Source organism: Tardiphaga sp., from assembly GCF_028290495.1.
GTDB lineage: Bacteria > Pseudomonadota > Alphaproteobacteria > Rhizobiales > Xanthobacteraceae > Tardiphaga.
In genome coordinates this window covers 1-53,330 of the sequence record NZ_JAQGJT010000159.1, presented here as the reverse complement: position 1 = coordinate 53,330, position 53,330 = coordinate 1, and the positions used below count along the sequence as shown (strand labels likewise).

At 60.1% G+C, this 53,330-nt stretch carries 66 protein-coding genes and 1 pseudogene (1 of these 67 running past the window's edge); 44 read left to right on the top strand and 23 right to left on the bottom strand.

From position 1 onward, the window contains the following. The 4 genes from JWQ24_RS24270 to JWQ24_RS24255 all read right to left on the bottom strand — a co-directional run. On the bottom strand, positions 1-1,151 hold the 5' portion of the coding sequence (locus JWQ24_RS24270) for an ABC transporter ATP-binding protein (RefSeq protein ID WP_299813664.1). 550 nt of this gene lie to the left of the window's left edge; only the first 1,151 of its 1,701 coding nucleotides appear in the window; the start codon lies at positions 1,149-1,151; its stop codon lies off the left edge, out of view. Between the two features lie 8 nt (positions 1,152-1,159). After that, on the bottom strand, positions 1,160-2,044 hold the full coding sequence (locus tag JWQ24_RS24265) for an ABC transporter permease (protein ID WP_299813661.1): 885 nt from the start codon (positions 2,042-2,044) through the stop codon (positions 1,160-1,162). 10 nt (positions 2,045-2,054) lie between these two features. Continuing rightward, positions 2,055-2,996, bottom strand: a complete 942-nt coding sequence (locus tag JWQ24_RS24260; protein ID WP_299813658.1) for an ABC transporter permease — start codon at positions 2,994-2,996, stop codon at positions 2,055-2,057. A 185-nt stretch (positions 2,997-3,181) separates the two neighbouring features. After that, positions 3,182-4,315: a M20/M25/M40 family metallo-hydrolase gene (locus JWQ24_RS24255; RefSeq protein WP_299813655.1), complete on the bottom strand. Its 1,134-nt coding sequence runs from the start codon at positions 4,313-4,315 to the stop codon at positions 3,182-3,184. Between the two features lie 295 nt (positions 4,316-4,610). On the opposite strand from JWQ24_RS24255, the gene JWQ24_RS24250 reads away from it, so the two are divergent. Next, positions 4,611-6,230 (top strand): ABC transporter substrate-binding protein, encoded by a 1,620-nt coding sequence (locus tag JWQ24_RS24250; protein ID WP_299813693.1) that lies wholly within the window; start codon positions 4,611-4,613, stop codon positions 6,228-6,230. Between the two features lie 420 nt (positions 6,231-6,650). Here JWQ24_RS24250 and JWQ24_RS24245 read toward each other — a convergent pair whose 3' ends face one another. From JWQ24_RS24245 to JWQ24_RS24200, 10 genes are all read right to left on the bottom strand, one after another. Then, the gene (locus JWQ24_RS24245; RefSeq protein ID WP_299813652.1) at positions 6,651-7,730 is read right to left on the bottom strand and encodes a tyrosine-type recombinase/integrase; all 1,080 of its coding nucleotides are present in this window, start codon (positions 7,728-7,730) and stop codon (positions 6,651-6,653) included. Between the two features lie 222 nt (positions 7,731-7,952). Continuing rightward, entirely contained in the window at positions 7,953-8,435 is a 483-nt protein-coding gene (locus JWQ24_RS24240; protein WP_299813649.1) for a hypothetical protein, read from the bottom strand. Continuing rightward, the gene (locus tag JWQ24_RS24235; protein ID WP_299813646.1) at positions 8,435-9,202 is read right to left on the bottom strand and encodes a recombination protein NinB; all 768 of its coding nucleotides are present in this window, start codon (positions 9,200-9,202) and stop codon (positions 8,435-8,437) included. Before JWQ24_RS24235 ends, JWQ24_RS24240 begins: the two co-directional genes overlap by 1 nt. A gap of 8 nt (positions 9,203-9,210) precedes the next feature. Beyond that, the gene (locus JWQ24_RS24230; RefSeq protein ID WP_299813643.1) at positions 9,211-9,831 is read right to left on the bottom strand and encodes a lambda exonuclease family protein; all 621 of its coding nucleotides are present in this window, start codon (positions 9,829-9,831) and stop codon (positions 9,211-9,213) included. Then, on the bottom strand, positions 9,828-10,556 hold the full coding sequence (locus tag JWQ24_RS24225) for an ERF family protein (protein WP_299813640.1): 729 nt from the start codon (positions 10,554-10,556) through the stop codon (positions 9,828-9,830). Before JWQ24_RS24225 ends, JWQ24_RS24230 begins: the two co-directional genes overlap by 4 nt. Positions 10,557-10,587: 31 nt before the next feature. Further along, positions 10,588-10,995, bottom strand: coding sequence for a hypothetical protein (locus JWQ24_RS24220; protein ID WP_299813636.1), 408 nt, complete (start codon positions 10,993-10,995; stop codon positions 10,588-10,590). 103 nt (positions 10,996-11,098) lie between these two features. Next, complete coding sequence (locus JWQ24_RS24215; protein WP_299813633.1) at positions 11,099-11,401, bottom strand: hypothetical protein; 303 nt, start codon at positions 11,399-11,401, stop codon at positions 11,099-11,101. Further along, complete coding sequence (locus JWQ24_RS24210) at positions 11,401-11,733, bottom strand: hypothetical protein (protein ID WP_299813630.1); 333 nt, start codon at positions 11,731-11,733, stop codon at positions 11,401-11,403. Before JWQ24_RS24210 ends, JWQ24_RS24215 begins: the two co-directional genes overlap by 1 nt. 94 nt (positions 11,734-11,827) lie before the next feature. Continuing rightward, positions 11,828-12,244 (bottom strand): hypothetical protein, encoded by a 417-nt coding sequence (locus JWQ24_RS24205; RefSeq protein ID WP_299813628.1) that lies wholly within the window; start codon positions 12,242-12,244, stop codon positions 11,828-11,830. Between the two features lie 5 nt (positions 12,245-12,249). Beyond that, the gene (locus tag JWQ24_RS24200; RefSeq protein ID WP_299813625.1) at positions 12,250-12,639 is read right to left on the bottom strand and encodes a hypothetical protein; all 390 of its coding nucleotides are present in this window, start codon (positions 12,637-12,639) and stop codon (positions 12,250-12,252) included. A gap of 411 nt (positions 12,640-13,050) precedes the next feature. Between JWQ24_RS24200 and JWQ24_RS24195 the strand changes: the two genes are divergently transcribed. Beyond that, a complete protein-coding gene (locus JWQ24_RS24195; RefSeq protein ID WP_299813622.1) occupies positions 13,051-13,341 on the top strand; it encodes a hypothetical protein in 291 nt (96 codons plus the stop codon). 290 nt (positions 13,342-13,631) lie between these two features. Next, on the top strand, positions 13,632-14,408 hold the full coding sequence (locus tag JWQ24_RS24190; protein WP_299813619.1) for a KilA-N domain-containing protein: 777 nt from the start codon (positions 13,632-13,634) through the stop codon (positions 14,406-14,408). A gap of 120 nt (positions 14,409-14,528) precedes the next feature. Here the strand turns inward: JWQ24_RS24190 and JWQ24_RS24185 are convergent, their stop codons facing one another. The 3 genes from JWQ24_RS24185 to JWQ24_RS24175 form a co-directional block, all read right to left on the bottom strand. Then, positions 14,529-15,254: a type VI secretion system-associated protein TagO gene (locus tag JWQ24_RS24185; RefSeq protein ID WP_299813617.1), complete on the bottom strand. Its 726-nt coding sequence runs from the start codon at positions 15,252-15,254 to the stop codon at positions 14,529-14,531. Positions 15,255-15,493: 239 nt separating this feature from the next. After that, positions 15,494-16,324 (bottom strand): S24 family peptidase, encoded by an 831-nt coding sequence (locus JWQ24_RS24180; RefSeq protein WP_299813614.1) that lies wholly within the window; start codon positions 16,322-16,324, stop codon positions 15,494-15,496. A 421-nt stretch (positions 16,325-16,745) separates the two neighbouring features. Next, the gene (locus tag JWQ24_RS24175) at positions 16,746-17,015 is read right to left on the bottom strand and encodes a hypothetical protein (protein ID WP_299813611.1); all 270 of its coding nucleotides are present in this window, start codon (positions 17,013-17,015) and stop codon (positions 16,746-16,748) included. 86 nt (positions 17,016-17,101) lie between these two features. Between JWQ24_RS24175 and JWQ24_RS24170 the strand changes: the two genes are divergently transcribed. The 13 genes and pseudogenes from JWQ24_RS24170 to JWQ24_RS24110 all read left to right on the top strand — a co-directional run bounded on the left by JWQ24_RS24170 (position 17,102) and on the right by JWQ24_RS24110 (position 24,367). Further along, positions 17,102-17,569 carry a hypothetical protein gene (locus JWQ24_RS24170; RefSeq protein WP_299813608.1) on the top strand — a complete coding sequence of 156 codons (468 nt, stop codon included), beginning with the start codon at positions 17,102-17,104 and terminating at the stop codon, positions 17,567-17,569. After that, positions 17,569-17,811 carry a hypothetical protein gene (locus tag JWQ24_RS24165; protein ID WP_299813605.1) on the top strand — a complete coding sequence of 81 codons (243 nt, stop codon included), beginning with the start codon at positions 17,569-17,571 and terminating at the stop codon, positions 17,809-17,811. Before JWQ24_RS24170 ends, JWQ24_RS24165 begins: the two co-directional genes overlap by 1 nt. Beyond that, positions 17,808-18,065 carry a hypothetical protein gene (locus JWQ24_RS24160; RefSeq protein WP_299813602.1) on the top strand — a complete coding sequence of 86 codons (258 nt, stop codon included), beginning with the start codon at positions 17,808-17,810 and terminating at the stop codon, positions 18,063-18,065. Before JWQ24_RS24165 ends, JWQ24_RS24160 begins: the two co-directional genes overlap by 4 nt. Before the next feature lie 223 nt (positions 18,066-18,288). After that, entirely contained in the window at positions 18,289-18,690 is a 402-nt protein-coding gene (locus JWQ24_RS24155; protein WP_299813599.1) for a hypothetical protein, read from the top strand. Beyond that, positions 18,687-19,508 carry a DUF6551 family protein gene (locus tag JWQ24_RS24150; protein ID WP_299813597.1) on the top strand — a complete coding sequence of 274 codons (822 nt, stop codon included), beginning with the start codon at positions 18,687-18,689 and terminating at the stop codon, positions 19,506-19,508. The genes JWQ24_RS24155 and JWQ24_RS24150 overlap by 4 nt, the downstream gene beginning before the upstream one ends. After that, positions 19,501-19,893 carry a helix-turn-helix domain-containing protein gene (locus JWQ24_RS24145; RefSeq protein WP_299813594.1) on the top strand — a complete coding sequence of 131 codons (393 nt, stop codon included), beginning with the start codon at positions 19,501-19,503 and terminating at the stop codon, positions 19,891-19,893. Before JWQ24_RS24150 ends, JWQ24_RS24145 begins: the two co-directional genes overlap by 8 nt. Beyond that, positions 19,890-20,105 (top strand): annotated as a pseudogene (locus tag JWQ24_RS24140) (repressor LexA); the annotation flags it as partial. The gene JWQ24_RS24145 and the pseudogene JWQ24_RS24140, both read left to right, overlap by 4 nt. Positions 20,106-20,311: 206 nt before the next feature. Next, the gene (locus tag JWQ24_RS24135) at positions 20,312-20,947 is read left to right on the top strand and encodes a class I SAM-dependent methyltransferase (RefSeq protein WP_299813591.1); all 636 of its coding nucleotides are present in this window, start codon (positions 20,312-20,314) and stop codon (positions 20,945-20,947) included. Between the two features lie 20 nt (positions 20,948-20,967). Then, positions 20,968-21,315 (top strand): hypothetical protein, encoded by a 348-nt coding sequence (locus JWQ24_RS24130; RefSeq protein ID WP_299813588.1) that lies wholly within the window; start codon positions 20,968-20,970, stop codon positions 21,313-21,315. Continuing rightward, a complete protein-coding gene (locus tag JWQ24_RS24125; RefSeq protein WP_299813585.1) occupies positions 21,312-22,166 on the top strand; it encodes a hypothetical protein in 855 nt (284 codons plus the stop codon). Before JWQ24_RS24130 ends, JWQ24_RS24125 begins: the two co-directional genes overlap by 4 nt. Next, positions 22,159-22,509, top strand: coding sequence for a hypothetical protein (locus tag JWQ24_RS24120; protein ID WP_299813582.1), 351 nt, complete (start codon positions 22,159-22,161; stop codon positions 22,507-22,509). The genes JWQ24_RS24125 and JWQ24_RS24120 overlap by 8 nt, the downstream gene beginning before the upstream one ends. Further along, on the top strand, positions 22,506-24,095 hold the full coding sequence (locus tag JWQ24_RS24115) for a DEAD/DEAH box helicase (RefSeq protein WP_299813579.1): 1,590 nt from the start codon (positions 22,506-22,508) through the stop codon (positions 24,093-24,095). The genes JWQ24_RS24120 and JWQ24_RS24115 overlap by 4 nt, the downstream gene beginning before the upstream one ends. After that, on the top strand, positions 24,092-24,367 hold the full coding sequence (locus tag JWQ24_RS24110; protein WP_299813575.1) for a hypothetical protein: 276 nt from the start codon (positions 24,092-24,094) through the stop codon (positions 24,365-24,367). The genes JWQ24_RS24115 and JWQ24_RS24110 overlap by 4 nt, the downstream gene beginning before the upstream one ends. 164 nt (positions 24,368-24,531) lie before the next feature. Here the strand turns inward: JWQ24_RS24110 and JWQ24_RS24105 are convergent, their stop codons facing one another. Further along, entirely contained in the window at positions 24,532-24,798 is a 267-nt protein-coding gene (locus tag JWQ24_RS24105) for a hypothetical protein (RefSeq protein WP_299813572.1), read from the bottom strand. Between the two features lie 313 nt (positions 24,799-25,111). Between JWQ24_RS24105 and JWQ24_RS24100 the strand changes: the two genes are divergently transcribed. The 12 genes from JWQ24_RS24100 to JWQ24_RS24045 all read left to right on the top strand — a co-directional run bounded on the left by JWQ24_RS24100 (position 25,112) and on the right by JWQ24_RS24045 (position 34,606). After that, complete coding sequence (locus JWQ24_RS24100) at positions 25,112-25,537, top strand: hypothetical protein (RefSeq protein ID WP_299813569.1); 426 nt, start codon at positions 25,112-25,114, stop codon at positions 25,535-25,537. Then, complete coding sequence (locus tag JWQ24_RS24095; protein WP_299813567.1) at positions 25,537-26,232, top strand: hypothetical protein; 696 nt, start codon at positions 25,537-25,539, stop codon at positions 26,230-26,232. Before JWQ24_RS24100 ends, JWQ24_RS24095 begins: the two co-directional genes overlap by 1 nt. A 361-nt stretch (positions 26,233-26,593) precedes the next feature. After that, entirely contained in the window at positions 26,594-27,109 is a 516-nt protein-coding gene (locus JWQ24_RS24090; RefSeq protein WP_299813564.1) for a terminase small subunit, read from the top strand. 3 nt (positions 27,110-27,112) lie between these two features. Continuing rightward, positions 27,113-28,459 carry a phage terminase large subunit gene (locus tag JWQ24_RS24085; RefSeq protein ID WP_299813560.1) on the top strand — a complete coding sequence of 449 codons (1,347 nt, stop codon included), beginning with the start codon at positions 27,113-27,115 and terminating at the stop codon, positions 28,457-28,459. Positions 28,460-28,462: 3 nt separating this feature from the next. After that, positions 28,463-30,022 carry a DUF4055 domain-containing protein gene (locus JWQ24_RS24080; RefSeq protein WP_299813556.1) on the top strand — a complete coding sequence of 520 codons (1,560 nt, stop codon included), beginning with the start codon at positions 28,463-28,465 and terminating at the stop codon, positions 30,020-30,022. Positions 30,023-30,297: 275 nt separating this feature from the next. Next, positions 30,298-31,098, top strand: a complete 801-nt coding sequence (locus tag JWQ24_RS24075; protein ID WP_299813553.1) for a DUF6651 domain-containing protein — start codon at positions 30,298-30,300, stop codon at positions 31,096-31,098. Between the two features lie 147 nt (positions 31,099-31,245). Next, on the top strand, positions 31,246-32,418 hold the full coding sequence (locus JWQ24_RS24070) for a P22 phage major capsid protein family protein (protein ID WP_299813550.1): 1,173 nt from the start codon (positions 31,246-31,248) through the stop codon (positions 32,416-32,418). 62 nt (positions 32,419-32,480) lie between these two features. Next, positions 32,481-32,930, top strand: a complete 450-nt coding sequence (locus JWQ24_RS24065) for a hypothetical protein (RefSeq protein ID WP_299813547.1) — start codon at positions 32,481-32,483, stop codon at positions 32,928-32,930. Positions 32,931-32,992: 62 nt separating this feature from the next. Further along, positions 32,993-33,430, top strand: coding sequence for a hypothetical protein (locus tag JWQ24_RS24060; RefSeq protein ID WP_299813545.1), 438 nt, complete (start codon positions 32,993-32,995; stop codon positions 33,428-33,430). Further along, positions 33,427-34,017, top strand: coding sequence for a DnaT-like ssDNA-binding protein (locus JWQ24_RS24055; protein WP_299813542.1), 591 nt, complete (start codon positions 33,427-33,429; stop codon positions 34,015-34,017). Before JWQ24_RS24060 ends, JWQ24_RS24055 begins: the two co-directional genes overlap by 4 nt. Continuing rightward, the gene (locus JWQ24_RS24050) at positions 34,014-34,370 is read left to right on the top strand and encodes a hypothetical protein (RefSeq protein ID WP_299813539.1); all 357 of its coding nucleotides are present in this window, start codon (positions 34,014-34,016) and stop codon (positions 34,368-34,370) included. Before JWQ24_RS24055 ends, JWQ24_RS24050 begins: the two co-directional genes overlap by 4 nt. Then, complete coding sequence (locus tag JWQ24_RS24045) at positions 34,370-34,606, top strand: hypothetical protein (protein ID WP_299813536.1); 237 nt, start codon at positions 34,370-34,372, stop codon at positions 34,604-34,606. Before JWQ24_RS24050 ends, JWQ24_RS24045 begins: the two co-directional genes overlap by 1 nt. Here JWQ24_RS24045 and JWQ24_RS24040 read toward each other — a convergent pair. After that, positions 34,603-34,797 carry a hypothetical protein gene (locus JWQ24_RS24040; protein ID WP_299813533.1) on the bottom strand — a complete coding sequence of 65 codons (195 nt, stop codon included), beginning with the start codon at positions 34,795-34,797 and terminating at the stop codon, positions 34,603-34,605. The two genes, JWQ24_RS24045 and JWQ24_RS24040, sit on opposite strands and share 4 nt — an antisense overlap. Before the next feature lie 67 nt (positions 34,798-34,864). On the opposite strand from JWQ24_RS24040, the gene JWQ24_RS24035 reads away from it, so the two are divergent. Genes JWQ24_RS24035 through JWQ24_RS24025 form a run of 3 tightly spaced genes read left to right on the top strand, consistent with a single transcriptional unit; the run spans position 34,865 to position 36,531 of the window. Next, positions 34,865-35,065, top strand: a complete 201-nt coding sequence (locus JWQ24_RS24035; RefSeq protein WP_299813530.1) for a hypothetical protein — start codon at positions 34,865-34,867, stop codon at positions 35,063-35,065. Continuing rightward, entirely contained in the window at positions 35,065-36,078 is a 1,014-nt protein-coding gene (locus tag JWQ24_RS24030; protein WP_299813527.1) for a phage minor head protein, read from the top strand. The genes JWQ24_RS24035 and JWQ24_RS24030 overlap by 1 nt, the downstream gene beginning before the upstream one ends. Before the next feature lie 3 nt (positions 36,079-36,081). After that, complete coding sequence (locus JWQ24_RS24025; RefSeq protein ID WP_299813525.1) at positions 36,082-36,531, top strand: hypothetical protein; 450 nt, start codon at positions 36,082-36,084, stop codon at positions 36,529-36,531. Here the strand turns inward: JWQ24_RS24025 and JWQ24_RS24020 are convergent. After that, entirely contained in the window at positions 36,491-36,718 is a 228-nt protein-coding gene (locus JWQ24_RS24020; RefSeq protein WP_299813523.1) for a hypothetical protein, read from the bottom strand. The genes JWQ24_RS24025 and JWQ24_RS24020 overlap by 41 nt on opposite strands. On the opposite strand from JWQ24_RS24020, the gene JWQ24_RS24015 reads away from it, so the two are divergent. The 5 genes from JWQ24_RS24015 (at position 36,718) to JWQ24_RS23995 (ending at position 38,638) form a co-directional block, all read left to right on the top strand. After that, positions 36,718-37,167: a phage tail terminator-like protein gene (locus tag JWQ24_RS24015; protein ID WP_299813521.1), complete on the top strand. Its 450-nt coding sequence runs from the start codon at positions 36,718-36,720 to the stop codon at positions 37,165-37,167. The two genes, JWQ24_RS24020 and JWQ24_RS24015, sit on opposite strands and share 1 nt — an antisense overlap. A 19-nt stretch (positions 37,168-37,186) precedes the next feature. Continuing rightward, on the top strand, positions 37,187-37,663 hold the full coding sequence (locus tag JWQ24_RS24010) for a hypothetical protein (protein WP_299813519.1): 477 nt from the start codon (positions 37,187-37,189) through the stop codon (positions 37,661-37,663). Between the two features lie 14 nt (positions 37,664-37,677). Next, positions 37,678-38,082 carry a hypothetical protein gene (locus JWQ24_RS24005; protein WP_299813516.1) on the top strand — a complete coding sequence of 135 codons (405 nt, stop codon included), beginning with the start codon at positions 37,678-37,680 and terminating at the stop codon, positions 38,080-38,082. After that, positions 38,082-38,399 carry a hypothetical protein gene (locus JWQ24_RS24000; RefSeq protein WP_299813513.1) on the top strand — a complete coding sequence of 106 codons (318 nt, stop codon included), beginning with the start codon at positions 38,082-38,084 and terminating at the stop codon, positions 38,397-38,399. Before JWQ24_RS24005 ends, JWQ24_RS24000 begins: the two co-directional genes overlap by 1 nt. Before the next feature lie 83 nt (positions 38,400-38,482). Beyond that, a complete protein-coding gene (locus JWQ24_RS23995; protein ID WP_299813510.1) occupies positions 38,483-38,638 on the top strand; it encodes a hypothetical protein in 156 nt (51 codons plus the stop codon). A 2-nt stretch (positions 38,639-38,640) separates the two neighbouring features. On the opposite strand, the gene JWQ24_RS23990 is transcribed toward JWQ24_RS23995, so the two are convergent. After that, on the bottom strand, positions 38,641-39,090 hold the full coding sequence (locus tag JWQ24_RS23990) for a hypothetical protein (RefSeq protein ID WP_299813508.1): 450 nt from the start codon (positions 39,088-39,090) through the stop codon (positions 38,641-38,643). Positions 39,091-39,467: 377 nt separating this feature from the next. Here JWQ24_RS23990 and JWQ24_RS23985 point away from each other — a divergent pair, with 377 nt between their 5' ends. The 8 genes from JWQ24_RS23985 to JWQ24_RS23950 all read left to right on the top strand — a co-directional run bounded on the left by JWQ24_RS23985 (position 39,468) and on the right by JWQ24_RS23950 (position 49,938). Next, positions 39,468-41,747: a phage tail tape measure C-terminal domain-containing protein gene (locus tag JWQ24_RS23985; RefSeq protein WP_299813505.1), complete on the top strand. Its 2,280-nt coding sequence runs from the start codon at positions 39,468-39,470 to the stop codon at positions 41,745-41,747. Then, positions 41,744-42,169 carry a hypothetical protein gene (locus JWQ24_RS23980; protein ID WP_299813502.1) on the top strand — a complete coding sequence of 142 codons (426 nt, stop codon included), beginning with the start codon at positions 41,744-41,746 and terminating at the stop codon, positions 42,167-42,169. Before JWQ24_RS23985 ends, JWQ24_RS23980 begins: the two co-directional genes overlap by 4 nt. After that, complete coding sequence (locus JWQ24_RS23975; RefSeq protein WP_299813499.1) at positions 42,169-42,663, top strand: hypothetical protein; 495 nt, start codon at positions 42,169-42,171, stop codon at positions 42,661-42,663. Before JWQ24_RS23980 ends, JWQ24_RS23975 begins: the two co-directional genes overlap by 1 nt. Continuing rightward, a complete protein-coding gene (locus tag JWQ24_RS23970; protein WP_299813496.1) occupies positions 42,663-43,088 on the top strand; it encodes an NlpC/P60 family protein in 426 nt (141 codons plus the stop codon). The genes JWQ24_RS23975 and JWQ24_RS23970 overlap by 1 nt, the downstream gene beginning before the upstream one ends. Continuing rightward, positions 43,078-45,768 (top strand): host specificity factor TipJ family phage tail protein, encoded by a 2,691-nt coding sequence (locus JWQ24_RS23965; RefSeq protein WP_299813493.1) that lies wholly within the window; start codon positions 43,078-43,080, stop codon positions 45,766-45,768. Before JWQ24_RS23970 ends, JWQ24_RS23965 begins: the two co-directional genes overlap by 11 nt. 68 nt (positions 45,769-45,836) lie before the next feature. Then, entirely contained in the window at positions 45,837-47,522 is a 1,686-nt protein-coding gene (locus JWQ24_RS23960; protein WP_299813490.1) for a tail fiber domain-containing protein, read from the top strand. A gap of 29 nt (positions 47,523-47,551) precedes the next feature. Then, a complete protein-coding gene (locus tag JWQ24_RS23955) occupies positions 47,552-48,073 on the top strand; it encodes a hypothetical protein (protein WP_299813488.1) in 522 nt (173 codons plus the stop codon). A gap of 11 nt (positions 48,074-48,084) precedes the next feature. Beyond that, the gene (locus JWQ24_RS23950) at positions 48,085-49,938 is read left to right on the top strand and encodes a hypothetical protein (RefSeq protein WP_299813485.1); all 1,854 of its coding nucleotides are present in this window, start codon (positions 48,085-48,087) and stop codon (positions 49,936-49,938) included. Between the two features lie 143 nt (positions 49,939-50,081). On the opposite strand, the gene JWQ24_RS23945 is transcribed toward JWQ24_RS23950, so the two are convergent. Beyond that, the gene (locus tag JWQ24_RS23945; protein WP_299813482.1) at positions 50,082-51,539 is read right to left on the bottom strand and encodes a hypothetical protein; all 1,458 of its coding nucleotides are present in this window, start codon (positions 51,537-51,539) and stop codon (positions 50,082-50,084) included. After that, positions 51,536-52,912, bottom strand: a complete 1,377-nt coding sequence (locus JWQ24_RS23940) for a hypothetical protein (RefSeq protein WP_299813479.1) — start codon at positions 52,910-52,912, stop codon at positions 51,536-51,538. Before JWQ24_RS23940 ends, JWQ24_RS23945 begins: the two co-directional genes overlap by 4 nt. Positions 52,913-53,330: the final 418 nt, after the last annotated feature.

The following is a 53,330-nucleotide window of genomic DNA, read 5'->3' as shown; positions in this document are numbered from 1 at the left end:
AAGATGATCTGGATCTTCTTGCGATGCGGCTGCAGCGTTTGGCGCGACAGGTCGGAGATCTCGCGGCCGGAAAGGCGGATGCCGCCGGACGTCGGATCGATCAGGCGCACCAGGCAGCGTGCCACGGTGGACTTGCCGGAGCCGCTTTCGCCGACGATGCCGAGCGTGCGGCCCTTGCGCAGCGTCAGCGTCACGTCCTTGGCGGCCGCCACTTCGCGGGCTTTGCCGAAGAACGAGCGCTCGCGATAGACCTTGCCCAGCTCGTTGGCTTCCAGAACCACCGGCTGGATCTCTGCCTGGATGCGCGGCGCGCGCGGCACCAGACTCGGTACCGCCTGCAGCAGGTTGCGGGTGTACTCTTCCGTTGGTGCGCGCAGGATGCCGTCGAGCGTGCCGGTTTCGACCAGCCTGCCATGACGCATCACCGCGACGCGGTCGGCGATCTCGGCGACCACGCCCATATCATGGGTGATGAACAGCACGGCGGTGCCGTGGTCCTTCTGAAGGTCGCGCATCAAAGCAAGGATCTGCTTCTGCGTGGTGACGTCGAGCGCGGTGGTCGGCTCGTCGGCGATCAGCAGTTTTGGCTCCAGCACCAGGGCCATCGCGATCATGATGCGCTGGCGCTGGCCGCCGGACAGGCGATGCGGATAGGAGCCGAAGATGCGCTTTACGTCGGGCAGGCGGACCTGATCCATCATGTCGAGGATGCGCTTGCGGCGTGCCGAGGCATTCAGGTCGGTGTGGGTGCGCAGCACCTCATCGATCTGGTTGCCGACCGGGACGACGGGATTGAGCGCCGTCATCGGCTCCTGGAAGATCATCGCCATCGTGGTGGCGCGCAACTGCCGCAGCCGGCGGTCGCTGGCCTGCAGAACGTCCTCGCCGACCAGCTTGATGCTGCCGCCGATCGCCTTCAGTGAATCGCGGGGCAGCAGGCCCATCGTCGACAAAGAGGTCACCGATTTGCCGGAGCCGCTTTCGCCGACCACGCACAGTGTTTCGCCCTGGCGGACCTGCAGGGAGATGCCGTCGATGATCTTCTTGCCGCCGCCGTCCTTGCCGACGCCGACGACGAGATTGTTGACTTCGAGGACCAGCGGGTTGGTGTTGACGGGCTTGCCGAGCTGTTGGTTCAGTTGATCGTTCATGTGTTCGTTCATTTGCCGCTCTCCCGCTGCTTCATGCGGGGATCGAGCGCATCGCGCGCCGCGTCGCCGATCAGGTTGACGGAAAGGATCGCGATCGACAGCAACAGGCCTGGCCAGAAGATCAGCGACGGCTTGATCTGGAAGAAGGCACGGCCTTCGGCCATGATATTGCCCCAGGTCGGCGTCTCCGGGCTGATGCCGGCGCCGAGGAAGGACAGAATCGCTTCGGTCAGGATCGCGGAAGCGGCGATGTAGGTGCCCTGCACGATGAGCGGCGCTACGGTGTTAGGCATCAGATGCCGCCACATGATCTTGGGCAGGCTGGTGCCGAGCGAAATCGCGGCTTCCACATAGGGCTCCTCGCGCGCCGACAGCACGACGGAGCGTACCAGCCGTGCGACGCGGGGAATTTCCGGAATGGTGATCGCGATCATCACGGTGGTCAGGCTGGCGCCCGACAGCGACACCACGGCGATTGCCAGCAGCACGCTCGGCATTGCCATCAGGCCATCCATTACGCGCATCAGGATGGCGTCGACCCATTTGAAGAAGCCGGCCACCAGGCCGATCAGCAGGCCGATGGCGATGCTGATCGCGGCGGCGCCGAGACCGATCAACAGCGAGATGCGACCGCCATAGAGAATGCGCGCCAGCACGTCGCGGCCATAGGCATCGGTGCCGAGCAGGTATTGCATACTGGATGGCTTCAGCCGCTCCGCCGGCAACAGCAGCTGCGGATCGTGCGAGGTCAGCCAGGGCGCGAAGATAGCCGACAGGATGACCAGCGCCAGGCAAACCGTCGCCACCGCGATGATCGGCGTGGCGGTGAGGAAGCCTAGGGACGGTCCGCCGCGTGAGGGAAGGGCCGTATTGGGGAGGGAGTCGATCGCCATCTACGGATTCCTAGTAACGAATTCTGGGATCGAGCAGCGAATAGGCTAGATCGATCAGCAAATTGACCAGGACGTAAATGCCGGAGGTCAGCAAAATCATGGCCTGGATTACGGGGAAGTCCCGCGCCAGCACCGCGTCGACCGTCAGTCGCCCGACACCCGGCAGGTTGAACACGCTCTCGGTGACAACGACGCCGGAGATCAGCAGCGCGAAGCCGGTGCCGATCACGGTGATGACCGGCACGGCAGCGTTACGCAGCGCATGACGCAGCAGCACACCGCTTTCGTTGATGCCCTTGGCGCGCGCGGTACGGACATAGTCTTCGCCGAGCACGTCGAGCATTGCGGCGCGTGTCATGCGGGCGATCAGCGCGACATAGATGAAGGACAGCGCGATGGTCGGCAGGATGATGCGCTCAAAGAACGGACCGAAGCCGCGGAAGATGCTGCGGAAGCCCTGCACCGGCAGCCAGCGCAGCTCGATTGCGAAAATCTGGATCAGCACATAGCCGATCACGAACACCGGTACCGAAAAGCCGATCACCGACAGCGCCATCACGAAGCGGTCGATCCAGGTGCCATGCTTCCAAGCGGCAATAACGCCGAGCGGGACGGCCACGACAATCGACACCAGCATGACGCTGAGCGCGACTGACAGCGAGGGCTCGACGCGCTGGCCGATCATCTGCAGCACCGGCACGTTGGAAATCAGCGACGTGCCGAGATCGCCGTGCAGCAGCCGGCCGATCCACGAAATGAACTGTGTATAAAGCGGTTCGTTGAGGCCGAGTTGTGTGCGGATGCGGTCGAGCTGCTCCGGCGTGGCGTTATCGCCTGCGAGAATCGCGGCGGGATCGCCGGGCGTCAGACGCAGCAAGAGGAATACGAACAGCGCCACGACGCCCATCACGGGGATGGCGGCGAGAATTCGACGAATGAGGTAACCGAGCATGGCGCGTTCCTATCGGACGGCGCGGCCCGATGTCGGGCCTCGCGGAATCACGAAGGAAACGGGCTCGTTGAAGATGTTTGTCATGGGCCTCACTGTCGATAACTACTGTATTCGGATGAGCAAAACCTGTGCCACCGCCACTGTCTGCGCGCCTTAATGGCGCGCAGACACCGGTCCCTTGTGCATCAATCCAGCGTCGCCAGCAAACCTGCCATCAGACGGCCGCGTTCGACGAGGCTGTCGACTTCGATGTACTCGTTGAGCGTGTGCATGTCGGCGCCGCGGACGCCGAGGCCATCCAGTGTCGGGATACCCATCGCGCCGGTGAAATTGCCGTCGGAGCCGCCGCCGGAGCTTTCGTGACCGAGATCGACACCGAGATCCTTGGCAATCAGGCGGGCCTTCTCATACAGCGCCATGGTGCCGGCATCCGGTTCCCACACCGGGCGGGTAACGCCGCGCGTCACCTTGAAGGTGACGTCGTTGGACGTGCCTGACAGCGCCAGCATGCGCTCGACGCCGGCGTCGAGATCGGCCTGGCGCTTCGCCATGCTGAGCGCTTCGGCGGTGCAGGACGAAGCCACGCAGTTGACCCATTGTCCGCCATGCACGACGCCGACGCTGAAGGTGCAGTCCGGCCCGGTCATCTCGTCGATCGCGATGATCTGGCGCGCCATCTCGCGAATCGCGGAACGGCCGTTCGACAGCGTGGCGCCGGAATGGCTGGGCGTGCCGATGGTTTCGAGGTTGAAGCGTGCAATCGCGTAGCGCCCGGTGACGACGCCCTTGCCGCCGCGGCCGGCGGGCTCCGGCACCAGCACGTATTTGTTGCGTGCGGCTTCCGCCTCGATGATGTCGCGCGTTGACGGCGTGCCGACTTCCTCGTCGGGCGTGAACAGCACGGTGATCGGCAGCGGCGTGGTGAAGGATGCGCGCGCCAGCTGGCGGATCGCTTCCAGCGAGAGATAGTTGCCGCCCTTCATGTCGCAGATCGCGGGGCCGTAGCACCTGGCTCCTTCGCGGCGCCACTTCAGCTTCTCGATGGTGCCGACCGGATGCACTGTGTCCATGTGGCCCGCGATCAGAATGCCCGGCTCGCCGAATTTAGGATGTGGAAAACGTGCGCGGATGCAGCCGCCGAATCCCTGGCGTCCGGCGATGCGCTCGATGGTCGCACCCATGATCGCCATGTCGCGCGCCGCGAGATCGAGCATGCTGTTGACGGCGTTGGCGTCCCAGGTCGGGCTCTCGCACTCGACCCACACGCGCAGGCCTTGCAGCATGGCCTCGGTGTCGAACGGCAGGTTGGCGGGATTCATCGGCAACTTCCTTGTGGATGAGAATTTCGTTTGTTGTTCGGCGTCGATGCGCGCGTGGCATGCGGAGGGATCGGGCCGTCAAGCGAGCCTTAGCAGCAGTGGATTTGCATTGGCAACTCCACGCGCCGCGGGTGAACTGCCCGGTATAAAACCGCATTGACGCGACGCGCGCTTGATGCAAGTCTTTGATGTCTAAAAGATAAAGGCAGTACGCCGCGACCGCCTAATATTCCGTCGCGTTGCACACTGAATCATCGATCGATGATCAGTATCCAATCAGGAGTGAACGATGTCCATGATCTCACGTTGGCGGAATTCCGCGACGTTCTCGAAATCCGCGCTGACCGGCGCGGTCGTCGCAGCCGCACTGGCGCTGCCGACCTTCGCCTTCCCGGCCTTCGCCGCCGGCAAGACCATCACCGCGGTGATGCACTCCGATCTGCGCGTCATCGATCCCGGCATCACCACGGCCTACATCACGCGCGATCATGGCTACATGGTTTACGACACCTTGCTGGCGATGGATTCGGACTTCAAGATTCAGCCGCAGATGGCGAGCTTCAAGGTTTCCGACGACAAGCTGGTCTACACCTTCACGCTGCGCGATGGTTTGAAGTGGCATGACGGCCCGGCCGTCACCGCCGAGGATTGCGTCGCTTCGTTGAAGCGCTGGGGCCGCAGCGACGGCATGGGCCAGAAGCTCATGGACTTCACCAAGAGCATCGAGGCGCCCGACGCCAAAACCATCGTGCTGACGCTGAAGGAGCCCTACGGCCTGGTGCTGGACTCGATCGCCAAGCCGTCGTCGCTGGTGCCGTTCATGATGCCGAAGCGTCTGGCGGAAACGCCCGCCGGCAAGTCGATCGCCGAGCAGATTGGCTCCGGCCCGTTCAAGTTCGTGCAGGCTGAATTCCAGCCCGGCGTGAAGGCCGTCTACGAGAAGAACAAGGACTACGTGCCGCGCTCCGAGCCCGCGAGCTGGGCTGCCGGCGGCAAGGTCGTCAAGGTCGACCGCGTCGAGTGGATCACGATGCCCGATGCGCAGACCGCGGTGAACGCGCTGCAGTCCGGCGATATCGATTTCATGGAGAACGGTCCCTACGATCTGCTCCCGGTTCTGTCCAAGGACAAGGACCTCAAGCTTGAGGTCCTCAATACGCTGGGCTTCCAGACGCTCGGACGGATGAACTTCCTGCTCCCGCCGTTCGATAACGTCAAGGTTCGCCGCGCGGCCTTCCTCGCGATGAATCAAAAACCGGTGCTCGATGCGCTGGTCGGCAATCCCGAATACTACAAGGTCTGCGGCGCGCTGTTCGGCTGCGGTACGCCGAATGCGACTGAAGCGGGCGCCGAGACCTTGATCAAGGGCAGCGGCTTGGCGGAGGCCAAGAAGGCGCTCGCCGAATCCGGTTATGATGGCACCCCCGTCGTGATCATGGCGCCGACCGACGTCACCACGTTGAAACCGCAGCCGATCGTGGCGGCGCAGCTGCTGCGCGATGCCGGCTTCAAGGTCGAAGTGCAGGCGACGGACTGGCAGACGGTTGTTACCCGCCGTGCCTCCCAGAAGCCCGTCAAGGAGGGCGGCTGGAACATGTTCTTCACCAACTGGGTGGTTGCGGACATTCTCAATCCGGTCTCCAACGTCTCGACCTCGGGCCGCGGCAAGGCCACCGGCTGGTTCGGCTGGTTCGATGACCCGAAGATGGAAGAACTGCGCGACAAGTACGCCCGTGCATCGACACCCGAAGAGCAGAAGGCTGCCGCTGCCGAAGTTCAGGCCCGCGCCTATGAGCAGGTCGCGTATCTGCCGCTCGGCGAATACCGCGTGCCGAGCGTATGGCGGAAGTCGCTGACCGGCGTGTTGCCGGGCGCCGCGACCCCGGTGTTCTGGAACATCGACAAGAAGGACTGATCCGCGCCACTTCGCGCAGGATTGATCCAGTTGCCGCGCCGGCCCGAGCCATCGGGCCGGCGCGGTGCGTTTGGGGTAGGGAGCTTTGCGCTATTCAAGGAGAGTGCGCGCGGATGTGGGGCCGATGGCTGCTTTGGGACCGCAGCCCGCGACGGGAATAGTGCCTGTTCGGGTATGTTCAGCAGGTGTCAGGTCCGCTCTGGCCATGACGTCCCAAAAGGCATTGCAGCCCGATGACGCGAAAGGCGTTGACCGCAGGGAGGAAAACCTTGAAGGAACAGCGGTCGCGGACGTGGCGGAACTGGTAGACGCAAGGGACTTAAAATCCCAAGGCCTTATTGATTTAATTGAACAATTCATGTGGCCGTGCCTCTTAAACCGTATCGAAAACCATAGAACAAAGCGAGATTTGCAAAACATCTAGGGCTTCTTTCGATGCCCGAATGCACGGATGACTTTGCTCTCCGCTTCGACGTGTCGCGTATAGTGTTTGCCCATTCGCTCCGACCGATCGCCGAGCGCCGCGGCCACGTCGCCGTTGCTGGCGCCGTCGCGTCCGAGTTCGGCAGCGAAGCTGACCCGGAGCCCGTGCAGCGTTGCGCCGGGCTCGACCGCGCTGGTGGTTTCGATGCCGCGCAGGAAGTGGCTCACCGCCGTCTGCATCTCTTTTTCGCTCTTCCAGACCGTGCCATCGCTGCGGACGGCGATGTTCAGTGAGGTTCGGTCTAGACCGTCCAGATAGACCTGCAGCTCGGGCGGCGCCGGCACCCACGAATTTTCCTTGTTCTTCTTGGCGACGTGCCGAAAGCACTTCCCGAAACGCGCATCCGGCTGGTAGTTTTTCCACTGAATTTTTGCGATGGTCTGACCGCGGAGCCCGACATGGCGCGCCAGCATGAGCGGCGTCATAATCTCGTTGTTGCCGGCGGCGCGCGCGATCGCGTCCCGCCATTCTTCCGGCGCCCACTCCCGGTTGGCGTTCGGGTCCGCTGTATGGATCTTGTCGATGCCCATGGCCGGATTGGCGGTCATCTTCCCGCGCTTCACGGCCTGGGTGAACATAGACGACAACGCGGCCATCATTTTGTCTGCGAATCGCGGCCACTTCACCTTGGCGCACTTGTCGAGCGTTTCGTACAGCGCCGGCTGCGTGATCGTGTCGAGGGGGGCGTCCCATTCCGACTGCAGGTAGAGGAACGCGGCCCGGTAGTCTTTCTTGGTCGCCTCGGCCAGCTTGCTGAATTTGCTGCATTCGTTTTCGAACCACTGGATCAGCCCGCCCAGTGTGTCGGCCGGGTAGGACTGCTTCAGGTCACGCCGTTGCAGGCGCAGGTAGGCGGCCCGCATGTCGGGTTCGCCAAGCCGCTTCTCCAAGTCCGACCGGTTGCCGACAAAGCCCCTCAGCAAGGCTTCGCCGCTCGCCCTATGATAGACATAGAGCTTCGTCCCATCCCGGTTCTTGGTGACGTTAAGCCCGTCCATTCGCACCTTGACCACCATTGATCTTCTCCCCGAACCGTCTGGTTGGGGCTGAGCTTGCAACATTCGGGTCCAGCGAGGAAAGCCAAAGATCGAGACTGGCCGTTCGATACCGGTGCCCGCGTGTGGAATCCGTGAACTGCACGGGTTTCACAGGACATTTCTTCTTGAAAAGCTGGACCGACAAGCCCGAGTACGCGGCAGCCTGGTCGAGCCTCAACATTGCCGGCCACGCGCTCGGGTTCATGCGTCGCTCCCGACAACGCGACGGTCCACGCAGGGCTTGTTCGGCGGCCTGGCGCTGTTCTGCGGTCGGCGCTGGCCGATCTTCCGGCCCTTCGGCCATACGTACTTGCAGGGCTTCGGATCGGCCTCGACGGGCTCTCCGTTGGCCTTGGAGGCCAGTACCGCTGCCAGCGCATTCGTTGCCTTGGCCAACCTCTTCGCCTTTGCGATGCGCGGGACGTCAACCTTGGCTGTGATGCCACGGTGTTCCACGATCGGGCGTGGCTCTAGGTTCCACGCTTCGTCCGGCCCATCGTGCGCATGCGGCACTGGGTAATGGTCGAAGTGGAAGAGCGAGATGATCTGGTCGTCGCTCATCTGCTTAGCCATGTCGTGCGGGATGACCCGCTCAAGCTCGCCGTTGTCATTCGGGCGGACGATGGTGAGCAGGGCTGACGCCAGCTTTGTGCGCAGTGAGATCGACTTGCGGGGTGCTGACATTATGCCAGTTCCTTTTCAGCCAGCGCGTCGTTGATCGCAGCGGCGTCTCCGAAGTGCTGTTTGAAGACCGATCGAATGGCCTTGGCGGTTTCGATCTCGTTCCTGGTCGTCGGCAGAGCACCGAGCTTGTCGAAACAACGCTGTGCCGCATTGATCAACCCTCCGGGGCTTCTGGCTTCTGACAGTGCATTCCGCAACCGATATTCCCATCCCTGCGGGAGAGTGGGCTGCGGAGCGACGGAGCCGCCAGACTCGTCGCCCCGCGCCGCTACATTGTCGGGCCCGGGAGGAGCAGCCGACAATTCGGATGAAGGTGAGCCCGCGCCGGCGACCGGGGGAGGGTTTGACGCGGGCTCTACCGTCTCAGCCTGGGGAAGCTGAGACGGATTGGAATTGGTGTCGTCTTTGAACTTGACGTCGTGCTGGGCGCCGAAAGCGTGGATGAGTTCAATTAGATCTGACATCTCGGCCTTGGACAGATCCGACGATGATCGACCGAGATTGACGAACCCGTTCCCGTCGATATTCGGCACGGTGCGCAGCTCGCGCTTGAGCGCATCGATGAATACGAACTTCCAGTCGTCAGCCGTCAGCTTCACGCCGTGCCAAGGACACTGCGCAGCTACCTCGGACAGCATCGCCCACAGCTTGGCGTTCTGTTCGTCAGATCGTTTGGCCTGCTTGAACTCCACCCGCATGCCGGCTGGCGCTGCCATTACCCATCGGCTGGCTCGCTCGCGGTCAGCCTGCGACTGGATGGTGATCAAGGCCCGAGTCATGCCGCCAGCCCTATCGTCTTGTTGCCGTAGCGGCGCACGAACTCGACAAGCTCCGCAAGCTCATCATTGAATCGATCAACCGCGCCTGCGAGGTTGGCGATGTAGCCATCATCGCGATGAACGCGGACCACCAGGAGCGGAAGTTTCGGCGAGTAGGACACAAAATCCCACCACTCGCGCTCGCAAAGCCAGATGCAGCCCTGAACCTGGGCCTTGTATTCGGACGGAAGCGCAGCGCGCTCTAGCCGGTCAATCTGGATGTGAGGCAACGCGGCTTTGATCTCGAGCCCGCCGTCCGCGTCGATAAGCGAATCTGGTGAGCAGCCCTTGTTGCCGTTCTTCACAAAGCCGACGATCTGTGGTTCGCGGTCTGTCAAAAATGAATACAGCGCGCGCGCCTCCGGCTCTTGTTCATGTCCGCGCTCAGTATGGCGGTTGCTATAATTTTCGGACGGCTCGCCGGTTACAATCTCGCCGGCCAACTGGCGCATGTATTTCGCGCGGGTTTTCCCTTCACCTTTGGCAAGAATTGAAGAAAATGCCGAAGCAGTCGGCAATCCCATCCTCGCGCGGATCCACTCGTCGCTATTTTGATCGCAGTTAATAGTCTCGATCACAGCGGACTCCTTTTCGCATCAAGAGCCTGCATCGCGGCGTCGAACCGTTTTGCCGGCAACTCCGCCAACGTCTCGACCTTGAGGAACTTGCAGAACTTGGCGATGTCAGCGGAGACTTCCGCGGCGACCTTCTCCATCTCTTGGAGCTGCAGCGCGGTGATCGTGGCGTTACCGCCTTCCGACGTCTGCCCGTCATCGTCCCGCGCGGCCGCCAAGCCGAGAGCGGCCTTCAGGGTGTATCGCTGAAGGTAGGAGACGACGGAGCCGATGGCCTGAATGTCGTTCTTCCCGCCTGACGAGTCGCGGCTCGATTGAAGCGCGGTCTCCTCGCGATGCCCGTGGCCGGTAACGAGGCAGCAAACGCGGACCTGGCCGCCTTCCAACTGCTCAGTGCGCCAGCGAACGGCGAGACCATGCGTCTTCAGCACCGGAGTAATCTGCCGGATGATGTCGGATAGATCCTCATGCTTGTACGAAGTCTTCTTGTTGCCTTCGCCGTATTCGACAAGACGGTTCTTGACGATCACCGGGAGGTCGGCCTGCGCGTTCGCCATAGCTATGTCGAAAGCTTTGCGCGATTGGCCGGATTCCCAACGCTCCTGAAGATCCATGATCTCCTTGAGGTCGGCACCGGTGATGCCTCTCTCGATCGCCCGTTCCACAATGGATACCGGGTTCGGTGCCGTCTGCGGCTCGGCTTCGATCTTCGTTGCGATCTGGTTCATCGGCGGCTCCTGTAGTTGGGTTCGGCGGCGGTCACGGGCGCGGCTTTCGGTTAATGTGGAAGACCAGCATGCTGATCAGGTGGCCCGCTGAAGCATCGATCTGGCCTGCGAGCTTCGCCGGCAGAGGCGGGTTGGTCTTCAGTTCGCGCCGCAGCCACTCGGCGGCCATCTTCATGCCGATCAGCGTTCGGGAGCGGTGCGCTTTCAGCAGATCGTCGGTCGCGTCGAGAACCTTGTTGGACGGGCTATCGAGATCGCTGACGTCGAGGTAAATCTGCAGCGCTTCCATGCCGAGTCCGCGGAACGGATCCGGCAATTCATCGCTCGGCAGAGCGCGGCGGCCGGCGTCGGGCTTGTTGTCGTGGGTATCGGAGACGAACTGGCGCGCGGGCTCGCGGCTGGAACGGGCTTCGACGTGATTGCGGAGAGGACCGCTCATTGGAAGGCTCCCACAATTGCGTGTGCGTTCACGATGATGGCGGCGCCCAGGATTATGGCTATCACGACAACCATCTGAGCGATTGCTGCAGCGGCAAACGGAGTCATTGCTGGACCGCCATTTCAGCGGCGACGACGCCGACGGTGCGGAGATATTCCGGCGAATGATCGCCGATGGATATGACGTTCGACACCGGCGCCGGCGTCGACATGGCCTCCTCGGCCTGCACGACAGCGGCAAGGAGCTTGTCGGCCGCGTCGCGGGCGTACTGAATGGCCAAACGGCGGTCGCTCTCGCTCATTTGCTGCCAGTGGTAGTGCAGGGCATGGCAGTTGCCGATGATCTCAGAGGACGCGCTGGTCGCGGTGACGAGAGCGGCGACGACGCTGTGCGGGGCGTTAGACATCAGACTTCTCCCTTGCCGGCGACGAGGACACCAGACGAGTTCAATGCACCCTGAGCAAGAAGCTTCATGTTGACTGCATCCATGTTGGAGGCATCCGTGATTGGAAATTGAGCAATGGTCGCTAGAGCCGCGACCAAAGTCTCATGCGCATTGACGGCGCGGACGATGAGGTCAGCGTTGGCTCCGGCCTCACGGCTAGAGCAGAGATCGTCTTCATGCCAAGCAAGGCGGCCCTTGACGGCCACGATGGTGCGATCAGCGCCAAACCACTCGCGGGTAATGGCTGCAGTGCCTTCCGTCCATTTCCAAGGCGTCGGCGTATGTTCAGCCATCACATAGCTCCGAGAACGATTGCCCAAACGGCAATTGTAAAAATGAAAGCGAGGATTGCAGCGGCCTCAGCCGTTGCGCGGAGCAGGGCGGGGATCATGCTTCACCCGCAGTAATCGACGAGGCGGCCCGGGCGCAGAGAGCCGCCGCGGTCAGCGCCAATTCAGGGGTGTTGCCCCACGACGAGCGGTCCGGGTCATTGTGGCCAACGCGAGCGCAGATGGTGAGCCCGCCGTTCGTGCGCTCCAGAACCCAATCAAAATCATCGGGGATCAACGTTGCCGCAGCTTCGAGTGACGAAGTGTAGTGGGGAACGACGATCAATCTTCCGGTCGCGTCGCGCGTTTCGTCTATATCGCACCACTTGCCGGAAGCAGCGTGCGTGTAGCCGGTCTTATTCCGGGTGGCCCCCGGGGTCACGGCAAGCCAGATATCGGCATCAAGTTCACGATCGCCGTGGCTCACGGCTTCGCAGCACGTCACCAATTCAAGTAGCTTTGTATGCTTTGCCATCGGACCTACTCAGCCGCCTGAGCAAGCAGCTCGGGCGTCCCTTCGATCTCGTCCAACTGGTCGGCGCTCTCGACAACGAGGTCGTACTTGTCCAGCGCCCGCTGGTAGTCGTCGGCGCGCTGGCGAGAGGCGAGGAATTCGGTTGCGGCGTAGGCCGGCGAAGTCACGCCGTAGACCTTCCGGGCGACAGCGAGCGACTCGGACCGCCGCGCATCGGCGGCGCGGATGTCGAGGCCGAGCTGGATAGCTGCGGACGAAAGCTCGCCCGGTTCGTCGTAAAGCCCGTTGTAGATCGCCACGGCGAGGTGGCCGTAGGTGGCGGACATGCGGGCAGCGACAGCTTCGGCAGATGGACCGAAGCGGCGCTTGAAGGATGGGCTGAGACTGAGGGTCACTGGCGGCGCTCCTGATCTGGTGACTGGAATTTAATTCCAGAAAAGATAGAAGTCAACACTTGTCTGGAATTATTTTCCGGTCTAGTTTCCAGACGCTCTCCGGTAGTCGGGGTGTGGTCTCGTGAACGACGAGGCAAAACGCGTAAGGGCCCGCCGGCAGCCAAAATGCTGGTTGGAGTTGGCAAGCGCCCGGCCTCAGAGCCGATCGAGCGCCCCGATGGCTAACGCGGTCCAGCGCGCAACCTGGAGGCTAAGCAGAGGGGAATCGGCACTTGCGCCCATTTGTGCCCCCCGACCAATGAGGGATTTTTCTTTCCTCCCACGCCCGGCCCTATAGGTCGGTTCTGGGTATCAACAGGGAAAGAAAGGGCTCCGCAGGCATGTCCAAAATTCAGAGCAAACGGAGCAAAAATGGCTCGGATGAACTGGTCGAAAAGGAATCTGAGGGCAGGGGAATATGAGGAAAAATACGATCCCGGCACTGAGCTGCTGAGCGGCCGGACGGTAGCGCCCATTAAGCTAACTGGACTAGCAGCGAGGGCCGCCCAAGCGGAGAAGGCCTGGATCGAGGAAAGGGCCGCGAAGGCCAAGAAACAGCGCCAGCGTCGCCGAAAAGCCAAGCGCGATGCAAAGCCGCCGACGCACGCCGAAACCGTTCGTCTCAAGCAGATTCGGACGCAGCTAGGGTACGGCGACGCCTAAGCGGCAACGGTGAGATCCGATTATGTTCTCGTTGCGTTCGGCTTTGAGCGAGAAAGCGGGGATGCTTTTCCGGCTGAGCCGTTTCGCTGTTCCAACCGCACTGCGAGCGCCGTAGTTTGAGAAAGGTGATTCGTCACCGAAAGCCGAAAGGCGGCCCGTGCAACCGGAACCGCCTTTCTTAAACTTGAACCAGACTGCTCACGCAGTACAGGCCTCCCAAGCAGAGTGTTTGTACAACCTTGAAGGATTCCTTCAAGCGCGCGACGGTCGCAATGTACAGGATCCTCAACGTGCAGCAGCACTTCGACTTAATCCCGCATTCCGTGATGGGCGGGATCATCTACCAACGCCCCAAAGACGGATACATAAACGCAACCGCAATGTGCCAAGCAGCGGGTAAACGTTGGTTCGACTACAATCGGCTCGAAACGACCAAAGGCTTCTTGAGCGAGCTTGGGTCCGCGACGGGAATTCCCGCTACGGGATTAGTTCAGTCAATTCAAGGAGGTGAACCGCATCTGCAGGGAACTTGGGTTCATCCCCAAGTGGCGATCAATCTAGGACAATGGCTGTCGCCAGCATTTGCCGTTCAGGTGTCGCAGTGGGTGTTTGACTGGATGTCGGGCTCGGCACCGTCGTCCGTCGCGGATACAGTTCCCTACCATCTCCGTCGCTATGTCGCGAACCAGCAAAACGTCCCAGTTGCGCATTTCTCCGTGCTGACCGAAATGACGCAGATGCTGATCGCGCCTATGGAGATCATGGGTTACACGCTGCCGGAGCGAATGCTGCCTGATATTTCGCAAGGCCGCATGTACTGCAAATGGCTGCGGGACAAGCATGGTGTGGATACAGACGCTTTGCCGACATATCTCCACGTTTATGAAGACGGCCGGCGTGTGCCTGCGAAGGCGTATCCTGAGAGCCTGCTGCCAGATTTCCGCAGGCACTTCAGGGAAGAGTGGTTGCCTATCCGGGCTTTAGACTACTTCCAGCGCCGTGATAGCGAGGCCCTTCAGTTTCTCCCGAAATTGATTGCAGCGAACAAGCCGAAGAAATTGAATTGACGAAAGGAGCCCGCCTTAACCGGCGGGCTTTTTCGCATCAAACCTGCTTCAGGGCTTCGAAGGGATCGATCGGCGGTTCTTGATCTGTCATCTCGCCTCCACGATCTCTCTCAGGGACGGTCAATTCAGCTTCATGGGTGCCGGAGACTTCGGTTTTGGCCTCGGCGCTACGGCCGGCGGTGTAGCGGGCTGTGTGACGCTCGCGGGCGTAGGTGCTGCTGGGATCGCCCTATCGACCTTTGGCGTGGTCCAGTGACACGTCTCGGCCACCTTATTCCGTGCGGTCGAAACGTCAGCGAGGCTGAACGTGCCGTCGGCTTGCTTGCCCTGGTAACCGGAAGCTCGAAGGAATAGCTTGCCATTGTCGGGAAGCAATTTCATGAAATCAGCCGCTGGGTATATAAAAAGAGCCCGGTTATTGGTGCCAACCGAAGTTGAAATCGTCTCCGGGGAAGCGCTGTCGATCCTGACCAAAACGTCGGCTCGGCCGGTAGCAAAAAATCCAGACGGTGGGACGAATACAGCTTCGGTCCTCTTTTCTATGCATCGAAAAACGAGAAAAGCGTCCTCTTGCTCTCCTGCGAGGACGGCCAGCACCTGTTCGGAATCATCAACTGGTGATTGGCTCTCGGTGTAGACCCATTTGCCCTTCACGGGCGCGGGCTCTTTCGCCTCTTGTTCAGGAGTCCTTGGCTTCGGGCCAATAGCGTCAAAACATTTCAGCCGGTCGCCGTCAGCAGGCAGCTTTTTGCAATTGGCGAATTGTAGGGGCTCGAACTGAGCCGCGGCTGGAAATGAAGCAAAGTAAATGCAAATCACAAGAATCTTATGCCCACCGCGAATCACGACTCGACTCCTATGTCAGCTTGAGTTTTATTAGAACGAAATAAGAACAGGCAGGCGGGTAATGAGTGCGTACTGGATAGTCTGTCGGGACTGCGGAAACGGGAAAGGCTACGAATTCAGCTTTAAAACCGTGGAAATAAGTGTTTGGAAGCGCTTTTCGTGCGGGCCGTGCAACGATGCCGGCGGCGAAGGGAAGCGCATCCAGGTTTTAGAATCTCTGTTCGATGGCGCTGAATGTCTCACCCGAGAAGATCTCGCAGCGTCAAAACTCGCCATAGTATTTTGACCTCTCCGTTATCGAACTCGAGGTCTGACGCTGGGTTGAATTGCTGGCAGTACAGGCGGCGGCCCGTCTTTCGGACAAGGCGTTTTAGGAAGCTTTTCGGCGGGTCGCCATCGTTTTCGGGATATAGTTCTACGACCACGTCATCGCCCGGCGCCGGCTCGCGGTGCTGGACGTAGATCAGCTCACCGGGCGCAAATCTCGGCACCATGCTTTCGCCAGCGACATTCAGGGCGGCGACGTTCTTCGCATTCCGAATGCCCGGCGGCCGGCGCACATGGTCAATCACATCGCCGAAATAGAAAAAACTGTCGTCGCCGCCGACTGTGACGCCGCGCACGTCCATCCATTCTTCGCCAGTGTCCGGCCATCCTTCACCAACCTTAAGCACTTCGGAGGCTTCAGGCCCACTTGGGCGGATCACGCGCGCAGCATTCGATGCCTGCCTGATGCCGAAACGAAGATACTCCTCCGTTTCACCCAGCGCGGCAGCGATCTTAGCCATCAAGTTGCCCCGAGGGCTTGGAACAGGCTTTGAGCCGTCCGCCGTCGGTTTCGCGTATTTGTAGAGCCGCTCAGTTAGAGAGGGCACTTCATCCGGCGAGCCGATTGCACGGGCCAAGTCGGGCACGGACCAGCCTTTGTCGCTGAGAAGCTTGAGTAATCTATCGTTCCAATCCATGCCGGCAGCATAGGAACTGGAATTATTTTCGGTATGGAATTCGACCGGCTTGCATCTGGAATTAAATTCCAGTATATCCAGATCCATGCGAACGGTATCAGACATCATTAAAGACGCTGGCGGCCCGATTGCAATCGCGGCTGCCTCCGATGGAAACGTGACCGCTGAGGCCGTCTACAAGTGGCCGAAGATTGGTATCGCTGACCGTCATTGGCCCCTCGTCATGCCGCTAGCCGACGCATCTGCCGACGAAATGCTCGCGGCAAATGTCGCCGCGCGGTCGCCCGAGGCAGTCGCATCATGATCAACCGCTTCATCCTTAACGACGTAGCGTTCATGGCTGCTCTCTCCAGCGAGAGCGCGTCCGATGCGTTCCTGAACGGCGGCCGTATGGCGCCGATCACCAATTCAGTCGTCGCGGATGTTTGCCGCGATGCGCCAGCCCCCTTGGGCGTTTCCTCCCTGACTTCGGCGGCTTCCGGCACAGCAGTTTCGCGTAGTGCTGGGGCCGCCGCCTTTTCGGAGGTCACAACCGGCTCCGGAGTTGAGCAGCTTGCGCGGACAGGTCGCGAGCCCGGTCAAAAGCTTCAGCAGGATAGATCACAAACTCACTTTCGAGCTCACCCCGCGCCTTCGCTATCAGCCCATCCGCAAGACGATCAAGGGCTGATGCCATGAAGTCTCGTGGGATCACATTGCATTCGACCAGCGCCGCCACCAGCGCGCTGAACTGGTCGTCAGCAATCATCTGCCTGGTGCCGGAGATACTAGCTAGGCGGGCTTCTGTGGCGGTCACGGGGCTGCTCCTTACTCGGTCTGCAGCCGCAAATAAAACGGGTCGCTCACGACTCGGCAAAACAATCTGACGGGAGAACATTGGAAATGAACGGCCGCCCATATACCCGCGCTGATTATCTCGCCATCAAGTCGGCCACCCGCCGAAGCTGCGAGGACGCCGGTCCGCTTCATGAGATCGCCGCCAACACCCGCGCTGACACCGCCGCGCTGTCGCGCTACGGCAATGCCGAGCGCCCTGAATTTATCCCGATCGACGTGGCGATGGATCTCGACGCGCTGTCGGGCGGCGACCGCATCCTTCGCGCATGGGCAGAAATGCGGGGCTATGATCTGGTCCGCGAGGAGAAGGGCATCGCCGTCGAGGACGCCCGTCATCACGTCAGCGCCGTCCTGAAAGAGACCGGCGAAGCCATCATCGCGATGGGCGATGTGGTAGGTCCGAAGGCGCCGACGCCCCTGGCTGCGGCCCGAGCCGAGCGCGAGCTTGACGACGTTATCGACGCTGCCGAGCGCGCCCGTGCCGACATGCGCCGCATCCGCGCGGTGTCGTAATGCGGAAACATCAAATAAACGGCGTCGACGTCACAGAGCGCGAAGCCGAGATATTTGCCGTACTGACCAACGAGCCGCAAGGCCCGTGGCAGATCGCGGAGGCAGCAGGCATCCAGACTTTTTATAAAGGCGAAACCGGGTCGCGATATTGCCATTCGTTGACGCGAAAGGGCCTCGCGCAAAAGCACGGCATGCGGAACGATCCTAAATGGTCACTGCCCGCATCTAAGGCGGTGTCGTGATGGTGCAGCCTCGCGACAATTGGGAAAAGCCTCGTAGCAAGGGCCAACACCTGACGGCCGACGAGATTGCGTTCATTAAGTCTGAGTACCGCAAGCGGTCCAGCATCCGCGACGTGGCGCGTTCGCTCAAGTGCTCGTCGCGCGTGGTGTCGAAATACTTCGGGCTGTTCAAGGCCGAAGGCGTGCGCGGTGTCCCTTTCAATCCCGCTTCGCAGCAGCCCAGTCGCTTCTACAAATCGAATTTCGAGGTTTGATTGCAATGCCCCGATCGCAAGAAGCCATTGACCGCAAGAACGCCAAGAAACGAGCAACGCGGGCCGCCGAACGCGCTGCGACCGCTTCACCGCTTCCCATCGGCATCAGCAAGACGCACCCGGCATATCGCCGTCGATACCCGTCAACGGTCAGTCTCGATACGGTCCAAGATCGCCGCGACTTCCTGCGGCAGGTCGTCTTGAACACGCCGGGAGCGTCAGCATGAAGCACCGCCAGATCGTCAGGGCCACTCTGTCGGTCCATCAAATCTGCGCCGAGGACTTCTTCGGCCGGTCCCGCGAGCCGTATCTTGTCGCAGCTAGGATGAACTGCGCGGTTCGACTGCAGAGTGCCGGCTACGCTTTTGCCGACATCGGCCGCTTTATGAAGCGTAGCCCCTCGACGATTCTTTACTACCTCAACCCGGACATGCGCGAGCGCAAGCAGAGCTACTACGCCAAGCGATGGCAGGAGCAGGGTGCTCTGAAGTTACTCCCCGAACATATCCAGGCGATCGTCGTCGAATACGCCAAGGCGGAGAATATCACGCCTCGCGCCCTTGTCTCGGAATGGATTGCAGAGCGAGCGCAGCACGAAGCGGACTCTCGGAGGGCAGCAGCGTGAGCACGATCCGCCAGGTCAAGGCCCTGAATATGCGCGGCATCGAGCCTGCTGTCATCACCAGCGAGAAGCCCCTTTTCGAATGGGTCAATCCGGGCTCGCTCTACGTCGAAGAGACCTATCAGCGAGGCATTGCAGAAAACTCGTTGACGATGATCCGCAAAATCGTCGGTCGTTGGAATTGGGCGCACATCAAACCCCCGGTATGCGTTCGAGATGCCAAGGGAAGGTTGGTAGTTCTTGACGGCCAGCACACGGCAATCTCCGCCGTCAGCCACGGCGGTATCCCCAAAATTCCGGTGATGATCGTAGAGGCGAATTCGCTTCAAGCCCGGGCGACAGCCTTTATCAGCCAGAACCGTGATCGCATCGCGCTGACGCCGTCGCACATTCACTTTGCCGCGGTCGCCGCTGGCGATGAACTGGCCGTTGCCGTCGACGACGCATGCAAGAAGTCGGGCGCGTGCATTGTGCGGCATCCGCGAGGGTCTAAGGGTGTCTACAAGATTGGCGAGACGTTCGGCATTGGGGTTATCACTCGCATCGTGAAGATCCGCGGCGTTTTTCAGACCGCAAGGGTACTGAAGGTTCTCATTGACGCCAAGCGAGCCCCGCTTCCCGCACACGAGATCGCGGCCGTTTCGATGCTGCTTTTCGAGCCTGAGTACAAGGGCAAGGTCGATCCGTTCGATCTTGTCACCGTGATCCGATCGAAGACCGTCCAAGAATGGCAGGCCGCCGCCGCCAAAGTGATGGCGACCGGCACATCGCGCCGCACCGCAATCGCTGTTGTTTGGAAGAGGGCAGTAGACCGTGGCTGATTATCAGAGGCGCTGCGAATTACTTACCAAAGAGAATGACGAACTCCGGGATCGGATTGCTCAGCTCGAGGATACCCTCGGCATGGGGTTCGACTCGCCAGCATGGATGGCGCTGACTGGAAACGAAGCAAAGCTATTCGGCCTGCTGATGGCTCGCGATGCGGTTACGAAGTCGGGCGCGATGGATATTCTGTACGGCCTCGGTCCGGATGCGGACGTCGCCGAGGAAAAGATCATCGATGTGTTCATCTGCAAGATGCGCAAGAAGCTCGATGCCTTCGAAATCCCAATTGAGACGAACTGGGGCCAAGGCTACTTCATGACAGAAGCGTCGAAGCAGCGCGCTCGAAATCTGATCGAAGAACACAAGGGGATTGCCGCATGACCGGCTTCACCCTCACCGTAAAGCAGGCAGAACTGCTGGCATTTATCGACCGGCACATCGCGGCGACGGGGCTTGGTCCGTCGTTCCAGCAGATGGCAGATGCGATCGGGCTCAAGTCGAAAAGTGGCGTGCATCGGCTAATCACTGCTTTGGAAAGGCTCGGGCGTATCCGCCGCCCCCTCGGGCGTTCGGCTCGCGCAATCGAGGTCGTCGACCAGACGCGCGACCAGCTTCGCTTTCTGGCGCCAGAAGTCCGCAACTGGGTGATCCGACGCGCACAGATGAGCAACAAGCTTCCCGAGACCTGGCTCTCGATCGAGATGCGCAAGGTGATGGATAGGGAGATCGCTCAAGGCGCGCTCACCGGTGCCGTCATCGGGGCAGGGCAGGTCAAGGACGCGCGGGCGGGGAGAGCAGCATGACGCAGAACAACTCTGCCGCAGTCATGCAGCGGCGCCACGAGCCGCACGACTCGCTCGACTTCTTCCCGACGCCGCCTTGGGCGACAAGGGCGCTTTGCGAATACCTGCGCCAGGTCGGCCCTCTCCTTTCAACCAAGAGGGTCTGGGAGCCGGCCTGCGGTGAAGGTCATATGCTGCGGCCGCTCGCCGAGTATTTTGAGATGGTCTACGGGTCCGACATTGCTCCCTACGGGTTCGGAGCCGTCCGTGATTTTCTTTTTCCCGGTGATGAGCCGACCTTCGACTGGATTGTCACCAATCCACCCTTCAGACTTGGCGAGCAGTTTGTGCAGACCATGATTGAGCGTGCGCGCGAAGGCGCTGCCGTTCTGGTCCGGACGTCGTTTTTGGAGGGAATCGGTCGGTACCGCGACCTGTTCTCGCGCTTCAAGCCGTCGGCCATCCTGCAATTCACTGAGCGAGTCCCAATGCTGAAGGGGAAGCTCGACCCGGAGAGCTCAACGGCCACCAGCTACTGCTGGATCGTCTGGCGCTGCCGTCCTCACAAGCCGGACAGCTACGGCATGCCGATGTTTGTGTGGATTCCTCCGTGCCGCCGCAGCCTTGAACGGCAGGGGGACTACGCAGCATGACGTCAGAACAAACGGTCATCATGCTGCCGTTCCCGGTCAGCGTCAATGCAATGTACTCGAACGGACGATCAGGTCGGTTCAAGTCACCTCGGTACGAGGCATGGCTGACCGAAGCTGGCTACGCGCTGATGGTACAGCGGCCAGCCAAGATCAAAGGTCCGGTCACGCTCTCTTACGAGGTTCAAGACGGATCTGACGGCCGGCGCCGTGACATCGGCAACCTCGAAAAGGGGCCGACGGATCTGCTGGTCGCACACGGCATCATCGAGGGCGATCACGATCAGATCGTGCGCGAAATCAATTTGCGCTGGTGCCGAAACGTGTCGGGCATCCGCGTGACAATCACCCCGATCAAGGAAGCGGCATGAATCAGGAACTGGCAACAGCCGAGACCGCACGATTGAAACAGTGCGAGAAAGCGATCGAGAAGGGCTTAGGCACGTTTGTGGAAGTCGGGCAGGCATTGCTCGATATCCGCGATGGCAAGCTGTACCGGGCCTCGCATAAGACCTTCGAGGCCTACTGCAAGGAGCGCTGGGATATCAGCCGACCGCGCGCCTACCAGCTCATTGAAGGCGCCAAGACCGTTCAAACAATTGCTGATGTCGCCGGCGCAGATTTGTCTACCACGGTAGACAAAATCACCGAACGGCAGTCCCGCGAGCTCGCATCCGATCCGATCGGTGCCGCACAACAGATTAAAGCTCGTGTCGAGAAGGGCGAAGAGCCGGCAAAAGCGACAGCCGAGGTCATAGCCGAACGGCGTGCCGACAGGCAACTCCGCGGCAAAAAGCCGGACCCAGAGGTTGAAGCGCTGCACGCCGAAGCGCGCGACAGCCTCCCCGAGGCCGTGAAGGACCAGATTGCCACCCGCGATGCCGCCGTCGCAGCACGAAAGGCGGCACCGACGGCCGATGAGGATTTGCAGGACGAGATCGACGAGCTGAAGAACGCTCTTGGCTCCAAGGATTCAAGGATAGCTGAGTTAGAGGCAAAGCTGGCAGATCTAGAGCCAATGCGCCTCGAGTATAAGCGCGGCGGGTTTGCTGAGGTCATCAAGGGCTTGGCTGAGCAGATCCGGGTTCTAAAAACGCGCGTCGAAACCGAGAGCCAGGAGAAGGTCAAAAACCTTCGCGCCATGGACTTCTGGAAGAAGGAAGCGATCAAGCTCGGCTATTCCCGCGATGAAGTGATCGACCTGGGGGCAATCAATGGCTGACGTCGCTCGCATCATCGAACGGGTCAAAGCTTGCGGCGCCAACATCATGGTCGACGGGAGCAAACTCACGGTTGTGAACCGGAGCCGGCTGCCGGCAGGAGCTGCCGAATTCATCCGGGAGCACGGTTGGGAGATCGCTGCGTTTCTTGAGCGCGAAGCCGCTGTCGATGAGCGGGCCGCAATCATGGAATACGACGGCGGTCTCAATCGTCCCGCTGCCGAGTACCTGACGCGCCTGCTGATGTCGTCCCCGCCCGACGGCGTGGATCGATCGGACTGGTCGTGGTTCGTCGGGCAGGCGTCTCAGATTATCGACAGAATGCCCATGGAGAGAGCCGCATGAATATGCTTTTTGCACCTCCAATCACGGACATCAATCTGAGGCCCTATCAGGCCGACGTTGTCGAGAAGCTTCGGTCGGGCATCCGTGCAGGCTGCCGACGGCAGGTGCTTGTCGCGCCAACAGCGGCCGGCAAGACTGAGATGGCCATGAAGGTCATCCAGGAAGCGCAGCGGAAGGGATCGCGGACATGGTTCATTGTCGACCGCGTCTCGCTCATAGACCAGACGAGCGAACGGTTTGCACGCCACGGAATTGACCATGGCGTCATTCAGTCCGATCACTTTCTGACCGATTACGGAAAGACGGTGCAGATCGCCAGCGCCCAGACGTTGGCGCGCCGGAAGGTGGAAGACGACCTGCTCCCGAGCTTGATCGTCATCGACGAATGCCACTGTCGGTACAAATCGACGGCGGACATTGTCGCTCGCGTGCCGAATGCCAAGGTCATCGGGCTTACGGCAACGCCGTTTACCGCCGGCATGACCGAAGACTGGGATGGCCTGGTCAATTCCGTGACCGTGAACGAACTGCTGAAGCAGGGGTTTCTGACGCCGCTGAAGATCAAAGCCTGCGTCGCGCCGGATATGATCGGGGCGAAGAAGAAGTTCACGGGCGAGTATGAGGACGAGGAAGCCGGGTCGCGCGGCATCACCATCATCGGGGATGTCGTCAATACTTGGATCGAGCAGACACAGCGGCATTTCGGCGGGCCGGTGAAGACGATCGTGTTCTCGCCTTCCGTGAAGCACGGCGCCGAGCTCTGCAAACAGTTCGTCGCGGCTGGCTTCAATTTCCAGCAGATCAGCTACCTGGACGCTGACGACGACGCGCGTCGGGTCAAGATCGCCGAGTTCAGAAAGCCAGACAGCACGATCGACGGGCTGGTGTCCTGCGCAGTCCTGACCAAGGGCTTCGACGTCCCGGACGTGAAATGCGGAATCTCCTGCCGGCCGTATCGCAAGTCGTTCTCCTCGCACATCCAGGAGATGGGACGGGTGATGCGGATATCGCCCGGCAAGGAATATGGCTTGTGGCTGGACCATTCCGGCAACGTGATCTCCTTCGCCGACGACACTTCATGGCTCTTTGAGAACGGTGTCGACAGTCTGTCCTCGGCGCAGCGCAAGGACAGCGAGGTCAGAGAGCCGCAGGAGAAAACACGTAAGGAGCGCTTCTGCGTCGAATGCGGCACTCAGATGGAGGGCTTCACCTGTTCATCGTGCGGATGGCAGAGGCCCGAGCGAGGCGAGATCCAATTTGTCGAAGGCCAACTGATCGACGTGGAGATCGGCGCGGGCGAATCCTTCAAGGCTCGCCAAGGGCTGCGTGCAGAGTGCCTGAAGCACCCAAAGGCGGTCTGGAATGCGGCCCTCAGCTATTGCATGGCGAACAGCCGTAAGGGGCCGGACGCGGCCCGCAAATGGGCGATGGGGATATTCTACGGGATCTACCAAGGCAGCAAGTTGCCGCGCGGCATGTACGACCTGCCGCCAAACCACAGCACTGTCACGCCCGAGCAGTACGGCCTCATTGACCGGGAGGTCCGCCGATTCCGCAGACTCTCCGGCCGGAAGGTGGCAGCATGAACAAGCCACGGTACATCGCCCCCGCCACGAAGCCCGGAAAGACGGAAGACCGACCCTTTGTGCTCGCGGTCCTGCGCTCCATCAGCAGGAACATGAAACAGATCGACGAGGTGATCGTCACTGCCGGGATCGCTCTCGATCGTGGTCTGATTTCCCCCGGCGCGGCGATCAACATGGTCAACAGCGTGGCACCAGGGTGCGTCGACAATTTCATGAGAGAGGTCGAAGCGGCCGAGATCGGCGTCATGCCGTTGCAAGAGGCTGCGGAATGACCCCATCGCTTGCGGCCATAGCATCGGCGCTCGGCGGCCGCGTTGTTCGCGGTCCCAAGCCGCACGTTGCCGCCCCCTTTCCAGGGAAGAAGCACGACCGCAGCCTGCACATTTTCATCAATGAGGATGATATCGGAATCCATGTGTTCCGGGACGCCGTCGACCTAATTGCCATCAAGGATCACGTCAGAAGCGTTTGCGGCATGGCTGCTTGGCAGCCAAAGCGGAAGCGGCCGAAAGCCAAGGCACCCGTCGCCTATGCGGTACGCAATCATTTCTTCGGCGAGACGCTGGCTGTCTGCCGATATCGCCGCTCGGTCAGCGCCAATCACTTCGCGCTGCTGATAAACGATCTGCGGCTCCGTGGCGACGCCATAGAGGCCATCAAATATGCCCGGGAGTTTGGCTTTGCGATCTCGGAGGTCGATCACTGCATGAACCTCCCGCCGCGGCACTACACTGCCGATGAGCGGGCCACCATCTTGAATCTCACTTATGCGGAGCGGCAGCAGCTTGGGCTGCGCCGGACCGGAGCTATTGACTTAGACAAAGCCGGACGAGAGCGGGCCCGCCGCGACCGTTACAACGCTAAGCGACGCGCAACCCGCGCGGCCGCTCGTCTGGCCGGCGTCAATATAAGTCACCCAGTTGAAGGAAGGCCAGAAGGTAAGAAAGAAGAAGAGGAAGTCCCTACAGAGATAGCTAGAACTGCGATAACCAATTCAAAATCGAGGAAGACTCCGCATGTCTCCGAAGCTTGCCCAAATCTGCGCCGACCTCGGCATTTCCGTGGTTCATCCCGCGCAGCACCGGCCATTCACCCCAATGCAGACGGCCGCAGGCAACACGTTGGACAAGATCCTCCGCGAGGAAAGCGAAAACCACCTCCGCGATGTGCTGACCGTACTCGTCGAAAGCGGGAACAACCGGAATGTTCTCGTCGCACCGGTGATCAAGGCAATTTCTCGCATCATGGCCGAGAACCCTACCTGGTATGGGAACGACGCCAGCGGGTTTCTGGACGTGATGGACGAGGCGGATATCGCCGCAATGTACGAGGGCGCCAAACCGAACAAGCGAGTGGTCGCTGCGCATGACGCCATAGCCACCCTGCTGCTGGCAAAGCTGGGTGAACGGTTTCAAGTGGTCGAACAGGAAAGGCTGATCTAATGGCTGAGGGCGAATGGACGGGGTCGATCGTGATGGCTCGCTTTCTCGAGGCTTGTTCGACCGAGCAGTTTTTCACTGTCGATCGGCCCGGGGTCGACAAATCCTACTGGCCGACATTCCAAAAGCTGCGGGATGATGACCCCACGAAGCCCGACGATCACGTCTGGCGTCACGTTTACGATGAGGACGCCCGGCAACGTTATCTGAAGGACTGGCAGGGAAAGGGGTCTGCGACCTCAGATGCTGTCTCGCGGTACGACGAGGTCCAGAAGTGGGCCGTCTCGATCCTGAAGGATGAGAAGATCAGGCGGATCGTCTGGACCTGGAGCTTTTGCGCCATCACGCCGAATCGGTCTTTCGCCAAGGCATGCCGTCACTTCGGATGGGTGCGCAGAACTGCATATCGGCGCTTTACTGTCGCTTTTGAGCAGATAGCGGCTGCTCTAAACAATGAACGCACTTTGTTGCGGCTTCCTGCCGAAAAATGGATGTCACAACTACCCGCTTCTATGGCATGTATTGATGACACGATCGGCAGAGGCAGCGAAGCAGCCCAGCCAGTCGTGCATCCCCCATACCGCGCCGAGCCGCTCTCTGACCTTCCGGAGACGCGCGACCTGTCATGGGCGCAGCGTAGGTGGCAGAGGGAAGCTCGTCTTAGGGCGAAGCTCGGAATCGGTGAGGACGCGGCATGATGTCGGGCAGGGTCTGATCGTGGGTACGCTTCATAGCCTGCGCACAAATTACCCGACGCGTGAGATTGGCCGCGAGACCGATTACGAGGCCATGAAGCGCAACGGCTTCCATGATGGTGGCATTGTTGTTGCCAGGATCGATGACCCCCGCCTGTCATGGGTGGACAGAGAAGAATTGAAGCGGATCGGCGCCAAGCTATATGGGCGGCCGAGAACTTAAAGTTTGGGTGCCGCAGCACGGTAACGTGTCTGCACTAACCGGATATCACGGTAGGCCGGTTCCAAATCAGTCGGGATGGTCCGTCGCCAATTCCCGGCCACCCAAAGCCATATTGACCAACACGGGTCCTATCAAACAGTCATGCCCGTACTCCCCAATCAGAAGCACGAAAGGTTCGCCCAAGCGCTCGCATTGGGAAAGTCGGCTGACGAGGCGTATGTCTCCGCAGGCTACAAGGCGAACCGTGGCAATGCGGCCACGCTTAAAGCAAACCAAAGCATTTTAGACCGCGTCTCGGAACTCACCTCGAAGGGTGCGGAACGGGCTGAGATAGATGTCGCTCGCGTCCTCAAGGAACTGGTGAGGCTCGGTACATCGGATATCCGGAACGCGTTCACGCCAGATGGTCGGCTGCTGCATCCGCAGGCTTGGTCGGATGATTTCGCGGCCTCGGTTGCTTCGATCGAGGTGACAACGCGAACGCTCGGCAAAGACGACAACGGCAACACCGAGGTCGAGCACGTTCACAAAATCAAGGTCTGGGACAAGAACTCCGCCTTGGAGAAGATCGCCAAGCATTTAGGCATGTTCATCGATCGGGTGGAGCACTCTGGAAACCTTAACCTGGTCGTTTCGCCAGAGGACGCCGAACTGTGAGATATGGCAGGCCTTCAGCTAACGGCGAAGCAGCGCGAGGCTAACCGCCTCCTAGCGGGGCCGGCCCGCAACATCATGCTTCGCGGGGGGTCGAGGTCGGGCAAGACGTTCGTATTGGTCCGAGCAATTATTCAGCGGGCGCTTAATGCGCCGAACTCACGCCACGTTATCTTTCGATTTCGATTCAACCACGTGAAAACGTCGGTGTGGTCCGACACTCTGCCGAAGGTATTGAAGCTCTGCTTCCCCGGTTTGCCGGTCCGGTTCGACAAGACGGACTTTTACATTGAACTGCCGAACGGGTCGCAGATCTGGATCGCCGGGCTGGACGACAAGGATCGCGTCGAGAAGATCCTTGGGCAAGAATACGTCACGCTCTACTTCAATGAGAGCAGCCAGATTCCATGGTCGTCCGTAGATACGGCGATGTCGCGCCTTGCGCAGAAAGCTGAGCTGGCAGCGCCGATCGCGGCGGCAACGGGCCGGAAATATCTGACCCTGAAGGCATACTTCGACTGCAACCCGCCGTCGAAGCTGCACTGGAGCTATCAGCTATTCCGGGCGAAGGTGAAGCCTGGGACCAAAGAGGCGCTGCCGAGTCCTGACGACTACGTGGAGATGAGGATTAATCCGGCAGACAATGCTGGGAACCTGCCGCCTGAATATTTCGCTGTGCTCGAATCGATGTCCGCCGCTAAGCGGGTTCGCTTCGAGGCCGGCGAGTGGTCGAGCGAGGTCAGCGGGGCTCTCTGGTCGCTTGAGGACAGGATCGCGCCCGACGGCAAGGTGATCCCGGGCATCGACAGCTCACGGGTCGCCGTAGCGCCCGATCTGATCCGCGTTGTGGTGGCGGTCGATCCGTCCGGCACGCGGGGACAGTCCGACGATGGCGACAGCATAGGCATCGTCGTCGCCGGCAAGGGCGCCGATGGCCGGGCTTACGTTCTGGCCGATCGCACTTGCAAGCTATCGCCGGACGGCTGGGGCAAGCGATCCGTCGCCGCATATCGTGAATTCAAAGCCGACCGTATCGTTGCAGAGCGCAACTTCGGCGGGGCCATGGTCGAACACGTCATCCGGACGATCGACGCAAGGGTTAGCTACAAAGAGGTTACGGCAAGCCGTGGCAAGATCGTCCGGGCTGAGCCCGTCGCCGCACTTTACGAACAGGGTAGGGTCAGCCACGTCGGCACTTTGCCTGATCTCGAAGACCAGATGAGCTCGATGGCGCCGGACGGCTACGTCGGCGAAGGCTCGCCAGATCGCGCGGACGCGCTGGTCTGGGCGCTGACCGAATTGATGCTAGGCGCAGACGCCCCCAAACCCTTATTCGGCACCTACGGAAGATAGCGCATGGCCGACCAGGACAAGGGGCCCGACAATCCATCGTCGGACCACCAGGCCATGAGCGCCTATTGGGAGATGATCGAGTGCATCAACGGCGGTGCCGAAACGATGCGGGCGGCTGGCGAAAAGTATCTGCCGAAATTCGAGAATGAGACGGCCAACGACTACGCGCATCGTCGGAAGGCGGCGCCTTTCACCAATATCTACGGTGACGTCTCGAAGAACTTGGCCTCGAAGCCATTCAGCAAGGAGATGAAGCTCAAGGATGGGGCCGCTCAGTCCCTTGTGAATCTGTGCGAGGACATCGATGGGCAGGGCAACAACCTGCATGTCTTCGGTGCGACGATCTTCCAGTATGGGCTCGACAAGGCCGTGGACTGGATCCTGGTCGATTACACCAAGGCACCCGTCACGGAGAAGCCGCGTTCAATTGCCGATGAGAAGGCCGCAGGGTATCGGCCATACTGGGTGCACATCTCCGCCGAGCGGATGATCGCGGTCTACAGCGACGTTATCAATGGCGTGGAGACGTTCATCCACGCTCGTATCCGGGAGGATGTGACCGAGCGATCGGCGTTCGACGAGGTGACGCGGTGTCGCGTGCGGGTGCTCGACAGGGCCAAGCTAGCCGATGGCTCGTATAAGCCGGCCACCTATCAAGTCTATGAGAAGCAGGTTAACGCTGGCGGCAAGGTAACGTGGGTCTCGATCGAGGGCCCAGCGCCGATCTCCATTGGCGTCATCCCGCTGGTGCCGTTCATCACGGGTAAGCGCATTGGATCGACGTGGAGGGTGCGCCCGCCGCTGAGGGATATCGCGCACCTGCAGGTCGAGGAATATCAGCAGGAGTCGAACCTCAAGTCGGTCATGGAATTGACCTGCTATCCGATGCTGGCCGGCAACGGTGTGAACGGATCAATGCCCGGTGACGACGGCAAAGCGGTCGCTATCCGGGTGCCGGTTGGTCCTCGCGGTGTGCTGTTCGCGCCTCCAGACGGCAACGGTCAGCACGGTGAGTGGCGGTTTATCGAGCCGTCGGCCGAATCGATTAAGACGCTGATGGAGCATCTCGATGCCACTCAGAAGAATATGCGCGACCTCGGGATGCAGCCGATGACGACCGCGAACCTAACCGTGATCACCACGGCCAACGTATCGGTGAAAGCCCATTCAGCAGTTCAGGCATGGGCGCTGGGTTTGAAGGATGCATTCGAGCAGGCCTTCACGTTCACGGTCGCATGGTTGGCGGATGGGTCAAAGGAACCGGAGGTCGAGATCTTCACCGACTTCGGCGTCGACATGGAAGCCGGAACGGAGCTCGACGCGCTGCTGAAGTCTCAAGCCCAGGGCATCTTGTCCAAGAAGACGGTTCAGCAAGAGTTCCAGCGCCGCGGCGTGCTGTCCGACAACTTCAGCACAGATGACGAGGAGGAACAGCTCGCCGAGGAAGAGCAGGGGCTTTCGGCAGAAGTCGCGATTGATCCTGTGACGGGCGAGGTCATCGAGCCTAGCACGCGGCCGAAAGTTCTACCTAACCAACCGGCGGTATTGCCATCCAATATTTAGGCCCATGGACTACCGCACGCGGACCTTCGTTATCGCAGATCAACCATTCGGTCTCATCCCAAATAACAAGACAAGGGAACGCCTGAGGAATTCGCTGTCTGTTCCCGCGAATCCACGTACCGCCCATGACAAGAACGCGATCATCGGTTTTCGGCGCGGTGCTGATCGGTTGCCATCCATCACTCATTGTATTGACCTTTTGTCTGCGTCGCTGATGCGACTCAGACGCACCGGGACGGATGTCCCCATTACCGGGCGGATGCCCAGAGGACCACATGAAACTTAAGCTCACGGAAGACGGCAAAGCGGCGGTTTTGCAGGACGGCAAGCCGGTCTATGTGAAGGACGATGGCACCGAGATCGCATTCGACGTGCCGCAGACGGTTGCTACGATCGCTCGGCTGAACGGCGAGGCCAAAGCCCATCGTGAAGGCAAGGAAGCCGCCGAGACGAAGCTGAAGCTCTTCGAGGGCATCGAAGACCCGGAAGCTGCGCGCAAGGCGATCGAACTCGCCAAGAACATCGACGAGTCCAAGCTGCTGTCCGCCGGCAAGGTGGAAGAGATCAAGGCCGCGGCTCGCAAGGCGGCGGAGGAGCAGGTCGCTGCTGCTCAGAAACAGTCGGCCGAGAAAATCTCAGCAGTCGAGAAAGAGCGCGACGGGCTCCGCACCGATCTCTACGGTGAGAAGATCGGCGGCAGCTTCACGCGATCGAAGTTGATCCAGGATAAATTCGCGATCCCGGCCGATATGGTTCAGGCCCGTTTCGGGCAGAACTTCAAGGTCGAGGAAGGCAAGATCGTTGCCTACGACAGCGCCGGCAACAAGGTATTCTCGCATTCGAAGCCGGGAGAGTTGGCCGACTTCGACGAGGCACTCGAAATCCTTGTCGGCTCGTACGCCTACAAGGATCAGATTCTGAAGGGCGCTAACAATTCCGGCTCCGGCGCTCGCCCGTCAAACGGCAACGGCGGTGGTAACGGCAAGACGATGACCAAGGCAGCCTTCGACGCGCTTTCACCCGCGCAGCAGGCGGCCACCATGACCGGCAAGGACATCCCGACGCTGGTCGACTGACATTCTGCTTCGGCGTGACGCGGATGCGATCGCCGAAGCCACCCACTCATTTACGTAAGCCGACGCCCTGGATGGGGAATCGGTGTTCGGGCCGGATGGCTCAACCCCTGAACATCATTTCAACCCATCCCCTGAAAGGGCATCATCATGTCAAATACGATCCCGGCCGGCCTTATCGCCCCGGTCTATGAGTCGCTGGTCAGCGTCAGCCGAGAATTCGTCGGCTTCGCTCCCGCGGTGCAGAAGGACAACGGCAACTTTGCCAGCGCCGCACTGGGCCAGACCGTCACCGCGTTTACGGTGCCGCAGGCCAATGCGGTCGATATCGTCCCCGGCGTCACCGCGCCGAACGATGGCGATCAGATTCTCGGCTCGATCAACCTGCAGATCACCCGGTCCAAGTCCGTCAACATCCGCTGGAACGGCGAAGAGCAGCTCGCGCTGAACAACGCCGGCCCGACGTTCCCTCCGATCCTGCGCCAGCAGTTCCAGCAGGGCTTCCGAACCCTGGTGAACCTGGTCGAGCAGGATCTGGCCGTCACCGCTTATCAGGCCGCATCCCGTGCTTCGGGCACTGCCGGTACGGCCCCCTTCGGCACGGCTGGAGATCTGAGCGACTTCGCGGCTCAGGCGCAGATCCTCGACGAAAACGGCGCCCCGGCATTGCCGCGCGCCATGATCGTCAACTCCGGCGCCATGGCCAACCTGCGCGGCAAGCAGTCGGTGCTGTTCAAGGTCAATGAGGCTGGCACCGATGATCTGCTTCGTCGCGGCAAGGTCGGTGCGGTCGAAGGCTTCGACATCGGCTACTCGCCCGGCATCAAGGCTGTCGTGAAGGGCACGGGCGCCTCGTACACGACCGACACGGCCGGCTACGCGATTGGCTCGACGTCAATCGCTCTGATCACTGGCACCGGTACGGTGAAGGTCGGTGACGTGGTCACCTTCGCTGGCGACACCAACAAATACGTTGTGGCGTCGGGCGTATCGGCTCCTGGCACCATCAAGCTGCAGAGCCCGGGCCTCAAGGTCGCGATCGCAGCCTCGGCGACCGCGATGACGATCGGCAACTCGTTCACCCCGAACGTGTCGTTCAGCCAGGATGGCCTTCTGCTGGCCACCCGCATGCCGGCGCTGCCAGTCAAACTGGACGGCACCCGCGGCGACATGGGCGCTCACCAGATGATCGTCGATCCCTTCACCGGCATCGCGTTCGATCTGGGTGTGTACGAGCAGTACCACCAGATCAAGTTCGAGATCGGTCTGGCATGGGGCACCGCGGCGCCCAATCCGGAGCACATCTCGCTGCTCCTCGGCTGATGAACTGAGGCTGGCCAAGGCCGGCCTCTCCATCCCCTTCATTCAATTCAGGAAGACACGTCATGACCGAGAAAACCGAAGCCGAGAAGGCCCAGGATGAAGCCACCCGTCTCGCCGCGGAAGCTGCGGAGGCGCAGGCAAAGGCCAATGAGCCGGAAAAGACCCCGGAGCAGATCGAAGCCGATCGCCTCACGGCGGAAGCTGACGACGCCAAGGCCAAAGCCGCCGAACTGAAGCCGGAAGGCGGGGACGACGGCGACACCAGCGTGGCAGAAGCCAAGATCGTGCTGCCCGTTGGCACCGATCCCGATATGCCCGCCGGTGACTATCGGGCCGTGAAGCGTGGCAACGATCCCGCCAACCCGGAATACGCGGCCGGTGTCTCAACCCATGAGGACGACCAGACCGTGAAGCTGTCGCGGGTAACCGCGGATAGCAAGGAGCCGATCTACACCTGGGTTCATCCAGACATGGTCGGCAACTATCTCCGCGCCGGCTGGGGCCGCGAATAACCGTTCCTCCCTGACTGCCTTGGGGCTTCGGCCCCAGGGCCCTTTCCATTGGAGACTGCCCGATGCGTGTTCCGACTGTCCGTGTGAAAAGCGATAGCGCACCCGATGGCTTTGTCGTCATCAATGAGAGCGACCTATCGACGTCGCACGAGCTTTGGCCGGAACAGGGCGAAGCGTTCGAGCGCAGTGCGCCGCAGACCGAGGCGGCGGTTGCTCTCCGCTGTATGGCCGTCATCCTCAGCCGGCGGAGCAGCAAGAGTCTTGCCGAGTGGACGGCTCAGCCCGGCGTCGCTCGGCTCGAGCAGCTTCAGGCGGCAGAGGCCGAGATCACGGAAACGATGGTCCGAGAGATCGGGCCTCACATCCCGGACGACTGGCAGGCCCTGCACTGGAAAACCCAGGTGAAGCTTGCCAAAGATCTCGGGTTCGAAGGTGAGCCGACTGCGGAGCAGGCAAAGGCGCACATCGTCTCGGCCGTCGAAGCGCGAGCCATCCAGTGACTTTGGTCGTCGAAGACGGGACCGGAAAGGCGAACGCTGAGTCCTACGTTTCCGTTGTCGATTTCAAGACCTACGCCGATGGGCGCGGGTTGGACTATACGGCGGCGAGCACAGACACCTTGGTCGAGCAGGCGCTGCGCCGAGCGACAGCCTACGTCGACGCCTATCGGAATCGGTTTTCGGGCTATCGCACGAACCGGAGAGCCCAGGCTCTAGAGTGGCCCCGGATCGGCGCCTATTACTTCCTGCCGGACAACGGCCGAAGCATTGGCTTCATTTATCCGACCGACCGGGATGACCAGCTTGGATCGCAGGGGTACGACTACATCCCGGCGAACGTCATCCCGCCGGAGGTCATCCAAGCGACATGCGAGGCGGCCGTCCGTGAATCTGCCTCGCCAGGATCTATGCAGCCCGATCTAGAGCGGGGCGGGGCCATCCAGGAATTGCAGGCCGGCAGTGTGCGGATCGTCTATGCTGCCAATGCCAGCGCCCAGACCACGATCCAGATCATCGACACCATTCTGGACGCACTGCTGATGGCAAATGCGAACGGCGGACTGTTCGGACGGGCGGTGCGCGGATGACCTCGCCCCTGGCCGGATCGTTGGCCCGCACCATCGGCGCCGCCTTCAACACGCTGTTCCTACCGGCGGTACTGGTTCGGGACGTGCCGCAGACCGGAGGCGATCCGGCGGACCCGTTGCCGCCTCTGGCCGCAAACTTCCCGTGCCGCGCTGTTGTGGAAGCCTACTCACAGTTCTATCGCGCGAACAATCTGGTGCAGGCCGGCGAACGCAAGGTTTTGATCTTAGCAACCAGCGTCGGGGTAAAACCCACCGCCGGTGACAGAGTGACGATCCAGGGGATCACGTTTGCCATAAGCGAGGTGAGCACGGATCCGGCAACGGCAATTTATGAATGCAAGGGCGCGATGTGATGTCAAAGCTGCATGTCATCGAAACAGCCCAAGACCTAGACCGGAAGTCCGTTATTGAGACGCTTGAAGCTGCCTTGGCTGAGGCTCGCGAAGGTCTGATCCGCGGCGTTGCCCTGGCCGTCGTTCGGCCCGACCTAGCCCTGAATACGTCATGGTCTGACAGCAACGCGGCCGCTCCATTGGTTGGAGCTGTCGCGGTGCTGCAGAAGCGAATTGTGGAGTCGTTGGACGGCTAGTCGCGCGGGCTACGGTTCGTTGGCGCTAGCGAGATACCTTCGCGCTGGGCCTTGCTTTGAACGGACGCCTCGGTGCGGCCGAGCTTAAGGCCGATGACGCGGGTTGGGGTGTTCCCCTTAACCAACGTCTTGAATTGCTTCACATCATCGTTGGTCCAAGGCTTTCCGTTGTTTTTTGTCGATTTGGCCATCTGATCCTCCCAGATTGATGATCCCAGATCGTTGCAGCGAAAATTTGCAGAGTCCAGAGGTGCCGCGATGCCCGTGATCGCTATTAACCGTTCTGAGGGGGCGGCCATCCTCAACGACGGTACTACAGCCCAGTTCAGCAACATGCTCGACATCTGCGGCGACGAAACGGACAATATGGCTGAAGCGGTTTGTGCGGTCGTCCCGCTTCCTGACGGGATGTGGGAAGTCGTGGATTTCTCGCAGTTTGACCCGGTGGCGATACACTGATGGCCGTCTCCCGCGCTTACATCGAGGCGCTGATCGCCAAGCTTGAGCCGCTACTCCGCAAGGCGTTCGATGATGCGGTCAACGATTGGCGTAACAACGTCGATTTGGATGGCCTAGCGCGGGCGCTGGAGCGCGGCGACTTGGAGTCGGCGGTGCGCGCCGCCAATATCCAGCCGGCCGCCCTAAACGGCGTTACACGGTCGATTGAGACAGCATTTGAACAGACCGGGTCTGCTGAAATGACCGGGCTGCGGATACAAGTCATTTTCAACGCGCGGGATCTTCGCGCGGAGGATCAGTTGCGTCGGGCGGCAGCGACGCTGGTTCAGGGCATCACGGATGATACCCGCGCCATGCTTCGCACCGTGCTAATAGACAGTCTTGCAAAGGGGCAGGGTGGCCGCGCTGCCGGTTTGGACATTGCCGGCCGCAACGTCAATGGCGTGCGCCAAGGCGGCTATATCGGGCTGACTGACGGCCACGCGAAGGCCGCATTGAACTTCGAGGCCACGCTTTCGGACCCGGCTAAACTGAAATCGGCGTTCAGTAATGCCGATCGAGAAAAATGGCCTTTTGCTCTCCGAGACGGACGGCTTGACGGGCAGATCGCCAAGGCCATCAAGGAGGGCCGGGCGCTGACGTCGGACCAGATCAAGACCGCGGTGACGACCTACAAAAACCGGGCGCTGCGTTGGCGCGGTGAGAACATCGCCCGCACCGAAACGCTCCGGGCAGTCAACTCCGGCCGCCATGAGGCCTATCAGCAGGCTGTGGCATCCGGGAAGGTCGCAGAGCAGAACATCCGCCGCGTCTGGAATTCGGCGCATGACAAACGGGTGCGGGATACGCATCGGGCGATGGACAAGCAAAGCGTAGGGTTGAACGAACTATTCGTCTCGCCGTCTGGCGCAAGGCTCCGGTATCCGTGCGATGCCATGGCGCCACTGAGCGAGACGGCGCAATGCCGTTGCAATGTCACCATCCGAATTGACCATCTTGCGAACCTGCGGTGATCGATGGCCATTAACGATCTGAACTTCGGTAGCCAGGTTGACGCATGGTGCCATGAGGCGGAGGACCGCATGGTCGCCGTCCGCAATACGGCCACGGAAGACGTGACCGACTTGATGCGGGAATACACCCCGATCGATCTGGGCTTCCTTGCCGGGACCATCCAAGGTTCGCTGAACGCACCGACGCCGATCGACAAGACTGCGACGAACGCCAAGAACGCGCACATCGCGAAAGACGCCAGCGCCGGCGAGATATCGCTGACAATCGCATCGGCATCGCTAACGGACACGATCTACGTGTGCTTCACCATGGCTTACGCCGGGTTCGTCGAATACGGCACATCAAAGATGGAACCTCGAGCAATGGTCCGGCGGGCAGCAGCTCAGTGGCCACGCCTTGTCGAGTCCGCGGCTACTCGCGCGAAGGCCCGCGCCGCGCAGGCTGCTCGATAACGGTGTCGACCACATCCGAATTCTTCTCAGCGGCCATGAGCAGGCCGATCTGCATCAACGAAATGGCCTGACGGGCGGCATCGAGCGCGGTGTTGCCGCGGACGGTCTGCGCCTTGGCGCCGCCAATGACATTGAGCGCCTCGCCCAGGAGGTCTCCAACCTGATTATCGGAAAGCGGTTTAGTCAATGTCTGAGCCCGTCGAGGTCGCCATTCAGAAGGCGTTGACCGACCGTGCCACGGCGTTCGCCATAGCTCAAGGGATGGCGGCCGCAATTTCATACCCGAATGTTGTGTTCACCCCGCCGGCCGCAAAGACGGGGACGGTCTACGGGAAATGGCTGCAGGTATCGTTCCTGCCGGCGCCTAGCTTTGAAACTGGCATCTCGTTCAACTCCCATAACAAGCACAACGGGATATTTCAGGTCTCGGTCTTTCACGGGATCGGCGCTGGCGAACCCGCTATCGCAAGGATTGCTGCAGCAGCCATCCAGTTTTTCCCGCGGGGACTGCAATTGCCGACCGAATCCGAGCCAGTCCGCATCGATAAGCAGGCCTACCGCGGACCGATGCTCAAGGACGACCCATGGATGATGATCCCGGTCAGCATCCCCTACCAGTGCTTCGCACGCCCTTAATCATCATCAGGAGAATACCATGGCACTTCGCCCAATCGCGGGAATGAAGATCTATATCGGCGGCGTGCTCGCCGACAAAGCAGCGGACTTCGTCGAGGCCGATTTCAGCGGGCAGACGTGGACCGAGATCGACGGCTGGTCCCAGATGGGCGGTCTCGGTGATACCGCGCAGGACATCAGCACGTCGCTGATCAACCGCGGCCGAGACATCCATCAGAAGGGCACGGCGAACGCCCCTGCCATGCAGAACGTGTTCGCACAGATTCCCGATGATGCCGGTCAGGCCGCGCTGATCGTAGCGGCCGCGCCGTCCAATCGGAACAACTACGCTTTCCGGATCGACGGCAACGATTCCAACGGCGGTTCCCCCTCGAAGCGTTATTTCATCGCGCTGGCGATGAGCGCGAACGAAGCGGGCGGTGCCGCGAACACCATCGGCAACCTCGACATCAACCTGCAGCCGAACAGCAATATCGTTCGCGTTGCGGCAACCTGATCGGATACTGAACCATGGTTGATCTCACGATCACGGCGACGAATGTTCTCGCAGGCGGCAATGCAACAACCGAGACCGGTAAGGCCGGCGTTGCCATCACGGCTGGTCAGGTCGTCTACAAGGAAGCGGCGACCGGCACGTTCAAGCTGGCTGACTGCGATTCCGCTACGGCTGAGGTCAAGGTGCCCTATGGCATCGCCCTGAACGGCGCCGGCGTCGGCCAGCCCGTGGTTGTTGCGACGGGCGGGGATGTGACCCTCGGCGCCGTGCTGACCGCGGGCCTTCCCGTGTACCTGTCCGAAACCCCCGGCGGTATGCGTCTGACCCCGGATACCGGCGACTACGTCGCGATGCTCGGCATCGCCAAGACGACGTCGATCCTCGCCATTCGCATCATTATCCCTGGAGTGACCCTGTAATGCCCGGCATCGGCGAAGTTGAAATCGAACTGAACGGCAAAACCGAGACGCTTCGGTCTAGCCTCGACGCCGGCAAGAAGGTCAATGCAGGGGGCGGTTACGGGCAGGTCCTCCAAAAGCTCGCGGCGTTCGATCAGGACTACTACGTCCTTGTGGTCGCGGCCGGCCTCGGCAAGAAGCCCTCCGACGTAGAGCACGCGGTATGGAAGGCCGGCCTTCCGAACCTGACCGAAGCTCTGTCAACCTACGTCCAGTACCTCGCCAACGGCGGGAAGCCGCTGACCAATGCGGAGAATGACGGGTCGGGGGAAGCATAAGCCACTCCGAATATCTGGAGTGGCTGGAACATGATGGCATGGGTGTCTGCGGGTACACCTATGCCGAGGTGATGGATATGCCGATGCACGCCATCGCCAATGCGATCTCCGCCCGCAACAAGCTCATCCGGTCGATGATTATGTCAGTGCTGAAGTTCTTCGGCGCACAAGAGATCGAGGCGCCTCGCAAGAACGCTTCGCCGATGACGATGCAGGACTTCGACCTGCTGTTTTCTTAGGACTAGGGGAGCCAAGCCCAATTCTTGCGGACCTGAATAGAATGGATTGCCGCTTTTGTTACGCCAAAACGAGCGGCAATCTCTTTCTGCCCAAGAGCGCCGCGAAGTTTTCTTATTTCGCGGACCTCAGCGATGCAAAGTTTTGCGGCCGATCCTTGCTCGCCTCGATTATGTGTCCCGTGGATCAGTCTGTCTGCTAGGTTTTCCTTGCGGGTCGCCCATCGCAGGTGTTTCGGATTGACGCAGGCGTCGTGCCCGCGCCCGCATGAATGAGCAGACTCATGCTTAGGAGTCGGTGGTTCACCGTGGGCAAGGATGCACATAACGTAGTTGGCCGATGTCTGTTTGCCACGGAAGGTCGCAAGGCCGTCACCTCTGGTTCCGCCCCGGGCAAACGGCCAGATCAAGCATTCGTCGCCGTCAAAACTGATATTATCTAAAAGAAACTTCATCGGGACACCGCGTGATGTCTTGCCTCCAGTTGGAGAGCCGTGGCGTCGCTGCCGAGTGTAATGTGCAACACATAAGCCGAAGGCATGTTGCGGCTTAGGGCAGTTCGGCGCGGTACACGTGCTATTAGCGGCAATAGGGCGGGGCGTTGGTCGTTTCGATTTGAGCGGGTCGCCGTAGCGGCGGTTCCGGTAATAGTGTCCCCAGCACCAGCTGCTATTGGCGGCGGGCTTGCTGCAGTCCGCAACTGAGCATATCGGTTTTGTAGCCATCTCGACCTCTCCGAAGGTTGGCTGGTTAGAACCCGTCACAGCGCTCCAACGCTCGGCGGGTTCGTCTTTCGTACTACTCAAAGAGCGACGGTTCAAGGATTAGCGGAATGGCCGGTGATATCGCGGCTCTTGGAATCTCAGTCGACAGTTCGCAGGCGAAATCCGCCACGGCGGACCTGCGCGGGCTTGCGACTGCCGCGAATTCGGCCGAACAGGCGTCGGCTAAGCTGTCTCAGTCGGGTACAAAGGCGGCCACGGCCACGGGGGCGATGGAGGCCGCCGCCAAGCGCGCGGGCATATCTACGGCCGAGATGCAGGCGCGTACCGACGCCTTCAACGCCTCATCGAACAAGATGGCTATCGCTTCTCAGTCCGCGCAGAAGGCACTGGGTGGATTGTCGGCTCAGTCGAAGCAGGGTGCAAACGATAACGCAAATCTTGGCAAGAGCGCTGACGCCACCACCAGTTCACTCGACAAGTTAGCGTCGCGGTTCACGCGCGGCCTCATTGCAGGCGCGGCAATCACCGCAATAAAGGAAATAGCGACCTATGTTTGGAATTTAAATAGTGCGCTGGCGGCGACCGGCGACACCGCACAGCGGGTTGGCGTAGGCGGACAGCAGTTCCAGGGCCTTCAGACGGCGGCAGCATACAAGGGCGTCAATAACGACTCCTTCAATGCGAGTATGTTGGCGTTCAACGCTCAGGTCGATCTGGCCAAGCACGGCCTCGGTGATCTGCAAACTCTACTTCGGTCAAATGGCAAGACTGTCGGGGATACCGCTACCACGTTCGGTATCGTTGCCGATCTTGTACGGAACGCCGGCTCTGAAGCCCAAAAGTTTTCCATCCTTCAGCAGGCGGGTCTGCCGGCCACCCGTGAATACGTTAAGCTGATGGAGCAGGGGGGCGATTCTATTACCCGCCAGTCGCTTGCTGCATCCAAATTGAGGGACAGTCAGCTTGAGGATGCCCAGCGGCTCGATGAACGCTGGCAGAAGCTTTGGGTCGACTTCGCCCAGTGGGGTAAAAAGGCCGCGCTCGACGTGGGCGAAGGCATCAAGAACATCCCGACGCCATTTGCGCATCAAGGGACGTGGCTTGGCGCCAAACTCCAAGGCATGGGGATCGATCGCCCCGAAGACCCGAATAGCGCCCGCAACCAGGGCCTCAACGCTCTGCGATCCGGCATGGGCACACAGCTCGGCGCTAGTTCGGCGAACGGTATCTACAATGCGACGGGCGCGTTCGGTAAAGCTCCGGAAGAAAAGAAAACCGACGACAACGCACTGACGAAAATGCGACTCGCCAACGACAACGCTCGTCTGTCGCAACTTGGTCAATTGGCGACCATCACCGACATCGTTACGCAGAAACAGAATGAATTAAACATCGCTGGTCGGAGCGGCTACGGCGTAACTGGAGAACAAGCTAAGGCCATCGTCAATTTGACGCGCGCATCCGCAGAATGGTCACAGATCAGTGCGCAGGCACAGATCGGCGTGTTCAATCTTGGGGATGCTACGAAGCAGGCCGGCCATGAGCTGCAGAGCTGGATCGACCGCAAATTGCTCGACCCAAATAACCCATTACAGATGGCCGCCGCTCAGGAAGTTCTAGCGCGCCGGCTGCGAGACACCGCGGACGCAGCCTCTGTCGCTGGGTCCAAACTACCCGGCTTGCAGCAGGCGATGAACGACGCGACGAATGCCAACAAGATGATGGACCAGTTTGCAACGTCGTCCTTTGGCAGCATCACAACCGGACTTACGGATATCTTCGACGGCACCAAGACTGCGGCAAGCGGCTTCGCCGATCTCGGCAAGACTGTGATGCGCTCGTTGGAAGAGATGTTGGTGAAAGCCTACATCGTGGTCCCCCTTTTTAAGGCTCTTACAGGTGGCCTGACGGGGATTGGGTCGATGTTCGGCTTCAGCGAAGGCGGGCTTGTGCCATCGCGGGGGTTCGCATCTGGCGGCTACACTGGCTCTGGCGGCAAGTATCAGCCGGCCGGCATCGTTCACGCAGGCGAGTTTGTATTCAGCGCGGCTGCCACGAGCCGGGCTGGCGTCGCCAACCTCAATGCGATGCACCAGAACTTGCGGGGGTATGACGGCGGCGGTTACGTGACCCCATCGCGAACATCGCTGCCAGATTATCGACCATCCAACAGCAACTCCGGCCCATCGCCGATCAGCGTTGTGGTGAACAATAACGGCTCGCCCGTTTCCGCACACGTGCAGGAAGTCGCTGACGGTCGCGGTGGGCGAAAGATCGAAGTAACTCTGGACGAGGTCACGGCGGCCAATCTCAGCAAGCCTGGCTCTGCCACTCGAGGTGCCATGGCGAACAGCTTCGGTGCAAAGACTAAGACGGTGCGGCGATGACGCTCGCTGTTTGGCCCGCGGACCTTCCTCAATACGTTCTGGTGGATGGCTTCCAGTCCGGGCCGCGTGGTGCCCGCTTGAAGACGGCGACGGACACCGGGCCCGGTAAGCAGCGCCGCCGCGGCGCGCTGATGAAGCCCGTGACTTGCTCCTTCTTCGCTTCGACCGATGAGTTGGCGAGGTTCTACCGGTTCTGGGAGAGCGACACCGCTGGTGGTGTGCTGCCATTCGTGATGCCGGATAGGCAGTTCGATGGACTAGCCTTGATGGACGAGAACGGCTTGGTGCTCGCCGATGAAAATGGGGTTCCGTTGATCGCGGAATCGTGGTGGCTGGTTCAGTTCGGTCAGAATGAACCGGCGGACACGCCAATCAGTGGAGTCTACTGGCGTGTCCAGTTCGATCTTGTGGTGCTTCCCTGATGACCAGTCTCTCAATCAGCACTCGCAAGAGTTTCAATGCGGAATCATCTGACGACGTTCCAGTCGTGTTGATTGAACTCTGGACGCTGGACGGGCCGCACTATCTCTCAAGCGATCCGACCGAGCGGCTTTCGACCGATCCGTTGAAGTACGGCACCCGGCATTCGGGTAATGATTACGGTTTCGCGATGATGTCGGCGGCATGGCCTGACGATCAGGACCGCAAGCCGCCCTCTACATCGCTGGTCTTCGCCAATGTCGCTGAGGACATGGCCAAGGCGGCTCGGTCAGGGACCGATCAGTTTGAAGTCGTGATGAAGCTCGTGATGTCATCCAATCCCGAGTTCATCGAGGATATCTGCACGCTGACCTGCACAGGGTCTACCTACAACGCTACGCAGTTGACGCTCACCGTGTCCCGCGAGCCGATCGAAGCCGAGCCTTATCCAGCGCACCGCATGACGCGCGAACGCTTTCCGGGCCTCTTCCGATAATGCACTGGTCGTCGGCCTATGTCGGCATGCCGTGGAAGGACATGGGCAGGGAGCGCGATGGCGTGGACTGCTGGGGTCTGTTTCGACTCCCGTACATTGACCTCCACGGCATCGAATTGCCGGCCTACGCGGATGGCTGGACAAGCTCTGCCGATCGAGCGGAGGTCGCCGCCATCCTCGCGAATGACAGTAGGCAGTGGCCCTGGGTGCCCGTCATGGTCGGCGACGCGCGCGAGTTCGATATGGCGGTGTTCCGCCGCGGCGGCATGGAAACGCATGTCGGGCTGGTGATCGGCGCGGGCGCCGTGCTGCACGCCGTCGCCGGTCACTCCTCCTACGTCGAGCGCTTTGATCGCGGGCCGTGGAAACACCGGCTGGCCGGCATCTATCGGCACATTGAATTGGTGAAAACGAATGCTGCCTAAGTTCGACAGGAAGCTTCTGGACGCGCCTCGCCGCGAGGTGAACCTGATTTCGCTTCCGTATCTGGACGTCACGCGCGGGCGCAAGACGTTTGCTGTGTCGCATGGCACGACGCTTGGTGAGATGGTGGCGATCAGCCGGCCGGAATTGACCGCGCACGCAAAAGCCAAGCTTTACGTTACGATCGATGGGATGAAGATCGAGCCGGGCGTCTGGCACCTGGTGCGGCCCAAACCGGGCACGTCCGTGATTATTCGCAACCCCGTCCCTGGCAACATCGACCTGCGGACGATCTTGAGCGTGGTCGTTCTGGTCGCTGCCGTGGCGCTAGGTCAGTACTATCTTGGCCCTGCGATCGCGACACAGCTCAGCGTCACCGCTGGAACGTTCGGCGCTAGCGCAATCAATGCGGCCTCGGTCGCCGCGGTAGCTTTTGCCGGCAACGCCCTCGTGAACGCTCTCGTGCCCGTTCGGGGCCTGAACAGTCAGGACACCGAGAGCAATATCTACAGCATCACCGGGCTGCAGAATTCTGCCAATCCGGGCGGCGTGATCCCTTCTGTACTCGGTTATCATCGCTACGCTCCGCCTTACGTGATGGCGCCGTACACCGAGGTAATTGGCGACGACATGTACGTCACGGCCGCGTTTCTGATCGGCCATGGCCCTGTTGTGCTCCGCAATCACCGCTTGGGCGAGACGTCGATCGCTGAATACAGCGACGTGGAGATGGAGGTCCGGGACGGCAGTACGTTCGATCCGCTGACCCTCTGTCCTCAGACAGTTATTGAAGATCAGCTTTCGGTTAACCTCACGTTCGGCAATTCAGTCACCCGCCTGTCGCCGCGCGACATTACGGAAATGTCGATAGACCTGACCTTCGCGCAAGGGCTTGTCGAATACGACAGCAAGACCGGTGACAAGAGGACGAATACCGTCGCTGTCCAGATATTTCAGCGAAAGCTCGGTGACGTCTCTTGGGACCTCGTTCAAAACTTGCTGATCTCTTCGGCACAGCAGCGAATTCTGCGTCGTGGATTTCGTTGGTCCGTGCCGGTGAGAGGCCAGTACGAGGTGCAGGTTACTCGACAGACGCCCGACGCAACCGACACCAAAGTCCAAAACCGATGTGACCTGACAGCATTCCGGGGCTTTCGCCCAGAATACCCCATCAATTATCCGTTTCCTGTCGCAATGGTCGCGGTGCGCATCAAGGCAACGGATCAGCTCAACGGCGTCGTTAACAATTACAATTGCGATGTTTCGCTGGTATGCCCGGATTGGGATGCAAGCAGCGGAACGTGGGTCACGCGCGAGACCAACAGTCCGGCTTCATTGTTCCGATATGTGCTGCAAGGTCCCGGGACCGCCGCCCCGAAGCCGGACTTTGCCATCGATATTGCTGCGCTTCAGGACTGGCACTCATTCAACGAAGCCAAGGGGCTCAGATACAACCGGGTTCATGATTACGACGCGACGCGACTGGACGTTCTGGCAGACATCGCCGGCGCCGGTCGAGCCAGCCCGCATGATGATGGATCTCAATGGACGGTCGTCATCGATCGGGCCCAGACGATACAGATCGCCGCTATCTCGCCGCGCAATTCCTGGGATTTCCAAGGGGAGACGCCTTACATCAAGCTGCCGGACGCGTTCCGCTGCCAGTTCATCGACGAGACGAACGGATATTCTCAGGCGGAGCGGATCGTGCCGTTCCCCGGCGTCAACATCGATGATGTGCAGGTGACCGAAGATCTGGGGCATCCCGGCATCACGGATCCTGCGCTGATCTGGATTGAGACGCGGCGCCGGCAGTACGAACTGATCCATAGGCCGCACACGTACACTGTCAGCCAGGACTTCGAGGCCATGGTGATGTCTCGCGGAGGGCTCGCCGCTCTTTCACATGATGTCCTCGGACGGGCGCAGGTTGCGGGGAGACTGAAAGGGGTATCCGGTCAAACGCTAAGCTTGGACACTGTCGTCACAATGGAGCAGGGTACCTCTTACGGCTGCCATGTGCGCCTCAGCAACGGGACAATCCTGCAGCGGCCCGTGCTGACCTCTCCCGGCGAAACGCAAACGCTCCACATCATCGGCGACACCGCAGGCTTCGACACCGGCGATCTCTTCATGTTCGGCGTGCTGCAAAGCGTTACGCTGGATGTGGTGGTGAAGGCGATCGAGCGCGGGGACAACCTGACCGCCAAGCTCACCCTTTACGATGCCGCGCCCCAGATCGACGATCTGACGGCAGCCGAGGTGGCGCCGCCATGGGATGGCCGCGTGGGCGAAATCATCAACCTGGCCGCGCTCCAGCCCGACATCCCGGTGCTGCTCGGCGGACAGTCATCACTCGACGCAGGGGCCTACAGTTTGGTGGTTTATGCGCGGCCGGGACCAGATCTCGGCGCCATCGCTCCGGCCAGCTTCGTCTTCGCGCACAGGCTCTCTGGCGGTGGTGCGTTTACCGAAGTGACCTTTCCCGTAAGCAACGGGGCGGCAGTCATCACCGGGTACACGGCCGGCGAGAGGGTTGACGTCACCATTCGCGGCGTCAGCCGTTACGGCGCGTCGGGTCTGACCTCAGCCGTGACGACCTATTCCGTGGCGAGCGGGCCGCGCTCCGACAGCACCAGCGCGACCGTGGATTCAATCAACCTCAAGGCGGATAGCTTTTAATGTCTCAGCAACTCGTCAATATCGGAACGGCTCCGAACTCCGGGGACGGCGATCCGCTACGCACGGCTGTGACGAAGCTCAACGCGAACGACACAGAATTGTACGCGAACAAGGAAGACGTCGCCAACAAGGACACCGACGTCACGCTTGCCGCCAATTCCGATGTGAAATACGCCAGCCAGAAGGCGATCAAGGCCTATGTGCAGGCATATGTCGCCAGCTATATCGCCGCGCAGGACGTTATGGTGTTTAAGGGTGTCGTCGATTGCTCGGCTAATCCGAACTATCCGGCGGCCGACGCCGGTTTCACCTACCGCGTCAGCGTTGCCGGCAAGATCGGCGGCGTCTCTGGTGTAAATGTCGAGGCGGGGGACATCCTGCTTTGCCTAGCGGACGGTTCGACGTCTGGAAACCAGGCGACTGTCGGCGCCAACTGGAGCGTGATCCAAGTCAATATTGATGGTGCCGTGACGATGACCGGTGCGCAGACGCTGATCAACAAGGTGATCAACGCTGCAAACAATACCATCACCAACCTCACGCTGGCGATGCTTGCCGCGAATGTCGCCGACACGGACGTGGCGCTTGCCGCCAACAGCGACACCCGCCTAGCGACCCAGAAGGCGACGAAGGCCTATGCCGACACCAAGCTGGCGGCGGCGGACAATCTGGCGGCGCTGACGAGCGCGTCAACTGCGCGCGGCAATCTCGGGCTCGGTTCGTCGGCGACGGTCGCTACGGGCACCAGCGGCGCCACGGTGCCGCTTCTAAACGGCGTGAATACCTGGAGTGCCGCTCAGAAGATTACTGGAACGCTGGCAGCGGGAAGCGCTGCGTTAGCAGGCGGCCAGGTTCAGATCTCCGCAGCACCGACAGTCCTGCCAACCACGGGGCAATACGGCCAACTGGAGCTTGTTGATTCAGCGAATACCGCATTTGCCTTTTCGCTGGGATACAGCGCGACGCTTGACGTCGGATTCATGCAGGCGGTGCAGCGTGCGAGCGCGTTTAAGAACATCATCATCAATGGCTCGGGTGGGAACGTCGGTATCGGCGTCACGACCTCGGCGGCAGCTGCCGAGAAACTGACTGTCAATGGCAATATCGCGCCATCGACCGACAATGCCCGAACCTGCGGCACCGCATCGCTGCGGTTCTCGACGATCTATGCTGGAACCGGAACTATCAATACCTCGGCTGCCAGCGAGAAGACGTTGCTTGGTGCGCCGGACGCGTTGGTGTTCGAGGCGGTGCTCTCCGTTCCGCTACAGATATATCAGTGGAACGACGCCATCGTAGCGAAGGGCAGCGCCGCTCGCCTGCACTATGGCCCAACAGCGGATGACGTCGAGGCGGCGTTTACCCAGCGCGGCTTGGATCCGCGCCGTTACGCGTTGTTTTGTGAAGACGAAGTGTTCGAGCAGGTAGCTGCCGTCAAGACGGTGAGCCAGCAGAAAACAGAGCAGATCGTCGAGACGCTCGATGAAGTCCGGTTCTATGACGATCGCGCCGTCGTGATCTCGTCGCAACGCACGGTGTCCCGCCCGGTGATGCAGAGCGTTCCACTATTTGACGGAGCCGGATTGCCCATCGTCGTGGATGGAGCGCCGGCGACCGCTCAACGTCCTGTGATGGAAGACGTCGAGGTTCAGACAACGGAATACCGGTCCACCGGCCAGATGCGCCGTGGTCTGCGGCTCGATCAATTCGATCGGCTTCGGGCTGAAGCCGTTCGCCGCTTGCATCTAAGTTGATTGCACTCCTTTGAAATGGAAATAATCTGATGGCTGATGGTGGCATCCGCACGCCGAATCTTCCCGCGGGCGGAACGATTGCGGAATTTCTCGGACATGTCGACGAGGGTGGGGGCCAGCGCAGCCTGAGGCGATTTTCGGTCGAATCGGTTCTCGGGCCTATCTATTCGGCTTTGCAATCCGGCGTGCAGTTCTCTGGATTCCTCGCCTATACAACGCTGGAGTCGCTCAACGAAGATCTTGCACACCCCCAGAACACCGGTGCACAGGTCTTCAGCGATGGGGCCAATAACGGCTATTACATCAAGACTGGTGCGTCAGGATCAGGTTCGTGGGTGTTCCTGCGCCCGCTCTACGACGAGGCCTACTACCTCGCGCAGTTTGATCTCGCCGCGGCAACGCCCGCAATGCCCATCGCCAGCATTTTAACGAGAGCAGCAGACGCGATCGGCACCATTCGCAAAACCAGCGACACAAGCCCAGTGCAGTATTTCACCAAGCGCGTCACCGGTGCTGCGGTTTGGTCGCCGACTACGCAATATGACCTGTAAGGAAATAATAGATGGCTGACACCCGCACCGCTGTTTCGGCACTCTCAGCATCGACCGGCGATCTTGTCTATTGCGTCGAGGTGGACGCTTACTACCGTTGTGACAACGGCTCCTCGGCTACAGTGAATGGTTGGACTGTGCTAACCGCCACTGTCGGACGGTGGATACTCACTAGCGATAGTCTGAAACTGCCAATCATCGGCGGGACGTCCGACGATTGGCCGAATTTTGGGGCTGCTAATACTGCCTGTGCCGGCGCCGGCGTCATACTAAATCTGGGAGCGGGACAGTACTTGGCGAAGACACGCGTCTTCTTGGCAAATAATTCTCATGTTGTCTGCAGTCCCAAGACGGTCATCAAAGCCGCATGGGCTTCAGCGCCGGACAATCGCGACTCGGTATTCTGCGCTTATGCCGGCAGCCCGCTTGGCACCGACACGATCGCCGAAAATACGGTGATTGGTGACGCAACGATCAAAATCACGGGGTCGATGACCTTTGCCGTCGGCGACCATATCTTCCTGATTACGACGCAGTATCGCTGCCAGTTGTTCGAGATCATGGCATGGAACGCCGGAACGAAGGTTGCGACGCTCGATCGCCCAATCCGGGTGCCGTGCGGTAGCGATAATACGGTCCCGACGGTAAGCGCGAATTCCTTCCCGGCTGGCTCGCAAGTCTGGAAGATGAATCCGGCCCGCGACATCAAGGTCGAGTTCAACGGCGCGAAGATATACGGCGCGTGCAATCGCTTCATCGAGTGCTGGGGCGGCTGGAACTGCAACTTCTATGGCCCGGCCTATCTCGGCGACGGCACGTCGGTGACCGCGACAGAAAGCCTGATCTCCATCGATACGCCGTCCTACAATTGCCATGCCTATAACATGATCGGTGACGGCTCCGACGTCACGGCGATCGGTGCGCGCTTCGAATCGACAGAGCTTTGTACCTTCGTAAACTGCGACATTAAGCGAGTTGGCGTTGGATATTTCTTCCAGGACGCGATGGATAGCCATGCGCTTCATAGCAAGGCAAATAAGTGCAGCAATGCTGGTGCCAATTTCTCGGCCGCAGCCTATAGCGGCGGCGAGGCAGGCAGTGGCTCGGTCTGGGGCAGCAGCGAATGCTCCGTTGTCGGCGGCAGCTACAGCGGTAATTACATCGGCGTGCTGTTCGACCGAGGCTCGTCGCGTTGCGTGGTCGATGGCTCTGCGATCATCGGGAACACGATCGGCCTCTGGGACCAGATGGGTATTGACAATCTAGTCACCGACCGGACCGTGGTCCGCAAGAACTTCAATGGCATCTATGTCGACGCGGATTCGGTGCGCTTCCATGCGCGTGATGCGATCGTTACGGACAATACCAACGGCATCAACGTCATCGCTGGATCCAAGGGCGCGATGCTGACCGGCGTCGATGCCAGTCGGAACAGTATCGCTCTTCTGGCCGCGGCGCATGTTGACACCACATGCCTTGTCGTCGACGCATCCAATACGAATCCGCAGATCGAGATTTCGGCTGGGGTCCGGGTGCGCGCGCGTGGGTTGCGCATGATGGCTTCGGCGGTGAACTCGTCTGGTCTGGTCAACGTCGCCGGCAGCTTCGATCTGGAGAGTGGCAGCATCCAGTCCGTGGCGGGTGGCGTGGCAATCCAGGTTGCCGGGACGGGAAAGACCCGCATTGGCCACATGACCGATATCACCGGCCATGGGTCGACGGGGGCGGGCATCAATCTCACCGCGACCGGTGCCTATGCTGATGTAGCGGAAGGTGCCAACATCGAGAACCGCAGCATCGTTGGCAACAACGTCGGCGTCGCGACGCTCTCGACGATTGCCTATAGTCGGCATGTGGCGGCTTAGATTCTTGGGCGAAAAAGGCGATTGCAGCATCGCGGAATCATCGCCAGCGTTCGGAAAGAGAATCTGACCACGATTCCACCGCGCCAAGCGTGAGAGCAAGCTTTCGCGCGGAACAAGCGCGATCTAGCCAATTCATCAGCGTCTCAATCGCCCGTCAAGATATTGAACTGCTTCAACCGCCTGCGGACGGCATTGGTTTCGACGACCCTCACGTAACCGATGAGAGCAAGAACTACGGCTCCCCCGTACAACAGGAACATGAAGGGCGAATACATGAGAGGCACGGAAAAAAATAGAAATATCTTAGCTGCGAACAATAGCGGCGAGTTGCTGCCGACCGCAGCCATATCGATCAGCAGAAAGAGTATGGCGCATACCGGCGGGACTAATGCGACTCCCAGCCAACCCCAATTATAGTAAATGTCTGTCGCCAATCCGAGCGGAGAATTCCCAAGCGGGCCGCCGCCATTTGCCTCTGACAGATCGTTGGAAATCTGACTCTGAGTGCCGGGGCGCATCCCCGATAGATCGGTGACCCAGCCGGCGCCGAGCGCGGGCGATCGGCTTGCCCAGAGCGGATATGAGATTGTGTTTTCGCGTGGGACTGCAATGGTTGCGCGATGGGCAATAGCAATAATTGCTGCAATGGGTCGCGGGACGCCTGATGACGTCAAGGTCTGTGAGATTTCCGGTTTCGGCGGCTCATCGATTTGCGCAATGGCCGGCGCAGACGTGCTGATCTTCGGCTGCTCAAGCAATGCAGATGTTTCCTGCTCGGCAGTTTGAACCTTGGGTGAAAGCGCCATGTCCAGCCGGCCGAGCATGTCCGTCATCACCATCACCAAGCCTATCATGGTAATAAGCATGAGGACGGACAGCTTCGCCGAGATAAACCGTTGCCGCGTTGATGAGATAAAATCGATCAAAAACACACAGCCAAGGCCAAGGATGAATTCTACAACGACAAGCCTTTGGCCCGAGACGAAGACCGAGGCAAGCCCGGTCGTCAGAGCGAAGTAAAACAGCGGGCGATTTCGATAGGTACCGTGGCATAGGACGGCGGCGAGGCAAAGGGTCGGCAGCAGCACGTCCCTGAACTGCTTGACATAACCGGGGGCGTAGTAGCCTTCCGCGCCTGACGAAACTGTAATTCTCGCCTGATTCAAGGTGCCGGTACCGTGGAAAACAGCGCCGATTAGCAGCGCCCTAACGTGTTCGTTAGCAATGACGGCGGCGACAAACCACACGCTCACCAGCGATGCGACTGTAAGGCCGGCCGTAATCGTGAATCGATCGATGTTGGATGCCCGCAACTTCATCGCGACATCAAAGAATTTGAAGCGGGAAAACCAGGGTCTGAATGTCAAACTCCAGAGCGATGCGCCGAGCGTTCCGGCCAATGCTGCGGAGATCCCAATTCGCATCACAGCCTCGGAGTTAGAAAGCCCTTCCAACCATACGGTCACTGATCCGGCTGCGAACAGCGAAAGACCGAGAATGAACGAGTCGAGCAACGATGGCCCGACGTTACGCCACGCCGGGCGGACCATCAGGTAAGTAACTGACGCGGCCATGTAACATCCAAGCAGGAGATTATTCATCTGCTATCCAGGCGACTTAGATTGCCTTGACGGCGCAGTCGCCAGGCCCATAACCCCAACCATGCAGTAAAAGCAAAATACGCATCTAGCGTCTGCGCTAGTTGATTGTTGGCTGGCAGGTAGACAAATAGCTGCACCAGAAAAGCGAACACGATGGCTGCGGCGTCATCATTAGACCAGACTGCACAAACCCAAGACTTGCCCCAGATAAAAGCAAGGATGGCAATTAGAATTAACGAACCGGGCCAAAAACCCACGTCGTTCGCGAGCCAAGGGAAGATCGTCGACCACTCCGCGCCATCACTCCACTCTTTATCTCGGAGGCCGTAGGTGACACTTTGCTTATATAAATCTGTGTCTCCGGTCAGTTTTTCATAGATGCGCATCAAGGCTTGGGAATGCCCAAGACCTCGCGTTGAATTCCAGTCCTGTTCGGACATAGCTAGTGACAGCCCATAATATCCGTTGGTCAGGTAGCTCGTCAGCATGAAGACCCCGTACTTGGCCGGGATGGGAAGTGGCTCAATCAAAGGATGGTTTCGCTGCGTGCAGATCGCACGGATGCACATCAAATCATTCCAGCCGTTGTCCTTCTCTATATGAGCAATGATGGTTGGCGCATCTCTTGTACCCGCGGCATAGGCCGCCGGCGAATAACCGGTTCTTTGGATTCGCCGATCGACAAACGCGGCGGTCGCGACTGCTGTCAGGCAAACAAATACGACAGTAGCAATCATGGCGCGGCGCGATAGAATTAATGATGAGATTGTGAGCTTGCGCCGAACGCATTCGCGGGCGACCGCAACGAGTACAGTAAAACAAGAAATCATCAGAAGGTCGAATATCTCTCGGTCAGTGCCCCTCAGGACGGAGAGTATTGCCGAGGAAAGCGCCGTTATCGACCACGCCAGCCAAAGCGCTGCAGTCATGCTGCGCCAATGCAAAATTCCAAGCGGGATAACCGCAAAAATGACTGGATATGCCAAGGCTCGCGCGCTGGAGATTAGCGTTCGACTACCGTGCGGCTGCGTCAAACGACGCTGAAATTCCTCATAAGCGTGATTTTGATCTCGCAACGCTTCAATGATCTGCCAAGGCATCTTTCCCGTATACAAGTACGCGGAGATTGGCAAAAGAATCGCGCTCAATACGGCGCCGCCTATAACGATATATCGCCAGTGGAGGAAAATGCTTTCTGCGGGCTTACCAGAACTTCCAGTGAGAAAACCGATCGTTATCCCGGTCAAAGCAAGAGCTAAGAAGGCCTGCACCTCGAAGCGGTTTATCACTGGCCACGGTAGCGGCCCCCAAAAGAACAGCAAGATGCTCGAAACGATATAAAGCAAGATCAGCGTTAAGGGCGCTGTTCGCATTTGCAATATCCTGAAGGTTGTGTGGTCAAATATATATACGCCGATAACATACAGTCCCGGTGGCGCTCATTCGCCCGCCCCATATGAATATTTTCTGGTATCCCTGTATAGTTCCCTCAATCCTGGGATGTAAAGCAGGTTGTGTACCTGGCGCTCAGACCGGGTTATCGCACCCAAAGCACGCCTTTAAAGCAGGGCGACGCCCCGCAAGCAGCCGTAACGGCGACGCTACAGCAATCCTGATGAGAGACCGCGGCCACCCCCGGCCGGCCTGATCGCCCCACCCAATCCCCGATCACCACCTGACCGCCCGGATACCGCCGGCGCTGCGCTTGCGCATGGAGAGATGAGAATGAGCCCGTCGATCAGTCTCGACCTGATGAACCACTAAAGAACATTAATAGTCCGCCAGCGGATT

What these genes read in the sequence shown, in the direction of transcription:
- JWQ24_RS24265 (WP_299813661.1), bottom strand. Translation starts at nt 2,044, where the DNA reads ATGGCGATCGACTCCCTCCCCAATACGGCCCTTCCCTCACGCGGCGGA.
- JWQ24_RS24260 (WP_299813658.1), bottom strand. Translation starts at nt 2,996, where the DNA reads ATGCTCGGTTACCTCATTCGTCGAATTCTCGCCGCCATCCCCGTGATG.
- JWQ24_RS24255 (WP_299813655.1), bottom strand. Translation starts at nt 4,315, where the DNA reads ATGAATCCCGCCAACCTGCCGTTCGACACCGAGGCCATGCTGCAAGGC.
- JWQ24_RS24250 (WP_299813693.1), top strand. Translation starts at nt 4,611, where the DNA reads ATGATCTCACGTTGGCGGAATTCCGCGACGTTCTCGAAATCCGCGCTG.
- JWQ24_RS24245 (WP_299813652.1), bottom strand. Translation starts at nt 7,730, where the DNA reads ATGGTGGTCAAGGTGCGAATGGACGGGCTTAACGTCACCAAGAACCGG.
- JWQ24_RS24240 (WP_299813649.1), bottom strand. Translation starts at nt 8,435, where the DNA reads ATGTCAGCACCCCGCAAGTCGATCTCACTGCGCACAAAGCTGGCGTCA.
- JWQ24_RS24225 (WP_299813640.1), bottom strand. Translation starts at nt 10,556, where the DNA reads ATGAACCAGATCGCAACGAAGATCGAAGCCGAGCCGCAGACGGCACCG.
- JWQ24_RS24220 (WP_299813636.1), bottom strand. Translation starts at nt 10,995, where the DNA reads ATGAGCGGTCCTCTCCGCAATCACGTCGAAGCCCGTTCCAGCCGCGAG.
- JWQ24_RS24215 (WP_299813633.1), bottom strand. Translation starts at nt 11,401, where the DNA reads ATGTCTAACGCCCCGCACAGCGTCGTCGCCGCTCTCGTCACCGCGACC.
- JWQ24_RS24210 (WP_299813630.1), bottom strand. Translation starts at nt 11,733, where the DNA reads ATGGCTGAACATACGCCGACGCCTTGGAAATGGACGGAAGGCACTGCA.
- JWQ24_RS24205 (WP_299813628.1), bottom strand. Translation starts at nt 12,244, where the DNA reads ATGGCAAAGCATACAAAGCTACTTGAATTGGTGACGTGCTGCGAAGCC.
- JWQ24_RS24195 (WP_299813622.1), top strand. Translation starts at nt 13,051, where the DNA reads ATGGCTCGGATGAACTGGTCGAAAAGGAATCTGAGGGCAGGGGAATAT.
- JWQ24_RS24180 (WP_299813614.1), bottom strand. Translation starts at nt 16,324, where the DNA reads ATGTCTGATACCGTTCGCATGGATCTGGATATACTGGAATTTAATTCC.
- JWQ24_RS24170 (WP_299813608.1), top strand. Translation starts at nt 17,102, where the DNA reads ATGAACGGCCGCCCATATACCCGCGCTGATTATCTCGCCATCAAGTCG.
- JWQ24_RS24165 (WP_299813605.1), top strand. Translation starts at nt 17,569, where the DNA reads ATGCGGAAACATCAAATAAACGGCGTCGACGTCACAGAGCGCGAAGCC.
- JWQ24_RS24155 (WP_299813599.1), top strand. Translation starts at nt 18,289, where the DNA reads ATGAAGCACCGCCAGATCGTCAGGGCCACTCTGTCGGTCCATCAAATC.
- JWQ24_RS24135 (WP_299813591.1), top strand. Translation starts at nt 20,312, where the DNA reads ATGACGCAGAACAACTCTGCCGCAGTCATGCAGCGGCGCCACGAGCCG.
- JWQ24_RS24130 (WP_299813588.1), top strand. Translation starts at nt 20,968, where the DNA reads ATGCTGCCGTTCCCGGTCAGCGTCAATGCAATGTACTCGAACGGACGA.
- JWQ24_RS24125 (WP_299813585.1), top strand. Translation starts at nt 21,312, where the DNA reads ATGAATCAGGAACTGGCAACAGCCGAGACCGCACGATTGAAACAGTGC.
- JWQ24_RS24120 (WP_299813582.1), top strand. Translation starts at nt 22,159, where the DNA reads ATGGCTGACGTCGCTCGCATCATCGAACGGGTCAAAGCTTGCGGCGCC.
- JWQ24_RS24115 (WP_299813579.1), top strand. Translation starts at nt 22,506, where the DNA reads ATGAATATGCTTTTTGCACCTCCAATCACGGACATCAATCTGAGGCCC.
- JWQ24_RS24110 (WP_299813575.1), top strand. Translation starts at nt 24,092, where the DNA reads ATGAACAAGCCACGGTACATCGCCCCCGCCACGAAGCCCGGAAAGACG.
- JWQ24_RS24100 (WP_299813569.1), top strand. Translation starts at nt 25,112, where the DNA reads ATGTCTCCGAAGCTTGCCCAAATCTGCGCCGACCTCGGCATTTCCGTG.
- JWQ24_RS24095 (WP_299813567.1), top strand. Translation starts at nt 25,537, where the DNA reads ATGGCTGAGGGCGAATGGACGGGGTCGATCGTGATGGCTCGCTTTCTC.
- JWQ24_RS24090 (WP_299813564.1), top strand. Translation starts at nt 26,594, where the DNA reads ATGCCCGTACTCCCCAATCAGAAGCACGAAAGGTTCGCCCAAGCGCTC.
- JWQ24_RS24085 (WP_299813560.1), top strand. Translation starts at nt 27,113, where the DNA reads ATGGCAGGCCTTCAGCTAACGGCGAAGCAGCGCGAGGCTAACCGCCTC.
- JWQ24_RS24080 (WP_299813556.1), top strand. Translation starts at nt 28,463, where the DNA reads ATGGCCGACCAGGACAAGGGGCCCGACAATCCATCGTCGGACCACCAG.
- JWQ24_RS24075 (WP_299813553.1), top strand. Translation starts at nt 30,298, where the DNA reads ATGAAACTTAAGCTCACGGAAGACGGCAAAGCGGCGGTTTTGCAGGAC.
- JWQ24_RS24070 (WP_299813550.1), top strand. Translation starts at nt 31,246, where the DNA reads ATGTCAAATACGATCCCGGCCGGCCTTATCGCCCCGGTCTATGAGTCG.
- JWQ24_RS24065 (WP_299813547.1), top strand. Translation starts at nt 32,481, where the DNA reads ATGACCGAGAAAACCGAAGCCGAGAAGGCCCAGGATGAAGCCACCCGT.
- JWQ24_RS24060 (WP_299813545.1), top strand. Translation starts at nt 32,993, where the DNA reads ATGCGTGTTCCGACTGTCCGTGTGAAAAGCGATAGCGCACCCGATGGC.
- JWQ24_RS24050 (WP_299813539.1), top strand. Translation starts at nt 34,014, where the DNA reads ATGACCTCGCCCCTGGCCGGATCGTTGGCCCGCACCATCGGCGCCGCC.
- JWQ24_RS24045 (WP_299813536.1), top strand. Translation starts at nt 34,370, where the DNA reads ATGTCAAAGCTGCATGTCATCGAAACAGCCCAAGACCTAGACCGGAAG.
- JWQ24_RS24040 (WP_299813533.1), bottom strand. Translation starts at nt 34,797, where the DNA reads ATGGCCAAATCGACAAAAAACAACGGAAAGCCTTGGACCAACGATGAT.
- JWQ24_RS24035 (WP_299813530.1), top strand. Translation starts at nt 34,865, where the DNA reads ATGCCCGTGATCGCTATTAACCGTTCTGAGGGGGCGGCCATCCTCAAC.
- JWQ24_RS24030 (WP_299813527.1), top strand. Translation starts at nt 35,065, where the DNA reads ATGGCCGTCTCCCGCGCTTACATCGAGGCGCTGATCGCCAAGCTTGAG.
- JWQ24_RS24025 (WP_299813525.1), top strand. Translation starts at nt 36,082, where the DNA reads ATGGCCATTAACGATCTGAACTTCGGTAGCCAGGTTGACGCATGGTGC.
- JWQ24_RS24015 (WP_299813521.1), top strand. Translation starts at nt 36,718, where the DNA reads ATGTCTGAGCCCGTCGAGGTCGCCATTCAGAAGGCGTTGACCGACCGT.
- JWQ24_RS24010 (WP_299813519.1), top strand. Translation starts at nt 37,187, where the DNA reads ATGGCACTTCGCCCAATCGCGGGAATGAAGATCTATATCGGCGGCGTG.
- JWQ24_RS24005 (WP_299813516.1), top strand. Translation starts at nt 37,678, where the DNA reads ATGGTTGATCTCACGATCACGGCGACGAATGTTCTCGCAGGCGGCAAT.
- JWQ24_RS24000 (WP_299813513.1), top strand. Translation starts at nt 38,082, where the DNA reads ATGCCCGGCATCGGCGAAGTTGAAATCGAACTGAACGGCAAAACCGAG.
- JWQ24_RS23995 (WP_299813510.1), top strand. Translation starts at nt 38,483, where the DNA reads ATGCACGCCATCGCCAATGCGATCTCCGCCCGCAACAAGCTCATCCGG.
- JWQ24_RS23990 (WP_299813508.1), bottom strand. Translation starts at nt 39,090, where the DNA reads ATGAAGTTTCTTTTAGATAATATCAGTTTTGACGGCGACGAATGCTTG.
- JWQ24_RS23985 (WP_299813505.1), top strand. Translation starts at nt 39,468, where the DNA reads ATGGCCGGTGATATCGCGGCTCTTGGAATCTCAGTCGACAGTTCGCAG.
- JWQ24_RS23980 (WP_299813502.1), top strand. Translation starts at nt 41,744, where the DNA reads ATGACGCTCGCTGTTTGGCCCGCGGACCTTCCTCAATACGTTCTGGTG.
- JWQ24_RS23975 (WP_299813499.1), top strand. Translation starts at nt 42,169, where the DNA reads ATGACCAGTCTCTCAATCAGCACTCGCAAGAGTTTCAATGCGGAATCA.
- JWQ24_RS23970 (WP_299813496.1), top strand. Translation starts at nt 42,663, where the DNA reads ATGCACTGGTCGTCGGCCTATGTCGGCATGCCGTGGAAGGACATGGGC.
- JWQ24_RS23965 (WP_299813493.1), top strand. Translation starts at nt 43,078, where the DNA reads ATGCTGCCTAAGTTCGACAGGAAGCTTCTGGACGCGCCTCGCCGCGAG.
- JWQ24_RS23955 (WP_299813488.1), top strand. Translation starts at nt 47,552, where the DNA reads ATGGCTGATGGTGGCATCCGCACGCCGAATCTTCCCGCGGGCGGAACG.
- JWQ24_RS23950 (WP_299813485.1), top strand. Translation starts at nt 48,085, where the DNA reads ATGGCTGACACCCGCACCGCTGTTTCGGCACTCTCAGCATCGACCGGC.
- JWQ24_RS23945 (WP_299813482.1), bottom strand. Translation starts at nt 51,539, where the DNA reads ATGAATAATCTCCTGCTTGGATGTTACATGGCCGCGTCAGTTACTTAC.
- JWQ24_RS23940 (WP_299813479.1), bottom strand. Translation starts at nt 52,912, where the DNA reads ATGCGAACAGCGCCCTTAACGCTGATCTTGCTTTATATCGTTTCGAGC.